Source organism: Streptomyces sp. A012304, from assembly GCF_026008495.1.
Classification (GTDB): domain Bacteria; phylum Actinomycetota; class Actinomycetes; order Streptomycetales; family Streptomycetaceae; genus Streptomyces.
The window spans coordinates 57767-114802 of the sequence record NZ_BQUN01000137.1; the positions used below are offsets into that span (position 1 = coordinate 57767).

Annotated in this window: 49 protein-coding genes, 1 pseudogene and 1 riboswitch (1 of these 51 running past the window's edge); of the genes and pseudogenes, 8 read left to right on the forward strand and 42 right to left on the reverse strand. The window is 72.5% G+C overall.

Annotation, left to right across the window (positions count from 1 at the left end):
* From fxsA to ALMP_RS33790, 4 genes are all read right to left on the reverse strand, one after another.
* Window positions 1-480 (reverse strand): FxsA family membrane protein (fxsA, locus tag ALMP_RS33775; RefSeq protein WP_264935384.1); only part of this gene is annotated, 480 nt, incomplete at its 3' end.
* Window positions 481-526: 46 nt separating this feature from the next.
* On the reverse strand, window positions 527-1384 hold the full coding sequence (locus ALMP_RS33780; RefSeq protein WP_264935385.1) for a polyprenol monophosphomannose synthase: 858 nt from the start codon (window positions 1382-1384) through the stop codon (window positions 527-529).
* A gap of 567 nt (window positions 1385-1951) precedes the next feature.
* Entirely contained in the window at window positions 1952-3586 is a 1635-nt protein-coding gene (locus tag ALMP_RS33785) for an amidohydrolase (RefSeq protein ID WP_264935387.1), read from the reverse strand.
* Between the two features lie 47 nt (window positions 3587-3633).
* A complete protein-coding gene (locus ALMP_RS33790; RefSeq protein WP_264935389.1) occupies window positions 3634-4074 on the reverse strand; it encodes an Lrp/AsnC family transcriptional regulator in 441 nt (146 codons plus the stop codon).
* 266 nt (window positions 4075-4340) lie between these two features.
* On the opposite strand from ALMP_RS33790, the gene ALMP_RS33795 reads away from it, so the two are divergent.
* Window positions 4341-4790: a hypothetical protein gene (locus ALMP_RS33795; protein ID WP_264935391.1), complete on the forward strand. Its 450-nt coding sequence runs from the start codon at window positions 4341-4343 to the stop codon at window positions 4788-4790.
* 782 nt (window positions 4791-5572) lie between these two features.
* Here ALMP_RS33795 and ALMP_RS33805 read toward each other — a convergent pair.
* The gene (locus ALMP_RS33805; protein ID WP_264935395.1) at window positions 5573-6745 is read right to left on the reverse strand and encodes an acyl-CoA dehydrogenase family protein; all 1173 of its coding nucleotides are present in this window, start codon (window positions 6743-6745) and stop codon (window positions 5573-5575) included.
* 214 nt (window positions 6746-6959) lie between these two features.
* Here ALMP_RS33805 and ALMP_RS33810 point away from each other — a divergent pair, with 214 nt between their 5' ends.
* On the forward strand, window positions 6960-8213 hold the full coding sequence (locus ALMP_RS33810; protein WP_264935398.1) for a glycoside hydrolase family 18 protein: 1254 nt from the start codon (window positions 6960-6962) through the stop codon (window positions 8211-8213).
* 58 nt (window positions 8214-8271) lie between these two features.
* Here the strand turns inward: ALMP_RS33810 and ALMP_RS33815 are convergent, their stop codons facing one another.
* From ALMP_RS33815 to ALMP_RS33825, 3 genes are all read right to left on the reverse strand, one after another.
* Window positions 8272-8931, reverse strand: coding sequence for a TetR/AcrR family transcriptional regulator (locus ALMP_RS33815; RefSeq protein WP_264935400.1), 660 nt, complete (start codon window positions 8929-8931; stop codon window positions 8272-8274).
* Window positions 8932-9029: 98 nt separating this feature from the next.
* Window positions 9030-9170, reverse strand: coding sequence for an SCO1431 family membrane protein (locus ALMP_RS33820; protein ID WP_264935401.1), 141 nt, complete (start codon window positions 9168-9170; stop codon window positions 9030-9032).
* A gap of 142 nt (window positions 9171-9312) precedes the next feature.
* Entirely contained in the window at window positions 9313-10788 is a 1476-nt protein-coding gene (locus ALMP_RS33825; RefSeq protein WP_264935403.1) for a peptidase C39 family protein, read from the reverse strand.
* 422 nt (window positions 10789-11210) lie between these two features.
* Here ALMP_RS33825 and ALMP_RS33830 point away from each other — a divergent pair, with 422 nt between their 5' ends.
* Window positions 11211-11786, forward strand: coding sequence for a uridine kinase (locus tag ALMP_RS33830; protein WP_375803570.1), 576 nt, complete (start codon window positions 11211-11213; stop codon window positions 11784-11786).
* A 499-nt stretch (window positions 11787-12285) separates the two neighbouring features.
* Window positions 12286-14151 (forward strand): AAA family ATPase, encoded by a 1866-nt coding sequence (locus tag ALMP_RS33835; protein WP_264935405.1) that lies wholly within the window; start codon window positions 12286-12288, stop codon window positions 14149-14151.
* Between the two features lie 9 nt (window positions 14152-14160).
* Here the strand turns inward: ALMP_RS33835 and ALMP_RS33840 are convergent, their stop codons facing one another.
* The 10 genes from ALMP_RS33840 to ALMP_RS33885 all read right to left on the reverse strand — a co-directional run bounded on the left by ALMP_RS33840 (window position 14161) and on the right by ALMP_RS33885 (window position 23184).
* The gene (locus ALMP_RS33840) at window positions 14161-15213 is read right to left on the reverse strand and encodes a hemolysin family protein (protein WP_264935407.1); all 1053 of its coding nucleotides are present in this window, start codon (window positions 15211-15213) and stop codon (window positions 14161-14163) included.
* Window positions 15210-16535, reverse strand: coding sequence for a hemolysin family protein (locus ALMP_RS33845; RefSeq protein WP_264935409.1), 1326 nt, complete (start codon window positions 16533-16535; stop codon window positions 15210-15212). The genes ALMP_RS33840 and ALMP_RS33845 overlap by 4 nt, the downstream gene beginning before the upstream one ends.
* 200 nt (window positions 16536-16735) lie before the next feature.
* The gene (locus tag ALMP_RS33850; protein ID WP_264935411.1) at window positions 16736-17203 is read right to left on the reverse strand and encodes a PH domain-containing protein; all 468 of its coding nucleotides are present in this window, start codon (window positions 17201-17203) and stop codon (window positions 16736-16738) included.
* A gap of 15 nt (window positions 17204-17218) precedes the next feature.
* Window positions 17219-18067 (reverse strand): ATP phosphoribosyltransferase, encoded by an 849-nt coding sequence (hisG, locus tag ALMP_RS33855; RefSeq protein ID WP_264935412.1) that lies wholly within the window; start codon window positions 18065-18067, stop codon window positions 17219-17221.
* Between the two features lie 47 nt (window positions 18068-18114).
* Entirely contained in the window at window positions 18115-18387 is a 273-nt protein-coding gene (locus tag ALMP_RS33860) for a phosphoribosyl-ATP diphosphatase (RefSeq protein ID WP_264935414.1), read from the reverse strand.
* Window positions 18388-18421: 34 nt separating this feature from the next.
* Window positions 18422-18907 (reverse strand): 6,7-dimethyl-8-ribityllumazine synthase, encoded by a 486-nt coding sequence (ribH, locus tag ALMP_RS33865; protein WP_264935416.1) that lies wholly within the window; start codon window positions 18905-18907, stop codon window positions 18422-18424.
* Between the two features lie 26 nt (window positions 18908-18933).
* Complete coding sequence (locus tag ALMP_RS33870; protein WP_264935418.1) at window positions 18934-20223, reverse strand: bifunctional 3,4-dihydroxy-2-butanone-4-phosphate synthase/GTP cyclohydrolase II; 1290 nt, start codon at window positions 20221-20223, stop codon at window positions 18934-18936.
* Window positions 20220-20861 (reverse strand): nicotinamide riboside transporter PnuC, encoded by a 642-nt coding sequence (pnuC, locus tag ALMP_RS33875; RefSeq protein WP_264935420.1) that lies wholly within the window; start codon window positions 20859-20861, stop codon window positions 20220-20222. The genes ALMP_RS33870 and pnuC overlap by 4 nt, the downstream gene beginning before the upstream one ends.
* Window positions 20858-21463: a riboflavin synthase gene (locus ALMP_RS33880; protein WP_264935422.1), complete on the reverse strand. Its 606-nt coding sequence runs from the start codon at window positions 21461-21463 to the stop codon at window positions 20858-20860. Before ALMP_RS33880 ends, pnuC begins: the two co-directional genes overlap by 4 nt.
* 146 nt (window positions 21464-21609) lie before the next feature.
* Window positions 21610-21740: riboswitch (FMN riboswitch) on the reverse strand.
* 268 nt (window positions 21741-22008) lie between these two features.
* On the reverse strand, window positions 22009-23184 hold the full coding sequence (locus tag ALMP_RS33885; protein ID WP_264935423.1) for an ROK family transcriptional regulator: 1176 nt from the start codon (window positions 23182-23184) through the stop codon (window positions 22009-22011).
* Window positions 23185-23308: 124 nt separating this feature from the next.
* Between ALMP_RS33885 and ALMP_RS33890 the strand changes: the two genes are divergently transcribed.
* Window positions 23309-24520: an MFS transporter gene (locus ALMP_RS33890; RefSeq protein WP_264935425.1), complete on the forward strand. Its 1212-nt coding sequence runs from the start codon at window positions 23309-23311 to the stop codon at window positions 24518-24520.
* Here ALMP_RS33890 and ALMP_RS33895 read toward each other — a convergent pair.
* Window positions 24480-24747, reverse strand: a pseudogene (locus tag ALMP_RS33895) (acyl-CoA thioesterase); the annotation flags it as partial. The gene ALMP_RS33890 and the pseudogene ALMP_RS33895 overlap by 41 nt on opposite strands.
* A 131-nt stretch (window positions 24748-24878) precedes the next feature.
* Between ALMP_RS33895 and ALMP_RS33900 the strand changes: the two are divergent.
* The gene (locus ALMP_RS33900) at window positions 24879-25622 is read left to right on the forward strand and encodes a DUF5995 family protein (protein WP_264935427.1); all 744 of its coding nucleotides are present in this window, start codon (window positions 24879-24881) and stop codon (window positions 25620-25622) included.
* Here ALMP_RS33900 and ALMP_RS33905 read toward each other — a convergent pair.
* From ALMP_RS33905 to rpe, 9 genes are all read right to left on the reverse strand, one after another.
* Window positions 25619-27316, reverse strand: a complete 1698-nt coding sequence (locus ALMP_RS33905; RefSeq protein ID WP_264935429.1) for an NAD(P)/FAD-dependent oxidoreductase — start codon at window positions 27314-27316, stop codon at window positions 25619-25621. The two genes, ALMP_RS33900 and ALMP_RS33905, sit on opposite strands and share 4 nt — an antisense overlap.
* Before the next feature lie 45 nt (window positions 27317-27361).
* Window positions 27362-28150, reverse strand: a complete 789-nt coding sequence (locus tag ALMP_RS33910) for a carbon-nitrogen hydrolase family protein (RefSeq protein ID WP_264935431.1) — start codon at window positions 28148-28150, stop codon at window positions 27362-27364.
* Window positions 28151-28875: 725 nt separating this feature from the next.
* The gene (locus ALMP_RS33915) at window positions 28876-30075 is read right to left on the reverse strand and encodes an MFS transporter (protein ID WP_264935433.1); all 1200 of its coding nucleotides are present in this window, start codon (window positions 30073-30075) and stop codon (window positions 28876-28878) included.
* Between the two features lie 137 nt (window positions 30076-30212).
* The gene (locus tag ALMP_RS33920; RefSeq protein WP_264935435.1) at window positions 30213-30665 is read right to left on the reverse strand and encodes an Lrp/AsnC family transcriptional regulator; all 453 of its coding nucleotides are present in this window, start codon (window positions 30663-30665) and stop codon (window positions 30213-30215) included.
* A 10-nt stretch (window positions 30666-30675) separates the two neighbouring features.
* Window positions 30676-32154 carry an amino acid permease gene (locus ALMP_RS33925; RefSeq protein WP_264935436.1) on the reverse strand — a complete coding sequence of 493 codons (1479 nt, stop codon included), beginning with the start codon at window positions 32152-32154 and terminating at the stop codon, window positions 30676-30678.
* A gap of 353 nt (window positions 32155-32507) precedes the next feature.
* Window positions 32508-33950 carry a GuaB1 family IMP dehydrogenase-related protein gene (locus ALMP_RS33930; RefSeq protein WP_264935676.1) on the reverse strand — a complete coding sequence of 481 codons (1443 nt, stop codon included), beginning with the start codon at window positions 33948-33950 and terminating at the stop codon, window positions 32508-32510.
* A 133-nt stretch (window positions 33951-34083) separates the two neighbouring features.
* Entirely contained in the window at window positions 34084-34389 is a 306-nt protein-coding gene (locus ALMP_RS33935; protein WP_264935439.1) for a barstar family protein, read from the reverse strand.
* A 76-nt stretch (window positions 34390-34465) separates the two neighbouring features.
* Window positions 34466-35509: a sugar-binding transcriptional regulator gene (locus ALMP_RS33940; protein ID WP_264935442.1), complete on the reverse strand. Its 1044-nt coding sequence runs from the start codon at window positions 35507-35509 to the stop codon at window positions 34466-34468.
* Window positions 35510-35587: 78 nt separating this feature from the next.
* Entirely contained in the window at window positions 35588-36274 is a 687-nt protein-coding gene (rpe, locus tag ALMP_RS33945; protein WP_264935444.1) for a ribulose-phosphate 3-epimerase, read from the reverse strand.
* Window positions 36275-36345: 71 nt separating this feature from the next.
* Here rpe and ALMP_RS33950 point away from each other — a divergent pair, with 71 nt between their 5' ends.
* Window positions 36346-38490: an MMPL family transporter gene (locus tag ALMP_RS33950; RefSeq protein WP_264935446.1), complete on the forward strand. Its 2145-nt coding sequence runs from the start codon at window positions 36346-36348 to the stop codon at window positions 38488-38490.
* Here the strand turns inward: ALMP_RS33950 and ALMP_RS33955 are convergent.
* Both ALMP_RS33955 and fmt read right to left on the reverse strand, forming a co-directional pair.
* The gene (locus ALMP_RS33955; protein WP_264935448.1) at window positions 38471-39889 is read right to left on the reverse strand and encodes an RsmB/NOP family class I SAM-dependent RNA methyltransferase; all 1419 of its coding nucleotides are present in this window, start codon (window positions 39887-39889) and stop codon (window positions 38471-38473) included. The genes ALMP_RS33950 and ALMP_RS33955 overlap by 20 nt on opposite strands.
* Before the next feature lie 325 nt (window positions 39890-40214).
* Window positions 40215-41147: a methionyl-tRNA formyltransferase gene (gene fmt / locus ALMP_RS33960; protein ID WP_264935450.1), complete on the reverse strand. Its 933-nt coding sequence runs from the start codon at window positions 41145-41147 to the stop codon at window positions 40215-40217.
* A 294-nt stretch (window positions 41148-41441) separates the two neighbouring features.
* Between fmt and ALMP_RS33965 the strand changes: the two genes are divergently transcribed.
* Window positions 41442-41987, forward strand: coding sequence for a hypothetical protein (locus tag ALMP_RS33965; RefSeq protein ID WP_264935452.1), 546 nt, complete (start codon window positions 41442-41444; stop codon window positions 41985-41987).
* A 179-nt stretch (window positions 41988-42166) separates the two neighbouring features.
* Here ALMP_RS33965 and ALMP_RS33970 read toward each other — a convergent pair whose 3' ends face one another.
* The 12 genes from ALMP_RS33970 to ALMP_RS34025 form a co-directional block, all read right to left on the reverse strand.
* A complete protein-coding gene (locus tag ALMP_RS33970) occupies window positions 42167-44344 on the reverse strand; it encodes a primosomal protein N' (protein WP_264935454.1) in 2178 nt (725 codons plus the stop codon).
* Between the two features lie 181 nt (window positions 44345-44525).
* Window positions 44526-45734 carry a methionine adenosyltransferase gene (gene metK, locus ALMP_RS33975; protein WP_264935455.1) on the reverse strand — a complete coding sequence of 403 codons (1209 nt, stop codon included), beginning with the start codon at window positions 45732-45734 and terminating at the stop codon, window positions 44526-44528.
* A 240-nt stretch (window positions 45735-45974) separates the two neighbouring features.
* Entirely contained in the window at window positions 45975-47177 is a 1203-nt protein-coding gene (gene coaBC, locus ALMP_RS33980) for a bifunctional phosphopantothenoylcysteine decarboxylase/phosphopantothenate--cysteine ligase CoaBC (protein WP_264935456.1), read from the reverse strand.
* A 121-nt stretch (window positions 47178-47298) separates the two neighbouring features.
* Window positions 47299-47571, reverse strand: a complete 273-nt coding sequence (gene rpoZ / locus ALMP_RS33985; RefSeq protein ID WP_264935458.1) for a DNA-directed RNA polymerase subunit omega — start codon at window positions 47569-47571, stop codon at window positions 47299-47301.
* A 53-nt stretch (window positions 47572-47624) separates the two neighbouring features.
* Window positions 47625-48182, reverse strand: a complete 558-nt coding sequence (gene gmk, locus ALMP_RS33990) for a guanylate kinase (protein WP_264935460.1) — start codon at window positions 48180-48182, stop codon at window positions 47625-47627.
* 60 nt (window positions 48183-48242) lie between these two features.
* A complete protein-coding gene (locus tag ALMP_RS33995; RefSeq protein WP_189936491.1) occupies window positions 48243-48566 on the reverse strand; it encodes an integration host factor in 324 nt (107 codons plus the stop codon).
* A gap of 279 nt (window positions 48567-48845) precedes the next feature.
* Complete coding sequence (gene pyrF / locus ALMP_RS34000; RefSeq protein WP_264935465.1) at window positions 48846-49697, reverse strand: orotidine-5'-phosphate decarboxylase; 852 nt, start codon at window positions 49695-49697, stop codon at window positions 48846-48848.
* Window positions 49694-50800, reverse strand: coding sequence for a quinone-dependent dihydroorotate dehydrogenase (locus tag ALMP_RS34005; protein WP_264935467.1), 1107 nt, complete (start codon window positions 50798-50800; stop codon window positions 49694-49696). Before ALMP_RS34005 ends, pyrF begins: the two co-directional genes overlap by 4 nt.
* Before the next feature lie 58 nt (window positions 50801-50858).
* Window positions 50859-54167 (reverse strand): carbamoyl-phosphate synthase large subunit, encoded by a 3309-nt coding sequence (carB, locus tag ALMP_RS34010; RefSeq protein ID WP_264935469.1) that lies wholly within the window; start codon window positions 54165-54167, stop codon window positions 50859-50861.
* Window positions 54160-55302 carry a glutamine-hydrolyzing carbamoyl-phosphate synthase small subunit gene (carA, locus tag ALMP_RS34015; protein WP_264935471.1) on the reverse strand — a complete coding sequence of 381 codons (1143 nt, stop codon included), beginning with the start codon at window positions 55300-55302 and terminating at the stop codon, window positions 54160-54162. Before carA ends, carB begins: the two co-directional genes overlap by 8 nt.
* Window positions 55299-55865 carry a hypothetical protein gene (locus ALMP_RS34020; RefSeq protein ID WP_264935473.1) on the reverse strand — a complete coding sequence of 189 codons (567 nt, stop codon included), beginning with the start codon at window positions 55863-55865 and terminating at the stop codon, window positions 55299-55301. Before ALMP_RS34020 ends, carA begins: the two co-directional genes overlap by 4 nt.
* On the reverse strand, window positions 55862-57036 hold the 3' portion of the coding sequence (locus ALMP_RS34025) for a dihydroorotase (RefSeq protein WP_264935475.1). Its footprint extends 112 nt past the window's final position; 1175 of the gene's 1287 nt are visible here — the last part of the coding sequence; the start codon falls outside the window, past its right edge — the gene reads right to left on this strand; it ends in the stop codon at window positions 55862-55864. The genes ALMP_RS34020 and ALMP_RS34025 overlap by 4 nt, the downstream gene beginning before the upstream one ends.

Genomic DNA, 57036 nt, shown 5'->3' on the forward strand with positions numbered 1-57036 from the left:
CTTCCCGTCGGGCCGGTGCATCCGGGCCTGCTGGAAGGCATCGCCCAGGGAGCCGGGGACGGCCTCGCGCAGCTTCCGGTCGACCGTGCGCTCCGCGTACCGGCCGACGGCCTTCTGGACCGGCGGGAGCAGCAGGAGCAGGCCGAGCGCGTCGGAGGCCAGCCCGGGGATCATCAGGAACAGGCCGCCGAGCATCAGCAAGCCGTTGCCGCCGCCGCGGGACGGGGGCGTGCCGCGCTGGACCGCCTCGTTGAGGTTCTGGAAGGCGCGGCGCCCCGCCCGCTTGACCACCACCGAGCCGAGCACCAGCCCGGCGACCAGCAGCAGGAAGACCGTGAACCCGCCGGCCTCGCCCGCGACCACGGTCAGCAGCCAGATCTCCAGCACCAGCCACGCGGCGAGTCCCAACGGCAGCAACCGCCAGCGGCGGGAGCGCCGGGGCCGGGCGGAGAACGCGGGAGTCGAAGCGCCAGTCGTCATGCTCCCAGTGTGCCCGCACCCGGCTCAGAGCGGCGTAAGGGGAGGTTCAGTCGTCCCCGTGGGAGGGGGCGTCCCTGTGGGACGGGGAGGGCGACGCGGACGGGGGCTGCTCCTGCTGGCCGCTGCGGCCCGCGATCTTGCCGACCCGCTCCCCCACGCCCCACGCGGTGACCCGCCACAGCGCCTCGACCAGGATGTCGCGGCTCATCTTGGAGTCGCCGAGTTCGCGCTCGACGAAGGTGATGGGCACCTCGACGACGTGGTAGCCGGCCTTGACGGCACGGCGGGCGAGGTCGACCTGGAAGCAGTAGCCCTGGGAGGCGACCTCGTCGAGACCGAGGCCCTCCAGGGTCTCGCGGCGGAAGGCGCGGTAGCCGCCGGTGATGTCACGCAGCGGGAGGTCCAGCGCCAGGCGCGAGTAGAGGCTGCCGCCGCGGGAGATGAATTCCCGGGACTTCGGCCAGTTCACGACCCGGCCGCCCGGCACCCAGCGGGAGCCCAGGACGAGGTCGGCGCCCTTGAGGGCGGTCAGCAGCCGGGGCAGCTCCTCCGGCTGGTGCGAGCCGTCGGCGTCCATCTCGATGAGCACGCCGTAGCCGTGCTCGAGGCCCCAGCGGAAGCCGGCGAGGTAGGCGGCGCCGAGCCCCTCTTTGCCCTTGCGGTGCAGGACCTGGACGTGGTCGTCCTCGGCGGCCAGTTCGTCGGCGAGCTTGCCGGTGCCGTCGGGGCTGTTGTCGTCGGCCACGAGGACGTGGGCCTCGGGGACGGCCTTGCGTACCCGGCCGACGATGGCCTTGATGTTCTCCGCCTCGTTGTAGGTCGGGATGATCACCAAGGCCGTGCCGAGCGGACCGAACTGCCTGTCCCGGGCCGGTGCCCCGAGAGTCCCGTCGCCGTCGTTCACTGCTGCCCCTTCATGTCCGTACGCAGGGGACCACCATAGTGGCCGCCGCCTGCGCTGACGTGACGGGACGATCGTATGGTGGTGTCGTTTTCCGAAAAGCGGGGTAAGGATGCGCTTTTCGGCTCGTACGACGAGGCTACTGGGTGCGGGGTGCCCCGCGCGGTGCTGCGGAGGGGGCCCGGCGCCCTTCGGGCCGACCTGGGGCCCGCTGGCTGCGGGTCGACCGAAAGCCGTTGTCTACTGAGCGCCCGGGCCCCACCCGGGTCACACCTTCCCCGACCGGTCGGCACGTTCCCTCGCTGCGGCGCGGGCGCTGTGCCTGGCTCCCAGTGGCGGTGCGCCGGGCCGCGGCGACCGTCCTGACCCAGCGGCGCCGCCGTGAGTCGCGGCCGTTCCCCGGCGGGGCGTCCGGTGGTGGACTCGGCAGAACCTACCGGCCCCCTGCCGTCGGCTGTCAACAGCCACCCCACCTGCGGCTCTTCGGTCAACGCGCTGGTCAGCGCCGAGGAGCCGCGGAGGGTCCGACGGCGGGCGGACGGGTGATCTTCCCGGCCTCGCCCCGGCGGATCACTCACCCGGCCGCACGTACACCGTCCGCCCGCCGACCACGGTGCGCAGGCATACGGGCAGGTCGGTGCCCGGGGACAGGTCGGGCAGGCCGGGGGTGCCGGAGCGGGGGTCGGTGGACCAGCGGGCGACCCGGTCGTCGGGGGCCTGGACGACGAGCGCGTCGGTGCACCACACCGCGTAGTCGGCGGGCGCGCCGGGCACGAGGACTCCGGCGTCGTCCCGGCCGACCGCCCGCCAGCCGCCGCGGGTGTGGGCCGTGAAGGCGGCGCGCACGGAGACGCGGTGCTCGGGGGTGCGGTGGAAGGCGGCGGCGCGGACGGTGCCCCACGGGTCGAGCGGCGTGACCGGGCTGTCGGAGCCGAAGGCGAGCGGGACCCCGGCCCGCAGCAGGGCCGCGAAGGGGTTGAGGGTGCGGGCCCGGTCGGCGCCCAGGCGCTGGGCGTACATGCCGTCCTCGCCGCCCCACAGGGCGTCGAAGGCGGGCTGCACGGAGGCGGTCAGGCCCAGCTCGGCGAAGGCGGCGATCGTCTCCGGCGTCAGCATCTCGGCGTGCTCGACGCGGTGCCGGGCGGCGCGGATCCGGGCCAGGCCGACCTTCTCGGCGGCGGCCCGCACGCCCTCGACGACGGCGGTGACGGCGGCGTCGCCGATGGCGTGGAAGCCCGCCTGGAGGCCGGCCTCGGTGCAGGCCGTGACGTGCGTGGCGACGTCGGAGGCGCTCAGGTAGGCGGTGCCGGTGTGGGCGGCGTCGGTGTAGGGGGCGTGCAGACAGGCGGTGTGGGAGCCGAGGGCGCCGTCGACGAAGAGGTCACCGGCCGCGCCCGCCGCGCCCAGCTCACGCGCCCTGGCGATGCCCTCCTCGGCCTGCTCGGCCCAGTAGCCGACGACCCGGGGCCCCGCCTCCTCGGCGGCGAGCCGCAGCAGGGCGGTGAAGTCGTCCTCGGAGGAGATCTCCGGGCCCGCGCACTCGTGGACCGAGCCGATGCCGAGCGAGGCGGCATGGGCGAGGGCGGTGCGCTGGGCCTCGGCGCGCTGGGCCGGCGTCACGGCCGCGAACGCGGCCGCCCGTACGGCGTGGTGGACGTCGGCGGTGAGCGGCGCGTCCCCCTCACCGGCCTGCGGGCCGTACGACGCGGCGAGCCCCGGGGTCAGGTCCAGCAGCGCCGTGGTGACGACCGCCGAGTGCACGTCGATACGGGAGAGGTAGAGGGGACGGCCGCCCGTGGCCTCGTCCAGTTCGGCGCGCGTCGGGGGGCGGCCGCCAGGCCAGCGGGAGGCGTCCCAGCCGTGACCGAGGAGGACCTTGTCGTGCGGACGGGCGGCGGCGAAGTCCCGTACCCGCGCCAGGGCCGCCTCCAGGGACGGCGCGGCCGACAGGTCGAGGCCGGTCAGGGCGAGGCCGGTGGACGTGGTGTGCACATGCGCGTCGGTGAAGGCCGGGGTGACCAGGGCGCCGTCCAGGTCGACCACCTCGTCGACACCGTCCGCGAAGGCGTCCGCGGCGCCCTCCGAGCCGACCCAGGCGACCTGGCCTCGCTCGACGACCATCGCGGTCGCGAACGGGTCGGCGGGGCTGTGGACCTCGCCGCGGCGGAGCAGGACGGTCTTCGGCTCGGGGGTGCGCTCACTCATGGGGAACAGTCTCGCGCCTCGGCGGTGCCGCGCGGCACACGGACCCCTCAGATGCGCGGCGGCCTCGCCTCGTACGGCGTGGACAGCACGACCGTGGTCCGGGTCGAGACCCCGGCGAGCGCCCGCAGCCGCCCCAGCAGCTCCTCCAGCTCGTGCGGTGTGGCCACGCGCACCTTGAGGATGTAGTTCTCGTCGCCGGCCACGCTGTGGCAGGCCTCGATCTCGGGCACGTCGGCGAGACGGTCGGCGATGTCGTCGGGGGCGCTGGGGTCGAACGGCTTCACCGAGATGAAGGCGGTCATGGGCAGCCCGACGGCCTCCGGGTCGACGACGGCCGCGTAGCCGCGGATGACGCCACGCTGTTCCAGCCGGCGCACCCGCTGGTGCACGGCAGACGTGGACAGACCCGTGGCCTTGCCCAGGTCGGTGTAGCTCATCCGCCCGTCCTTGACGAGCAGCTGCACGATTTGTCGGTCCAGCTCCTCCATGACGCAAGAACTTACAGTGCGCCCGATCTCTTCGTATACCTATGCAGCCCAGGTCATACCCGGTTCGTAATGTGACCGAGCGCCGTTCGTGAGCCCTCCGGTGCGCGGGCGCACACCCCGGCACCTGCGATTGGCATGTGACGAACGCCACAAGCCCTGTCCGGCCTTCGTGATGTTCTCGTGATTACCGCCGAGACGGGCTGGGAAGTGCTTGCTGTGGTCGAGGCCGCAGTGCCTTCACGGCCCAGCCCGAGGGGGAGAATCCCATGCAGAGTCTTAAGCGCCCTGGTCGCACCGCGCCCAAGCGGTTCCAGCCGGTCATCGTCGAGTCCGAGCCGGAGGGCGTCGAACCCGACGACTTCGACACCGACGAGGCGGGCGAGTTCGACACGTACGACACCTTCGAGATGTACCGGGTGATCTGCCCGGACTGCGCGCAGCCCATCGCCCTGCTGGCGGACGAGGAGGTCCTGCCGGAGCACGCGCTGTGCGCCTCGCCGTGGAACCCGTTCGGCCTCACGGTCTGCGCCGGCACGGGACGCGCGGCGGGCGAGGCCCGCCCCGCGGACGAGTCCTTCGCGCCCCAGGAGCAGGACACCGCGCTGCTGCTGACGCTCCCTCAGGGACTGGACTGGCGGACCCAGCCCTTCTCGCACGTCGGCGGCCCGGGCTCGCGCCCGATGCGCGTGTCGACGATGGGCCGCCAGGCGGCCTGAGCGTTCGGCTCGCCCTCCGCGCAGCCGTCCTGCGCGTCGGTGGCACGCCGCCGTGACGCGGACGTCGCGGCTCACTTCCGCAACTGCCCCGCGCCATGGCCCGCACGCCGCCGTGGTGCGGGACGTCGCCGCTCACTCCCGCAACTGCCCCCGCGCCATGGCCCGCACGCCGCCGGGTGCGGGATCAGTGCGCGCGCAGGGGGGGGCGGACCACCATGACGCCGGCTCCGGCGCTCGCCGTGCAGCGCCGCTCCGCTCCGTGGTCAACGGGTCGGCTCCGGGAGCCTTCGTCTCGGCTCCGCAGTCGTCGCTTCGGCTCCGGCGCTCGCCGCGGCGGCTCAGCCGTCGACACGGCGGCTCAGCGGTCGGCGCGGCGGCTCAGTGGGCGAGTCATCGCGTGGGCTCCGGCGCTCGTCGCTTCGACCCGGCGCTCCTGGGGGCGGCCCGGCGCGGGGTCACGGCCGTCAACGCACGGGAGAACGGGACGCCTCTCGAACGCACGCCCGACCGTGTGCGCGGGTGACCTGGTGTCAGGTGCGCGCGTTGCCCCGGTATGACCCCCATCTCTCCGGCACCCGGGCGTCACCGCCAGCTCTTCGTGCCCCTGCCCATGCCTGCGGAATCGGTTCCGCGCCCGGGTGGGCTCGCTCCGCCGACCCTGCCGGATCCGCCGATCTACCGCGATCTGCTGCGCGTCTGGGCCGACCGGGGCCGCACCCTGCCGGGCCGGCACGATCCGGAGTGGACGCGGCTCGCGGCACCCGTGGTGCGGCCGGGGCAGTTCAGCGGGTCTCCGGGCCCAGTAGCTGACGCGCGATGACCATCCGCTGGATCTGGTTGGTGCCCTCGACGATCTGCAGCACCTTGGCCTCGCGCAGATAGCGCTCGACGGGGAAGTCGGCCGTGTACCCGTAACCGCCGAGGATCTGGACGGCGTCGACGGTGACCTGCATCGCGGCGTCGGTGCAGTGCAGCTTGGCCATGGCCGCCTCCTTCACGAACGGGCGTCCGGCGTCCCGTAGCCGTGCCGCCGCCAGGTACAGGGCCCGGCCCGTCTCGATCCGGGTCGCCATGTCGGCGAGCAGGAAGCGCAGGCCCTGGAAGTCCGCGATCGGCCGCCCGAACTGCCGCCGTTCGCGGGCGTAGGCGACCGCCTCGTCGAGGGCCGCCCGGGCGAGCCCGACGGCGCAGGCGGCGATGCCGAGCCGACCGGAGTCCAGCGCGGCCAGGGCGATCGCGAAGCCCTGCCCCTCGTCGCCGACGCGGCGCGCGTCGGGGATCCGCACCCCGTCGAAGTGGAGCTGGGCGGTGGGTGAGCCCTTCAGGCCCATCTTCCGCTCGGGTGGCGCGGCGCTGAGCCCCTCGGCGTCGCCGGGTACGAGGAACGCGGTGATCCCGCGCGGGCCCTCGCCGCCGGTGCGGGCCATGACCGTGTAGAAGTCGGCGATCCCGCCGTGCGTGATCCAGGCCTTGGTGCCGGTGATCACCCACGCGTCGCCGTCACGCACCGCCCGGGTGCGCAGGGAGGCCGCGTCGGAGCCGGAGGTGGGTTCGGACAGGCAGTACGCGCCGAGCTGCCCGCCGCCGAGCATGGCGGGCAGGTGCGCGGCCCGCTGCTCGTCGGTGCCGTGGGCGGCGAGCGCGTAGGACGCCAGCGTGTGCACGCTGACGCCGAGCCCGACGGTGAGCCGGGCGGCGGCGAGTTCCTCCAGGACCTGGAGATACACCTCGTACGGCTGGTCACCGCCGCCGTACGCCGTGTCGTACGGCAGGCCGAGCAGGCCCGATGCGGACAGGAGGGTGAACAGCTCGCGCGGGAAGCGGCCGGCGTCCTCCTCCTCTGCGGCCGTCGGGGCGATCTCCCGCCGGGCGATGTCCTGGACGAGGGCGAGCAGGTCCCGCGCCTCGGACGTGGGCAGGAGGCGGTCCACCGGCGGCGGGGGGCGGTCGGGCATGGCGACGTTCTCCTCCCGGGACATGGCCTGACTGACCAGCGGGTTCGCGCTGTGAGTATGCCCGGCGCGGGGCGGCGCCGCACGGGACGGCCGCAGCGGGATTGGTCCGCACCATTGACCACACTGGTCTAGTCCTCCTACGCTCTCGGGCACCGCGTTACCGCGTTCATGCCAATCGGCGCGCTATCCCCTCTCCCCCACGAGGTGACACCCGATGCAGCCTCCTGCCCACCGCTCCCGATTCAGGGCCCTCGTCTCCGCCGTCTGCTGCGCCGTGCTCGGCGCGGGCCTGCTGGCCGGCGCCGGCGGCACGGCCACCGCCACGTCCCCGGCGCCCGAGGCCGCCGCCGTGACCCCGAGGGCCGCCGGCTACAAGGTCGTCGGCTACTTCACCGAATGGGGCACCTACGACCGCAGGTACTACGTCAAGAACATCGAGACGTCGGGCTCGGCGGCGAGGCTGACCCACATCAACTACGCCTTCGGCAACGTCACCGGCGGCAAGTGCGCGATCGGTGACTCCTACGCGGCCACCGAACGCACCTACACGGCCGCCGAGTCCGTGGACGGCGTCGCCGACACCTGGGACCAGCCGCTGCGCGGCACCTTCAACCAGCTGCGCGAGCTGAAGAAGAAGCACCCGGGCCTGAGGGTGCTGTGGTCCTTCGGCGGCTGGACCTGGTCGAGCGGCTTCGGCGAGGCCGCGCGCAACCCGGCCGCGTTCGCCCAGTCCTGCTACGACCTGGTCGAGAACTCCAGGTGGAAGGACGTCTTCGACGGCATCGACATCGACTGGGAGTACCCGAACGCCTGCGGCGCCACCTGTGACACCAGCGGGCGGGCGGCCTTCCGGAACCTGATGCAGGCGGTGCGCGCCAAGTTCGGCTCCGGAAACCTCGTGACGGCGGCGATCACCGCCGACGCCACCGCCGGCGGCAAGATCGACGCGGCGGACTACGCGGGCGCGGCGCAGTACGTCGACTGGTACAACCCGATGACGTACGACTTCTTCGGCGCCTGGGACGCGACCGGGCCGACGGCCCCGCACTCGCCGCTGCACTCCTACTCCGGCATCCCGAAGGCGGGCCTGTACACCTCTGCGACGATCGCCAAGCTCAAGGGCCTGGGCATCCCGGCCGCCAAGCTGCTGCTGGGCATCGGCTTCTACGGCCGCGGCTGGACCGGAGTGACGCGGTCGGCGCCCGGCGGCACCGCGACCGGCCCGGCGGCGGGGACGTACGAGCAGGGCATCGAGGACTACAAGGTGCTGAGGACGAAGTGCCCGGCGACGGGGACGGTGGCCGGCACGGCGTACGCCAAGTGCGGTGGTGACTGGTGGAGTTACGACACGCCCGCGACCATCGCCACCAAGATGACGTACAAGAACCAGCAGGGCCTGGGCGGAACGTTCTTCTGGGAGCTGAGCGGGGACACGGCGGGCGGTGAGCTGATCAAGGCCATCGACTAGCCGGCCGCGAGGGCAGCGGGGGCGGGGGACCACGGGCCTCCGCCCCTCGTGCGTGGGGTCAGGCGCCCCTGCGGGCCGGTTTGGGGGCCGGGAAGGCGGGGTCGAGCTCCTCGATGGCACGCAGGGCGCCGCCGAGCGTGTTGACCAGGAGGTCGCGCATGGTGTCGCGGGAGAGTTCCGGGCGGTCGATCCACTCCAGGGTGGCGCCCTCCACGCTGCACACCCAGGAGAGCAGGCCCATGCGGGGCAGCGCCGGGATGTCGCTGCGGCCGTACGCGCCCTCGGCGATGGTCGCGACGATCGCCTCGCGCACCCCGTCCCGGATGGCGTGCACCTCGGCGTCGAAGCCGACACCGCCGCTGACGATCGTGCGGTAGGCGGCCTGGTGGTGCTCGGCGAAGCGCAGATAACTGTCGACGGTGCGGTGGACCCGGTCCACCTGAGGCAGCTCCAGGCCGCTCGCGGCGAAGGTGACCAGATCGGCGACGGAGTCCTGGATGATCGCCAGGTAATAGCCGCGCTTGGACTGGAAGTAGTAGTAGATCAGCCCCTTGGCGACGTGCGCCTGCCGGGCGATGTCGTCCATCGAGAGCGCGTCGTAGGACGTGTCAGCGAACAACTTCCGCCCGATGGCGATGAGTTCGGCGCGCCGCGCCACGGATCGCTCGGTACCGCGTGCCCGGGGACGGGCGGCGTCGCGCTGTTGACTGATATTCAATTTCGACCCTGGTCTCCAACGGTCGGTAGGACGACGTCAGTATGTCAGGTCGAACAGTGGGTCACGTCACAGCACAGGGGCAACCCCCGGCCCGGACATCACAGCAGTCCCAGCTGGGTCACCAGCATGGCGACGACCACGACGAGGACCCAGCCCATGACATGCTCGACGATCTTGGGACCGTCGTCCTGGGGGCCGCCGGTGCGGGCGCGGGCGACGGTGGCTGCGTGTGCGGTCATGGTGTCTCGCTGAGGTCGGGGGTACGGGCTGCGGTCTGTCCACCTTGCCACCCATCAGGGCTTTTGCGGCCGAGAGCTTGCTCACACGACCGGCCTCGCGGCCCCGCGCTCAGCGCGCCCGACCGCCGCGCGGCCCCGCCGCTCAGCGCACCCCGACCGCCGCGAGCGCCTGCCGCCGGCGCGCGCTCGGACGCGTCGGGAAGTAGAGGTAGCAGACGCCTCCGGCGCCGGAGACCACGTCGCCGCTCGCGTTGCGGCGCTTGGTCCGCAGCCAGACCGTCTCGAACTCCCGCCGGGGATAGACCCGCCGCACCGCCGCGTTGGTCGCCGCGTGCGGATCGTTGGCGATCACGTCGCCGTCCGCGGTGAAGCCGACCACGGTCATGAGGTGGCCCGAGGTCCCGTACCCCGCTCCGGTCAGCTCCTCCTTCAGGAAGGACTGGGAGGTCATGACCGGAATGCCGGCCGCGATCAGCGTCTCCAGGTCGGTGAGCGAGCCGAGCCGGGTCACCACGCCCTGAAGGCCGGGGAAGGTGGCCGCGTAGGCGGCGTTGAACGGCCAGTTGCCACAGCCGCCGTACTGGTGGTCGTAGGTGGAGCGGGCCGCGTGGCACACCTGCGGGTCGGTGTAGGCCGGGTCGACCCAGGCCAGCTGCTCGGGGGTGAGACGGCCGCCCCAGTACTCGATGACCATCTGCGAGGAGGTGGGGCTGCACCAGGCCTCGCCGCCGTTGTCGTACTCCGGGTACCGGCCCGTGTGGATCTCCTGCGAGTAGCGCGGGACGTCCAGTTCCCGCGCGAGGCCGGGCACGGAGGCCGGGACGGTGAACCGGTCGGGGACGTCGGAGCCCATGATCCCCAGCCGCCACACGGTCGGCGTGCGCCGCGTGCCGGCTCTGCGGTGGAGGGTCAGACGCAGCCGGCAGGCGGTGAGCCGAAGGCCCGTGGAGGCGTCGTCGATCGCGAGGGTGTCCGTCCGGACGGCGCTCCGGCCGTCGCTCTGGCCGTCGACCGAGGTCCGCTTGATGTCCTGGTCGCCGGAGGCCCAGCGACCCATCACGTACCAGGGGGTGGCCGTGCCGTCGGAGTAGGTGGCCTTCAGCTCGATCTGGAGCCAGGTGCCCGCCGGGGTGCTCGCGTTCCAGGAGGCGATCGCCTCGGTCGCGGGGACGGCGAGCCGGTGCACCGGGGACGTCCAGGTCGCGTACTCCCAGGGCGCGGTGGTCCCGGTGTGCGGGTCGGTGTGGTCGGCGACGCCGAGCGGCGTACCGATGACGAGGCCGGGGCGGACACCGTCGACGGCCCCGGTGCCCCGGGCGGTTCCGGCGCGCCAGTCGGCGTACGTCGTCCAGGAACGGTGGTCGACGGTCCGGCCCGGGGCGGCCTCGGATCCGTGGCCGGTCCGGGCGGGGACCCCCTCGGATCCGTCGCGCGTCCCGGCCGGGGCCGCCTCGGAGCGCGCGGCGCCGTCCAGGTCGGCGGCCGCGGCCGAGCCCGGTACCGCGCCGCCCGCCACGGTCGCGGCGACCGCGGCCGTGAGGACGGCCCGGCGGGAGGGCAGCTCGGTCGTGCCCGAGGGACGGTCGGCGCCGCGGGTCGGCTGTTCGGCTCTGCTCATGGACGGAAAACCCCCAGGGTGTCCGATACGGGAGGATCCGGTGCACGGTGGTGCGCCCACTATGAAGGCAGGCACCCCGTCCTGCCAGCACCTCCGGCCGTGCCGCGCCCGGCGATTTCAGCCACGACCCGACCGGCCGACGACGGCCCGCGGGCGACCGGGAGGCACACCCACGGCGACGAGACACACCCACGGCGACCCGAAGCGCGCGGACGGGCGGCCCAGGGCACACGCACGGGCAACCCGAGGCGCACCCATGGCGACCGGAAGCGCACTCGCGGCCGACCCGAGGCGCACCCGAGGCAGCCCCAGGCGCACCCGAGGCAACCGAAGGCGCACGCACAGGCGCCCCGGCGCCTCCACGGCGACCCGAGGCGCACCCGCGGGCCGCATTAGACTGGCGCGCCGCACCGCCGCACACCCTGGGAACCGCCATCCGTCAGCTCGCCGCCCGGCTCCGCCGCCTCCCCCCGTCCTGCGGGCCGGTCCGTCTGGTCGGCGTCGACGGGCACGCCGGCTCGGGGAAGTCGACGTTCGCCGGACGGCTGGCCGAGGAGCTGGGCGGCGCGCCGGTGCTGCACCTCGACGACATCGCGAGCCACGACGAGCTGTTCGACTGGACCGCACGCCTGCTGCCCCAGGTGATCGAGCCCCTGCGCCACGGCCGCGCGGCGCACTACTCCCCCTACGACTGGCGGGCCCGCCGGTTCGGCCCGCCCCGGCCGCTGCCGCCGGCCCCCGTGGTGCTGATCGAGGGCGTCGGCGCGGGCCGCCGCGCGCTGCGCCCGTACCTGGCGTGCCTGCTGTGGATGGAGCTGCCGCCCGAGGAGGCCTGGGCGCGGGGACGCTCCCGGGACGGGGCGGAGCAGCGGGAGTTCTGGGACCGGTGGGTCCCGGCCGAGCTGCGACATTTCACCGATGATCCCTCGCGCCCCCACGCCGACCTATTGGTACGGCAGTTGACCGAGGGGTACGAGATCCTGCCGGGACTGAAGTGAACGCCGACAGGGCCCCGGCAGGTCACCCAGCGTGATCGACCACCTGTGATGTGGTGAACCTGTGAAGGGTCTTGCGTCGGAACTTCGCCAAGTGCTTCAACTCGGCTTGACCGACGGCCCGTACAGGACTTACGTTCTCAATGTGCGGCAATCGAAGCCGCCCTCAGGACGCGAAGCCCCCGGTTGTTCCCCCGTGATCGGGGGCTTCGTTCTGCCCGCACCCCGTCTTCCGCGCCGATTCTGGACGCGATGTGACGCCTTTCCCTCACTCAGGGTCACGGTCCGCCCATGCGCCCCCCTTGCTCCCACCTCGCCAAACGGCTGGTGCGGCACCCTACGGCGGGCCACATCCCCGCGGGTACGATGCCCTCGGTGCGACCTACGGACGGCTGCTGCGCGCACCTTGCAACTCCGGTCCGCGGCACAGCGGTTCGACCAGGCAGCCGGTGGGCGACGGCCCGACGGCATACCGACGGGGGCACGGTTTGTGGGGGACGTGATGGACTTCGGCACGCGGGGCCCCGAGGCCCCGGCCGACCTCGCCTGGCTCAGAGGCGTGGACGCCTACACCATGGGCGCCTATCCGCAGGCGGAGGAGGAGTTCCGCACCGCGGTGCGGATCGATCCCGGGATGGCCGACGGCTGGCTCGGACTGCACGCCCTGCGGGTGGACACCACCACCGCGCTGCTGCGCATGTTCCGGCACCGGGAACGCTTCGGCGAACAGCGCTCCCGACACCGCCGCAACCTCAACTCCTGGTACTGGCTGGGATGGTGGGTGCAGCCCGTCCTCGAAACCCCCCGTGACCTGCTCCTCGCGCACGCCTCGCACTGGCTGGACGGCCGCCATGTGCCCGAGCTGGACCGTGCCCTGGCGGGTCTCCCGCCCATCGACACCGACCACCAGGTCCGCTTTCTGCACGCCTGCCGCGCCTACCTGGTCAAGGACTGGGAGCAGCTCGTCCGGCACACCGACCCGCTGCTCGACGACCCCCTGCTCGGTATCGAGGCCGGTCTCTTCGGCGGAATGGCCCGGGTCCGGCTGGAAATGTACGGACAGGCCGAGCCGCTGCTGTCCGCGGCCCTGATGCGCTGCCGCAGCGAACAGCCGCAGCGCAAGGAACTGCGGTACTGGCTGGCCCGCGCCCACGAGGGCACCGGGCGCTCGGCGGCGGCGCTCCCCCTCTACCGGGCGGTGCACCGCGTCGACCCCGCGTTCATGGACACCGCCGCCCGGCTCGCCGCGATCGCCGAGGGCGACGGCTACGACGACCCCGCCGACCTGGCCGCGATCACCCTCACCGGCGCCGGGCAGGACGCCGGCGACGGCTCGGACGGCCTCGACCCGCTGTTCGGCACCGAGGGCCGCGATCTGAAGCTCACCGAGCCCGCCGACCTCCCGCCCGTCGGCCCGCTGCCGTCGGTGACCGATCCGACGGTGCGCCAGCGGACCCTCGCCACCTCGGCCCTGCCCGCCGGACCCACCGACCCGGTGTTACTGGAGGAGGCCCTCGCCGAGCTGGAGCGCATGGTCGGCCTGGAACCGGTGAAACGCCAGGTCAAGGCGTTGTCGGCGCAGCTGAACATGGCCCGACTGCGGGCGGGTCAGGGCCTGCCGGTCCAGCCGCCGAAGCGGCACTTCGTCTTCTCCGGCCCCTCCGGCACCGGCAAGACCACGGTCGCCCGCATCCTCGGCCGCGTCTTCTACGCCCTCGGCCTGCTCGGCGGCGACCATCTCGTCGAGGCCCAGCGGGCCGACCTGGTCGGCGAGTACCTCGGGCAGACGGCCGTGAAGGCGAACGAACTGATCGACTCGGCCCTCGGCGGCGTCCTCTTCGTCGACGAGGCCTACTCCCTCTCCAACTCCGGCTACGGCAAGGGCGACGCGTACGGCGACGAGGCCCTTCAAGTGCTGCTGAAGCGGGCCGAGGACAACCGGGACCACCTGGTGGTGATCCTGGCCGGCTACCCCGAGGGCATGGACCGGCTCCTGGCCGCGAACCCCGGGCTGTCCTCCCGCTTCACCACCCGCGTCGACTTCCCCTCGTACCGGCCGCTGGAGCTGACCTCGATCGGTGAGGTGCTGGCCGCGGAGAACGGGGACGTGTGGGACGAGGAGGCGCTGGACGAGCTGCGGTCGATCGCCGGGCACGTGGTCGACCAGGGCTGGATCGACGAGCTGGGTAACGGCCGGTTCCTGCGCACGCTGTACGAGAAGAGCTGTGCCTACCGGGACCTTCGGCTGTCGATGTGTCCCGGGGTGTTGTCCCGGGACGACTTGTCGACCCTGCGGCTCCCCGACCTGATGCAGGCCTACGGGGAGGTCCTGTCGGGACGGGGGCCGCAGGATCCGTCGGCGATGTGAGGCGCTGGCCTAGGTCGCCATCACCACGTCGGGGACCGGGACGTCCCGGTGTGCCGGGTCCCGTACTTCGCCCACCAGCAGTTCCAGGACGTCCTCCAGCGCCACGAGCCCGAGTATCCGGCCGGACGCGTCCGCGACCTGGGCCAGATGGGTCGCCGCCCGGCGCATGACCGTCAGCGCGTCGTCCAGCGGCAGGTCCGAGCGGAGCGTCGTCATCGGGCGCCACAGTCGCTGGGGCACCGCGCGCTCGGACTGCTCCAGGTCGAGGACGTCCTTGATGTGCAGGTAGCCCATGAAGGCGCCGTTGTCCGCGGCGACGGGGAAGCGGGAGTAGCCGGTACGGGCGGTGAGGTCGACGATCGCGCCAGGGGTGACCGACGGGCTGACCGTCACCAGCGACTCTCGTTTCAGCAGCACGTCCGTGACCGGGCGGGAGCCCAGCTCCAGGGCGTCCTCCAGCCGCTCCTGCTCCTCGGGGTCGAGCAGACCGGCCTGCCCGGAGTCCTCCACCAGGCGGTTGAGCTGCTCGCTGGTGAAGACGGCCTCCACCTCGTCCTTCGGCTCCACGCGGAAGAGGCGCAGGATGCCCTGGGCGCAGGCGCCGAGGGCCACCGTGAGCGGCTTGCAGAAGCGGGCGAACCAGACCAGGCCGGGGCTGAGCCAGAGCGCGGCCTTCTCCGGCGCCGCCATGGCGAGGTTCTTCGGGACCATCTCGCCGATGACGAGGTGGAAGAAGACCACGGCGGCCAGCGCGATCACGTACCCCAACGGGTGGACCATGCCGTGCGGCAGGTGGATCCACTCGAAGACCGGCTCCAGCAGGTGCGCGACCGTCGGTTCGGCGACCGCGCCCAGGGTGAGGGAGCAGACGGTGATGCCGAACTGGGCGGCGGCCATCATCTGGGGCAGTCGCTCCAGTCCGTACAGGACCTGGCGGGCCCTCGCCGTGCCCAGGGGTTCGATCTGGCTGCGGCGGACGGAGACGAGGGCGAACTCGGCGCCGACGAAGAAGCCGTTCGCCAGCACGAGGAGGGCGGCGAAGGCGAGTTGGAGGACGCTCATCGGGCGGCCTCCACGACCGCGCCGGTGCGTACCAGCCGCACCCGTTCGGCCCGGTAGTGGCCGACCCGGCGCACCGACAGCCGCCAGCCGGGCAGCTCCGCCCGGTCGCCGACGGCCGGGATCCGGCCGAGCAGGTCGGCGACGAGCCCGGCGACGGTCTCGTACGGGCCCTCGGGCACGTCGAGGCCTATGCGCTGGAGGGTGTCGACGCGGCAGCTGCCGTCGACGTCCCAGGCGGGCCTGCCGTCCTCGGGCGGGGCGGCGGCGAGTTCCGGCGTGTCGAGCCCGTCGTGCTCGTCGCGGACCTCGCCGACGATCTCCTCGACGATGTCCTCCAGGGTGACCACGCCGGCCGTGCCGCCGTACTCGTCGACGACCACGGCGATGGGCTGCTCGCTGCGCAGCCGGGCGAGAAGGGGCTGGACCGGCAGGGTCTCGGGGACGAGCAGCGCGGGGCGGGCGATGTCGGCGGCCGGGGTGCGCAGACGGTCGCGGACGGGGACGGCCAGGGCGTCCTTGAGGTGGACCATGCCGACGACCTCGTCGATCTTCTCGCGGTAGACGGGGAACCGGGACAGGCCGGTGGCCCGGGTCAGGTTGACCACGTCCTCGGCGGTGGCCGAGGCCTGTAGGGCGCTGACCTTCACCCGTGGGGTCATGACGTGCTGCGCGGTCAGCTCGGCCAGCGACAGGGTCCGTACGAACAGGTCGGCCGTGTCCTGTTCGAGGGCGCCGGCCCGCGCGGAGTGCCGGGCAAGGAAGACCAGCTCACCGGGGGTGCGGGCGGAGGCCAGCTCCTCGGTGGGCTCGACGCCCAGGGCGCGCACGAGGCGGTTGGCGACGGCGTTGAGGCCGGCGATGACCGGCCGGAACAGGCGGGCGAAGGCGTACTGCGGGCCGGCGACGAACCGCGCGACCTGCATCGGCTTGGACACCGCCCAGTTCTTGGGGACGAGTTCACCGATCACCATCTGCACGGCGGAGGCCAGCAGCATGCCGATGGCGACGGCGACACCGGAGACGGCCCCCTGGGGGACGCCGATCGCGGTCACGGGGCCGCTCAGCAGCTGGGCGAGCGCCGGTTCGGCGAGCATGCCGACGACCAGGGAGGTGATGGTGATGCCGAGCTGGGTGCCGGAGAGCTGGAAGGACAGCTCCTTGAGCGACTCGACGACCGTACGGGCTCGTCTGTCGCCCTCCGCGGCGGCCTTCTCGGCGTCCGGGCGCTCGACGGTCACGAGACCGAACTCGGCGGCCACGAAGAAGCCGTTGGCGAGAATGAGCAGGAACGCGGCTGCCAGGAGCAGCATGGGGGTGGTCATGATGCCGCCGCCTCCACTGGGGAGGGGGCGGCGCAGGTACTACAGGACGAACCGTCCATCGCCGGAGAGCGTCACTCCTCGGGTAGCAGGAACCCCTGTGCGCCCGGCAGGGCACCACAGGGGCGGAGACGCACAGGGAGCGCCTCCGCCACCAGATTAATCAAGACAGGGGCTCCAGCGGCAGGGTGGACCGCCCCGAGTCAGCCCTGATCTTGCTCGGGGGTCGTCTCGGGGTGGCGGACACCCCTGGCCTCGGCGAGTGCGCGCAGCGCGCGGGCGTCGCCGATGGCCTGCTGTTTGTGGATCCCCGGCTGGATGCCGAGCGCGGGCAGGCTGGTTCCGTCGCTGAGGTCGAGGAACACCCAGGGGTCGCCCGGACGGAGGTTCACCTGAAGGATCTCCGCCCAGTCCAGGCGCCGTGTGCCCGCGATGTTCACGACGGTGACACCGGAGTCGTCGGCGACGACCCGGACGCGGCCGAGCCGGGCCAGCACCCAGAAGATGAGGGCTCCGGTGAGGACGAAGCTGAGCCGCTCCCCCGGGCCGAGCTGCTCCAGGGCCAGCGCGACGGCGGAGATGACGAGGAAGATCGCCACCCCGGCCGTGAGCAGCACCGCGCGGGTGCGGCCCGGCCGGAAGGTGACGGGGAGGGTGGGCAGGTCGGACATGTTCCGGGTGGACCTCTACAGACGGCAGGCGTGGATGGCCGTGGTCAGGATGGCGCGGGCGCCGATGTCGTACAGGTCGTCCATGATCCGCTGGGCCTCCTTGGCGGGGACCATGGCGCGGACGGCGACCCAGCCCTCGTTGTGCAGCGGGGAGACGGTCGGGGACTCCAGGCCCGGGGTCAGCGCGACGGCCTTCTCCAGCTGCTCGACGCGGCAGTCGTAGTCCATCATCACGTAGGTGCGGGCGACGAGGACGCCCTGGAGGCGGCGCAGGAACTGCTGGACCTTGGGTTCGTCGGCGTCGGCGCCGGTGCGGCGGATGACGACGGCCTCGGACTTCATGATGGGCTCGCCGATGATCTCCAGGCCCGCGTTGCGCAGGGAGGTGCCGGTCTCGACGACGTCCGCGATGACCTCGGCGACGCCGAGCTCGATGGCGGTCTCGACGGCGCCGTCGAGGTGGACGACGGAGGCGTCGACGCCGTTGTCGGCGAGGTGCCCCGCGACGATGCCCTCGTAGGAGGTGGCGACGGTCATGCCGCCGAGGTCCTCGACGCCCTTGGCGGTGCCGGGCTTGGTGGCGTAGCGGAAGGTGGAGCGGGCGAAGCCGAGGGGGAGGATCTCCTCGGCGTTGGCGCCGGAGTCGATCAGCAGGTCGCGGCCGGTGATGCCGATGTCGAGGCGGCCGGAGGAGACGTAGATCGCGATGTCGCGGGGGCGGAGGTAGAAGAACTCGACCTCGTTCTCCGGGTCGACGATCCGCAGCTCCTTGGACTCACGGCGCTGCTGGTAGCCGGCCTCATGCAGCATCTCCGCCGCAGGGCCGGAGAGTGAACCCTTGTTGGGAACGGCGATGCGCAGCATGAGGCGGGCTTCCTTCGGTTCGGTGCGGTGGTGGGTGAGGGTGCGGCTCAGAGGTGGGCGTAGACGTCGTCCAGGGTGATGCCGCGAGCGACCATCATCACCTGCACGTGGTACAGCAGCTGCGAGATCTCCTCGGCGGCCGCGTCCTTGCCTTCGTACTCGGCGGCCATCCAGACCTCGGCGGCCTCTTCGACGACCTTCTTGCCGATGGCGTGGACGCCCTTCTCGACCAGTTCGGCGGTGCGGGAAGTGGCGGGGTCGCCGGTGGCGGCCTTCTGCTGGAGCTCGGTGAAGAGCTCCTCGAACGTCTTCTTGGACATGGTGGCGCCCACTTTACGCGCTGTGCCGGGCGGCCTAACGCCACGGTTCGGATACTGAGCGCAGGGTGGCCGCGGTCGCCACCGCCGCCGTCACCGCCTCGTGTCCCTTGTCCTCGCTGGAGCCCTCGATGCCGGCCCGGTCCAGGGCCTGCTCCTCGGTGTCGCAGGTGAGGACGCCGAAGCCGACGGGTACGCCGGTCTCGACGGAGACCTGGGTGAGGCCCTGGGTGACGCCCTGGCACACGTAGTCGAAGTGGGGGGTGCCGCCGCGGATGACGACGCCGAGCGCGACGATCGCGTCGTAGCCGCGGCCCGCGAGGACCTTGGCGACGACCGGGAGTTCCCAGCTGCCGGGGACCCGCAGCAGGGTCGGCTCGTCGATGCCGAGGTCGTGCAGGGCGCGCAGGGCGCCGTCGACCAGACCGTCCATCACCTTCTCGTGCCACTGGGCCGCGACGACGGCGACCCTGAGGTCACCCACATTGCGTACGGTCAGCTCCGGTGCGCCCTTGCCGCTCACGTTCTCGTGTCTCCTCAGTGCTGTGCTTACTGGTTGCCGCAGGGGGACACGGGGCCCGTGTCCAGCCAGGGCAGGTCGTGTCCCATCCGGTCGCGCTTGGTGCGCAGGTAGCGGATGTTGTGCTCGTCGGCCTGGACGGGCATCGGCTCGCGGGCGGCGACCTCGATGCCGTGCCGGGCGAGGGCCTCGGTCTTCTCCGGGTTGTTGGTCATCAGGCGCACGCTGCGCACGCCCAGGTCCTCGAGGATCTGCGCGCCGGCGCCGTAGTCGCGGGCGTCGGCGGGCAGGCCCAGCTCCAGGTTGGCGTCGAGGGTGTCCCGGCCGCGTTCCTGGAGCTCGTACGCCCTGAGTTTGGACAGCAGACCGATGCCGCGGCCCTCGTGTCCGCGCAGGTAGACGACCACGCCCCGGCCCTCGGACCGGATGCGTCCCAGGGCGGCGTCGAGCTGGGGGCCGCAGTCGCAGCGGGCGGAGCCGAAGACGTCACCGGTGAGGCATTCGGAGTGGACGCGGACCAGGACGTCCTCGCCGTCGCCGATCTCGCCGTGGACGAGGGCGACGTGCTCGACGCCGTCGACGGTGGAGCGGTAGCCGTACGCGGTGAAGGTGCCGTGGGCGGTCGGCAGGTGGACCTCGGCCTCGCGGCGGACGGTGGGTTCGGCGGTGCGGCGGTAGGCGATCAGGTCCTCGATGGAGATGATCGTCAGGCCGTGCTTGCGGGCGAAGGGGATCAGCTCGGGCAGGCGCAGCATACGGCCGTCCTCGCCGGCGATCTCGACGATCGCGCCGGCGGGGCGCAGCCCGGCGAGCCGGGCGAGGTCGACGGCGGCCTCGGTGTGTCCGTCGCGCACCAGGACGCCGCCGGCCTTGGCGCGCAGCGGGAAGATGTGCCCGGGCCGGACGAGGTCGGTCGGTTCGGCGGTGCCGCTCGCCAGGAGCTGGAGGGTGGTGGCGCGGTCGGAGGCGGAGATTCCGGTGGTCACGCCGTGCGCGGCGGAGGCGTCGACGGAGACGGTGAAGGCGGTCTTCATCGACTCGGTGTTGTCGGCGACCATCTGCGGCAGTCGGAGCCGGTCGAGTTCCTCGCCCTCCATGGGGGCGCAGATCAGGCCGCGGCACTCGCTCATCATGAAGGCGACGATCTCGGGGGTGGCCATCTCGGCGGCGATGACGAGGTCGCCCTCGTTCTCGCGGTCGGCGTCGTCGACGACCACGACCGGACGTCCGGCCGCGATGTCGGCGATGGCCTGCTCGACGGGGTCGAGCGTGAGGTCCTCGGCGTCCTCGGGGGTGTACAGGACGGGTGCGGCGCTCATGCCGGCGCTCCTTCCAGGGCGGGCTGCGGGCCCCGGCGGGAGCGCAGCCACCAGTCGCGCATGCCCCACAGGACGAGCGCGCCGTAGATGACGTAGACGAAGCCGGAGAAGGCGTAGCCGTTGGCGAAGTTGAGGGGGACGCCGACGAGGTCGACGAGGAGCCAGGCGATCCAGAACTCGACCATGCCGCGGGCCTGGGCGTACATCGCGACGATGGTGCCGACGAAGATGTAGGCGTCGGGCCAGGGGTCCCAGGACAGGGACGGGTAGGCCTTGAAGAGCAGGGCGACGGCGACGGTGCCGGCGGCGGCGGCGCCGGCCATGGCGGCGCGCTCGGGCCAGGTGGCGAAGCGCGGGGCGATCTGGCCGTCCTCGGAGCGGTCCTTGTCGCGGTTCCACCGCCACCAGCCGTACAGGGCGACGGCCATGACGACGACCTGCTTGCCGGCGCTGCCCGCCAGGTGGCCGTAGAACGCCACGAACAGGACGAGGCCGGAGAGGAACTGGACCGGCCAGGTCAGCAGCGAGCGCCGCCAGCCGAGGGCGAGGGTGATCAGGCCGAGGATGTTGCCGATCATGTCCGACCAGATGACGCGCTGGTCGAGGAGGACGAACGCCTCCGAGTTCAGCCAGTTCACTCGGCTGCTCCCCGCGTGTGCGCGAGCAGGCGCTCGACGTACTTGGCGACGACGTCCACTTCGAGGTTGACCGGGTCGCCGGGCTGCTTGAGACCGAGGGTGGTCAGGTCGAGGGTGGTGGGGATGAGGCTGACGGTGAAGTGGTCGGGGCCGGCGTCGACGACGGTGAGGCTGATGCCGTCGACGGTGATGGAGCCCTTCTCGACGACGTACCGGGCGAGGTCGGCGGGGAGGGAGATCTTGACGATCTCCCAGTGGTCGGAGGGCTTGCGCTCCAGGACCTGACCGGTGCCGTCGACGTGTCCCTGGACGATGTGCCCGCCGAGGCGTGCGCCGACGGCGGTGGGGCGTTCGAGGTTGACGCGGGAGCCGACGCTCAGGGCACCGAGGCTGGAGCGGTTCAGGGTCTCAGCCATGACGTCGGCGGTGAACTCGTCGCCCTCGTGGTCGACGACGGTGAGACAGACTCCGTTCACGGCGATGGAGTCGCCGTGCTTCGCGCCGTCGGTGACGACGGGGCCGCGCAGCCGGAAGCGGGAGGCGTCGCCGAGGTTCTCGACGGCGGTGACCTCACCCAGCTCTTCGACGATTCCGGTGAACACTTCCCGGGTCCTCCTGCCTCATTCGGGCACGGACTCCGGGGCCTGTCGATGACGACAGATCGTACGGACGGGACACCGGGGCGACGCCGGACAGACTCGTCCGCAGGGACGAGTACACATCGGCGGCGCGCACGTATGCCCGCCCGCCGCGCACTGCCTCCCATCCGGACTTTAACCGTCGGTCCAGGAATTTCACCTGGTCAACCGGTCACTGGACGTGACCGGGTCGCGGACTGTAACCGCCGGTTCGGACTTTCACCGACCCCGGAGTGCGCTGCTTTAGGTACAGGGCCAGTGTGCCACGGCCGATCGTGGTCCATACGGGTGACGCGTGTGGGGTGGCTCACAGTGCGTAGCGATGGACTTCTCACGCGGTTCGCGAACGACCCAACCGCCCACCGGGACAGGGCCCTTCAGATTGGTCCATACCTATTGACCGCTTGGTCTAGTCCTCTCTAGGGTGCGACAGGCCCGGCGGCGGTGACGACGGCCCTTGCCCGCCGCCGGGCCCCCACCCCGAGCGCGGCGCGCGCCGGGCGGGCACCTCACGGTGTTCCGTACAGCTCCGCCTGGGCCGACGTCCGCGCGGTCAGGAGGGCGCCGCGCAGGACCGCGGTACCGCCGAGGCCGCTGGGACGGACCTCCGTCGGCAGCGGGGCCATGCGGCGCAACCGCCGTTCCACGCGGGCCGCGAGGGACTCGCCGCCCGCGTGGCCGACCTCGCCGCCCAGGACGACGCAGCCGGGGTCGAGGACGGCGACGACCGAGGCGGCCCCCAAGGCGAGACGGTCGGCCAGGGCGTCGAGGAAGCCGTCGGCCGTGCCGGTGCGTACCGCCTCCCGTACGACCGCCGCCGCGCCCGGCCCGTCGGCCGTCGCCGGCACCCGCAGCCCGTGCTCCCCCGCCAGCGCCACGATCGCCGCCGCGCCGGCGAGGGAGTGGAAGCCGCCCTCGCAGTCGGTCGACGAGGGCAGTCCGCTCGTCCCGGGCACCGGCAGGAAACCGATCTCGCCGGTGCCGCCGGAGGCGCCCCGGCGCAGGGCGCCGTCGAGGACGACGGCCGCGCCCGTGCCGTGGCCCAGCCACAGCAGGACGAAGGTCGCGCGGTCGCGGGCGACGCCCTCGCGCTGTTCGGCCAGCGCGGCGAGGTTCGTCTCGTTCTCCACGCTGACGCGGGCCTCGGGCAGCCGCCCCTGGAGGGCGGCCACCAGACGGCGGTGCCAGGCGGGCAGCCCGCTGGAGTCGCGCAGCTCACCGCTGGCCGGGTCGATGAGTCCGGGCGCGCCGATACCGACGGTGTGCAGCCGGTCGGCGCCGGCCTGCTTGACCACCCGCTCGACCAGCGTCACCGCCTGCTCCACGGCGGGCCCGGTGCCCGTGTCCCCGCCGATCGGCACGGACGCCTCGGCCAGCACCCGGCCGACCAGATCGGACACCACGACCGCCACGCCCTGCGTGCGCACGTCCAGCGCCGCCAGTTGGGCGCGGCCGGCCGCGATGCCGTACAGCTTGGCGTTCGGGCCGCGCCGCTGGGCGCCCGTCTCGCCGACGACCTCGATCAGGCCGGAGGCGGTGAGGCGGTCGACGAGGTCGGCGACCGTGGGCCGGGACAGGCCGGTGAGCTGCTTCAACTGCCCTGCCGTCAGCGGACCTTCGTCGTGCAGCAGCCGCAGGGCGAGCCGGTCGTTGATGGCCCGGGCGGTGCGCGGGGATGCGGGCATGCGGGGAATCCTCCCAGACCGGTGCGCGCCGCACCGGGGCGGCCGCAGGCTGTTCCGCTATCTATCAGGCAGGGTTCCTGATAGTTTACGGCTCCGTGAAACGCCGACTTGGGGAGGGCCGGGGATGGGTGAAGTGGTCTACGACCAGCGCGCGGTGAGGCGGGCCCGGTACGCCGTGGCGACCGTGTTCGCCGTACACGGCGCCGTCGCCGGCTCGTTCGCCACCCGCGTGCCGTGGATCCAGGACCATTCCTCGGTCAGCGCCGGGCAGTTGGGGCTCGCCCTCGCCTTCCCCGCGCTCGGCGCGTCGGTGGCGATGCCGCTGGCCGGCCGCGTCAGCCACCGCTTCGGCGCCCGCAACGCCCTGCGCGGCCTGATGGCGCTGTGGACGCTGTCGCTGGTCCTGCCGTCCCTCGCCCCGAACCTGCTGACGCTCTGCCTGGCCCTGTTCGCCTACGGCGCCACCGCGGGCATGGCGGACGTGGCGATGAACGCGATCGGCGTGGAGGTGGAGAACCGGCTCGGCCGCTCGATCATGTCCGGCCTGCACGGCATGTGGAGCGCGGGCGCCCTGATCGGCTCGGCGGGCGGGACGCTCGCCGCCCACCTGGACGCGGACGCCCGGCTGCACCACCTCCTCGCGGCCGTGGTCCTCACCGTGGTGGGGGTGGCGGCGTGCGCCTGGGTGCTCGACCTGCAACCCACCGAGGACGAGGAGCCGCCGCCCCGGTTCGCGCTGCCGCCCCGGTCGGCGCTGCTCATCGGCGCCGTCGGCTTCTGCGCGGTGTTCGCGGAGGGCGCGAGCCTGGACTGGTCGGCGGTCTATCTGCGCGACCGGCTCGACTCCTCGGCGGGGCTGGCCGCCGCGTGCACGACGGGCTTCACGCTCACCATGGCCCTCGCGCGGTTCGCCGGCGACAAGGTGGTGGACCGGTACGGGTCCGTGCGGACGGTCCGGGCGAGCGGCGCCCTCGCCGTGCTCGGCGGTCTGCTCATCGTCGTGGCGGACCGTCCGGCTGTCGCGATGGGCGGGTTCGCGCTGATGGGCCTGGGGATCGCCGTCGTGGTGCCGCTGTGCTTCGCGGCGGCGGGCCGCAGCGGCCCCAACCCCAGTCAGGCCATCGCGGGCGTGGCGACCATCACGTACACCTCCGGACTGATCGCGCCGAGCGCCATCGGCGGCCTGGCCCAGGCGACCAGCCTCACGGTGTCGTTCTGGCTGGTGACCCTGCTGGCCTGCGGGCTGGTGGCCTTCGCGGGCGTGCTGCGGGCCGGCGACCGCGACCGGCCCCGGGTCAGCCGGCCGGACGCAGCAGTCCCCGACCCGCGCTCCTGAGGGTCTCGCTCCAGGGCGCGGGCCGCAGGGTCGCCGCGTCCAGCCGGACGAGCACCCGGGTGCCGTGCGCGTAGGTCACCGCGCCATCGGCCGAGCAGAAGCGGAAGCCGTACGTCAGGCCGGTGGTGCCGAGCCGCTCCAGCCACAGGTGGACGGCGTACCCGCCGGGGCCTGGTGACCGGGGCCTCGTAGGTGAGGCGCAGTTCCTTGACGGCGTTGGCCCGCTCGGCGCGCAGATCTGGATCAAGGCCGGGTTCCGTGCGAGGAGCCCGTTGTTCCGCGGGGCCCGTTCCCTCGTTCCGGCGAAGCAGCGGGTCCGTCGGCCCCCTGGGCGGCCCGGGGCTGCGACCCTTCCTCCATGCCCCCCTTGGAACAGTCCGCCCCTCCGCTCGACACTCCGGTCGACGGGGTGCTCTCCCGTATGCGCACCCTGGACGCGGCCCTGCCGCCACGGGACGGAGTCGCCGTCTTCAACCGCGTCTACCTCGCCGTCACCGAGGAGGTCGACCGGCGCATCGACGCGGGCCGGTTCACCGATCCGCGAGCCGCGATCACCCTGGACGTGCGGTTCGCCGAGCGCTACCTGGCGGCGGTCGACGCCGCGAGCGCCGACCGGCGCCCGCCGGACTGCTGGCGCCCGCTGTTCCAGTTCCGCGGCCATCCCGGCGTACGGCCGTTGCAGTTCGCGCTGGCGGGCATCAACGCGCACATCGGCCACGACCTCGCGCTGGCCGTCGTGGACACCTGCCGCGGCCTCGGCTGCGAACCCGCCGACCTGGAGGACGAGTTCGACCGGGTGGGCGATCTTCTCGTGGCGCTGGAGGAACGCATCCGCGAGGAGCTGATGCCGGGCCCCGATCTGCTCCAGATCGCCGATCCCCTCACCCACCTCGTCGGCGCCTGGAGCCTCGAACGGGCCCGCGACGCCACCTGGTCCGCGGCCCGCGCCCTGTGGGCCCTGCGCCAACTCCCCGACGTCGCCGAGGCGTTCACCACCCGCCTGGACGCGGCGGTCGGCTTCGCCGGACGCATGCTGCTGACGCCCCTGCCGGACTGGTCCGCCCGGGTGGCGACGCCGACGTACTTCCGGGACCGGGCCTAGTCCTCGGGCAGCTCCACGGGCGCGATCTCGTCGTAGACGTCGCCCGGCCCCGGGTTGGACGGGTCCGTCGCGCCGCCGAAGTGGTGCATGACGCCCCAGACCGCGTTCAGCGCGGTCTGCACGGCGCCCTCGGCCCAGCCGGCCGTCCAGGAGATGTCGTCACCGGCGAGGAAGACGCCCCGCTTGTCCTCCGGCAGCCGGTCCTGCATGAAGTGGGTGAACAGGCGCCGCTGGTAGCGGTAGTGGCCGGGCAGGTTGGCCTTGAACGCGCCCATGAAGTAGGGCTCGTTCTCCCAGGAGACGGTCACCGGGTTGCCGATGATGTGCTTGCGGATGTCGACCTTCGGGTAGATCTCGCCGAGCGACTTCAGCATGACCTCCATCCGCTCGTTCGCGGACAGCGGCAGCCACTTCAGGCTGTCGTCGCACCAGGTGTACGACAGACAGATCACCGCGGGCCGGTCCGGGCCGTCGTCGAGGAGGTAGGTCCCGCGGGTCATCCGGTCGGTGAGGGTCATCGACATGACGTCACGGCCGGTCCGCTCGTCCTTGTCCAGCCAGAAAGGCCGGTCGACGGGCACGAAGAGCTTGCTGGACTCCATGTAGTGGGTGCGCTCGATCGCCGTCCAGTGGTCGATCGGGAAGAGCGAGTCGTCGCAGTCGATCTTCGACAGGAGCATCCAGGACTGGGCGGTGAAGATCGCCGCCTGGTACGTGCGGATGTCGCCGTTCGCGTCCGTCACGGTGATCCGGTTGCCGGCCGTGCGGTGCAGTCGGGTCACGGCCGGACGCGGCTCGCCGCCCTCGTGCAGCGACGCGAGCGAGGTGCCGTGGGCCCAGTGCACGATCTTCTCCGGCTCGCGCTCCCAGAGCCTGAGCGGCAGCTGCTGGGAGCCGCCGACGATGCCGCGGTGGTGGTCGTCGGCCTCGGTGTAGACGACGCGGAGGATCTCCAGGATGGAGTTCGGGAAGTCGGTGTCCCAGCCGCCCGTGCCGAAGCCGACCTGGCCGAAGATCTCGCGGTGGCGGAAGGATTTGAAGGCCTCGGAGTCGCAGAGGAAGCCGTAGAAGGTCTGGTTGTCGAGCTTCTCGACGAGCCTCGCCCAGATCTCCCGGATGCGTGGGACGTCCCGCTCGCGCATCGCGCGGTTCATGTCGGAGAAGTCGGCGCCTTCCTCCAGGCACCTGTTCCAGGCGTTCGCCACATCGCGGTAGACCTGCGGCAGGTCGTCGAGCGTCTCGGCGTAGTGGCTCTCGCCCTTGAGGTCGACGACGGTCGACGGGGTCGCCTCCGCGAGCGGGTTGGGGAACGGCCGGGTCTCCAGACCCACCAGGTCGATGTAGTGCTGGAGGGCGGTCGACGACGGCGGGAAGCGCATGGCTCCCATCTCGGCGGTGAGGGCCGGGTCGCACCCGTCGAAACCCACCGTCCGCAGCCGGCCGCCGATCCGGTCGGCCTCGTAGACGACCGGCTTGAGCCCCATCTTCATCAGCTCGTACGCGGCGACGATGCCGGACAGACCGCCGCCGATGACGGCGATCTCGGTGCCGTGCTCGGTCGCCGGTATCTGTCCGAGCCCCGCCGGGTGGGCGAGGAAGTCGTCGTACGCGTACGGGAAGTCCGGGCCGAACATGGTGATCGGCGGCTGCTGCTCGTCTGCGTGCTCGACGGCGTTGGGCACCGTGGACGTCATGGGGTACGGACTCCTTGCGCGGAAACTCTGAAGGTGAGGGGGAGGTCAGACGAGGGACCGGTACAGGCCGGGGCGGCGGTCCTTCAGATACGGGTTCGCCTCGCGGGAGGCGGCGAGGGCGACGGGGTCGGTGTCGGCGAGGACCAGTTCCTCGGCGCGGCCGGCCCGGGCGCGGGCCACTCCGTCGGGGCCGGCCAGGGTGGAGAGACCGACGAACTCGAACTCCCCTTCCTGACCGACCCGGTTGACGTACGCGACGTACATCTGGTTCTCGAAGGCGCGCACCGGGATCATCGACTCGGCGACGAACTGGAAGGGGTGCATCTGCGCCGTCGGGACGACGAGGAGGTCGGTGCCGGCGAGCGCGTGCGCGCGGACGTTCTCCGGGAACTCCACGTCGTAGCAGATCATCAGGCCGACGGTCATCCCGTTGAGCTCGGCCTGGACGACCGGCTGCTCGCCCGGAGTGAAGTGGTCTCGCTCGAAGCAGCCGAAGAGGTGTGTCTTGCGGTAGTTCGCGAGGCGGGTGCCGTCGGCGGAGACCAGCTGGGCGGAGTTGTACACGGTCGCGCCGTCCCGCTCGGGATACCCGTACGCGACCGCGATCCCGTACCGCCCGGCGATCTCCGCGACCGCGTCCGCGGACTCGCCGTCGGCGGGCTCCGCGAGGCGGGCGATGTCGTCGCCGATCGCGTACCCCGTGAGGAACATCTCCGGCGCGGCCAGCAGCCCGGCCCCCGCGGCGGCGGCCCGTGCCGCGGCCGCGTCGAGCACCTTGAGGTTCTCGGCGATCGAGCCGGGCCGGCCGGAGCTCTGGAGCAGGGCGGTACGCATGCGTGTTCCTCACCGGGCGAAAGGGGGGGTCGGGGGGCCACGTAGACGGTACGGTCGCCCGGCCGGGGCGGACAAGAAGGAGCCGTTGCGCGCCGGTGAGCGTTTCATTGCGCACCCGGCCGCCAAAACGGCGATTCGTTGCGCAGCCCGGCCGCGAGGGGCGGGTCGGGCGCCGACGACGCGCTACGCACACCGGCCGGCCGGGCAGACCCGCAGCGCCAATACGATGCGCACCCGGCCGCGACAGGGCGGGACACGCGCCGGCAACGCGCTACCCACACCGGCCGGCCGGGCAGACCCACAGCGCCAATACGATGCGCACCCGGCCGCGACAGGCGGGGCACGCGCCGGCAACGCGCCACCCCCACCGGGCCCGCGACGGCGACCGCGGGCCCATGCCGACCGAGACAGGCAGGACCCGCGCGACACCGACGCCCGCCCACACAGGCCGGGCCAGGCAGGACCCGCAGCGCCGATGGATGCGATGCGCACCCGGCCGCGACAGGCGGGACACGCGCCGACGACGCGCTACCCGCACCAGGCCCGCGACGGCGACCGCGGGCCCATGCCGACCGAGACAGGCAGGACCCGCGACACCGACGCGCCCACCACACCGGCCCGAGCACGCGCCATCCGCTACGCCGACGCGGCACCCACACCGGCCCCGGACCGGCAGCCGGGGCGCCGACGCGCTGCGCAGACCCGCCCCGGACGCCCGGAAGCGGTCACCGTCGCCATGCCGCGACCAGGCCGGCGGTCAGCACATAGGGCACCGCGAACAGCGCGAACGCGGCGCCGTGCGTGGTCGTCGACGCCAGCAGGCCGTAGCCGCCGTAGACCGCGATGGTGGCCAGCTCCGTGCCCACGCCCGCCGCCGAGGTGAGCGTGGCGCGGCCGGGGCCCTCGATGCTGTGCTGGAGGCGGGAGTCGGCGAGGACGGTGGCCAGTTGGAAACCGCCGTAGGCGAGGGCGATCGCGGCGAGGGCGAGAGGTGTCCCCGCCGCCCCGCCCGCGGCCAGGGCGACGGCCGAGCCCGCGAGGAGCGCGGCCAGTCCCGCTCTGCCCAGCCGCTCCGCGCCGCCGGCCAGCAGACCGCCGATCGTCGGCCCGAGCCAGACCAGCAGCAGCCACCACGGCACGGTGGCGTCGGCGACGCCGGTCTCGCGCACCAGCAGCGGCGTGTACTCGTCCAGCGCGCCCCAGACGGCGCTGACGGCGGGGACCAGCAGCAGCGCGTGGCGGACGGCCCGGTCACGACGGGCTTCGGTGAGGCTCGCACGGAGCATCGCGGTCCAGCCGGCGACACCGTCGGCGTCGGCTTCCGCGGCCACGACGGGGGCGCGGTGCTCGGGGAAACCGGCGGCGACCGCGGCGGTCAGCAGGCCGGCCAGCACGCTGGCCAGCCCCACCGCCGGGTACCCGCCGAAGTCGAACACCGGCCCCGCCAGCGCCATCGCCGCGACGACCCCGAGCAGCGCGGCCGCGTTGGCGCGGCCCATGATCCGCGCGTACCGGTCGGCCGCGCCGAGCCGGTCGAGTTCCTCGTACACCAGCGCCTCCAGCGCGCCGGAGCCGAGGGCGCCGCGCACACCCCACAGCACGAAGCCGGCCGCGAACGCCGGGTACGAGGGGACGATCACCCACAGGGCGAAGCCGGCGGAGCCGAGCAGCGGGCCGAGCCAGAGCAGCGTCCGCCGCGACACCGCGTCGGCCCAGGCGCCGGACGGGATCTCGAGGAGGACGCCGGTGAGCGACCACAGCACGAACAGCGAGGAGATCTGCCAGACCGACAGACCGGTGTCGCTGAACAGCAGCGCGTACACCGGGTAGAGCAGGACGAGGTCGTCCAGGAACGAGTAGCCGTACAGCGTGGCCGTGAGCCGCCGGACGCCGAGGGCGGGGACACGCGCAGGTGAGAGAGTCATGAGGCCTTCCCGCAGGGACAGTTCGGACACCGTGGGTACGGCGTCCGAGGCGGCCCTCGGGAGGCACGGCTGCTGGATCAATGTCGCCAGGTCATGACACCGATGCTAGACCCGGGCGGGCGGCCCCGTCCCGTCGTTTACGCGGGCGCCCCGGAGGAGAACCGTCGCAGCAGCGGCGACAGCACCAGCACGGACTTGGTCCGCTCCACGAACGGCTCCCCCGCGATCCGCTCCAGCACCCGCTCGAAGTGGCGCATGTCGGCGGCGAAGACCTGGGCGACGGCGTCCGCCTCCCCGGTGACGGTGGAGGCGGCGACGACTTCCTGGTAGCGCTCCAGGCCTCGCTGGATGGTCTCCGGGGAGGTGTTGCGCCGGCAGTAGATCTCGACGAACCCCTCGGTCTCCCAGCCGAGGGCCGCCGGGTCGACGCGGACGGTGAAGCCGGTGATGGCCCCGGTGGCCCGCAGCCGGTCCACGCGCCGTTTCACGGCGGGCGCGGACAGGCCGACCAGATGCCCGATGTCCGCGTAGGAGCGGCGGGCGTCCTCGGCGAGGGCGTGCACGATGCGTTCGTCGAGATCGTTCAGCACGGCGGTTGGTTCACTTCACTTCTGCTGCTGCTGAGGGTGCGAGTCGGGAGCGGCGGTAGCCGTACAGGAAGTAGAACACGAGCCCGACGGCCATCCAGACGCCGAAGACCACCCAGGTGACGGTGGACAGGCTGCCCATCATCCAGACGCAGAAGCCGAAGCCCAGCGCGGGCAGCACCGGCGACAGCGGGACCCGGAAGGTGCGCGGCATCTCCGGGCGATTCCGGCGCAGCACCACGACGGCCACGTTGACCAGCGCGAAGGCGAAGAGCGTGCCGATGCTGGTGGCGTCGGCGAGCTGACCGAGCGGGACGGCGGCGGCCAGGACACCGCAGAACAGGGACACGATCAGCGTGTTGGCGCGGGGCGCGCCGGTCTTCGGGTGGACGCGGGCGAACACCTTGGGCACGAGCCCGTCCCGGGACATCGCGAAGAGGATGCGCGTCTGCCCGTACAGCACGGTCAGCACGACGCTGGCGATGGCGACGACCGCGCAGAACGCCAGCAGCGTGCCCCAGAAGGTGTGGCCGGTGACCTCGCGCATGATCTGGGCGAGCGCGGCCTCGGAGCCGGTGAACTTCTCCCACGGCTTGGCGCCCACGGCCACGGCGGCGACGAGCACGTACAGCGCGGTCACGATGACGAGGGAGAGCATGATCGCGCGGGGCAGGTCGCGCTGCGCGTCGGTCGCCTCCTCACCGGCGGTGGAGGCGGCGTCGAAGCCGATGTACGAGAAGAACAGCGTTGCTCCGGCGGCGCTGACCCCGGCCATGCCGAGCGGCATGAAGTTCTCGTAGTTGCCGGAGCGGAAGCCCTGCACGCCGATGGCGCAGAACAGCACCAGCGCGGCGATCTTCACCACGACCATGACGGTGTTGGCGCGGGCGGACTCGCGGGCTCCGCCGAGCAGGAACGCCATGGCCAGCAGGACGACGATCAGCGCGGGCAGGTTGAACACGCCCCCGTCGCCGGGCGGGGCGGACAGCGCGGCCGGGATGGTCACGCCGATCGTCCCGTCGAGAAGTTCGTTGAGGTACTCGCCCCAGCCGACCGCCACGGCGGCCACCGACACGCCGTACTCCAGCACCAGACACCAGCCGCACACCCAGGCGACCAGCTCGCCCATCGTTGCGTATGCGTACGAGTACGAGGAGCCGGAGACGGGGATGGTGCCCGCCAGCTCGGCGTAGGACAGGGCGGAGAAGAGCGCCGTGAGTCCGGCGATCACGAAGGAGAGGGTGACGGCGGGGCCGGCCTTGGGCACGGCCTCGCCGAGGACGACGAAGATGCCCGTGCCGAGCGTCGCGCCGATGCTGATCATGGTGAGCTGCCACAGCCCGAGGGAGCGCCGCAGGGACCCTCCCTCACCTTGGCCGCCCTCGGCCACCAGGCGTTCCACGGGCTTGCGCCGCATGAGGCGCGCTAGCGGCCCCGGGGACGCGGGGGCGGTCCGAGTGCGCTGTCGCGGGGGTGCGCCTTGGTCGAGCACGCGCTGACTCCTTCGTCGCTGCCGATCGGGGCGGCGGGGACCTGAGGCACTCCCGAGCGGACGGGAACCCACCGAGCGGGGTCCCCGCCACGCCACGTACAGCGCATGACCCTACGAGGGAGAGCGTTGCCGTTGTAATGCAGCAACCTTGCGCATAGCCGCAAGATCGTTGCGTTCCTCGCGGGTGTCCGGGCATTCGTTGCGCGGGCACTCACCACCGTTGCGCGGGGCTGGAGCAGCGGCTCCGAGGGGCACGCGGTCCGGCGGCGGGACGGTGGACTGCGGGCACGCGGACGGCCCCCGCTGTCCCGGGGGCCGGGACGACGGGGGCCGTAGGCGGGGGCGTCGGGGCGTCAGCTCCAGCTGGCGTGCAACGGCTTGCCCTCGGCGTAGCCGGCCGCGCTCTGGACACCGACGACGGCCTTCTCGGCGAACTCCTCCAGGGAGGCCGCGCCGGCGTAGGTGCAGGAGGAGCGGACTCCGGCGATGATCGAGTCGATCAGGTCCTCGACGCCCGGGCGGGCCGGGTCGAGGAACATGCGGGAGGTGGAGATGCCCTCCTCGAACAGCGCCTTGCGGGCCCGGTCGTACGCCGACTCCTCCGCCGTGCGGTTGCGCACCGCCCGCGCGGAGGCCATGCCGAACGACTCCTTGTACAGGCGGCCGTTCGCGTCCTGATGGAGGTCGCCCGGCGACTCGTAGGTGCCCGCGAACCAGGAGCCGATCATCACGTTGGAGGCGCCGGCCGCCAGCGCCATGGCGACGTCGCGCGGGTGCCGGACGCCTCCGTCGGCCCACACGTGCTTGCCGTACTTCTTCGCCTCGGCCGCGCACTCCAGGACCGCCGAGAACTGCGGACGGCCCACGCCGGTCATCATGCGGGTGGTGCACATGGCGCCGGGGCCGACGCCGACCTTGATGATGTCGGCGCCCGCGTCGATCAGGTCCTTCACGCCGTCGGCGGAGACGATGTTGCCCGCGACGATCGGGACGTGCGGGTCGAGGTCGCGCACCAGCTTGATGGCGTTGATCATCGACTCCTGGTGGCCGTGCGCCGTGTCGATGACGAGGGTGTCGACGCCCGCGTCGAGCAGCAGCTTCGCCTTCTCCGCGAAGTCGCCGTTGATGCCGACGGCGGCGGCTATGCGCAGCCGGCCCCGGGCGTCGGTGGCCGGCGTGTACAGGGTGGCCCGCAGGGCGCCCTTGCGGGTGAGGATGCCGGCCAGCCTGCCGTCGGCGCCGACCGCGGGGGCGTAGCGGCGGTTGGCGGCGTCCAGGGTGTTGAAGGCCTCGCGCGGGTCGATGTCCGCGTCGAGCAGCAGCAGGTCCTTGGACATGACCTCGCTGAGCTGCGTGAACCGGTCGACGCCGGTGAGGTCCGCGTCGGTGACGACACCCACCGGCCGGTGGTCCTCGTCCACGACGACCCCGGCGTTGTGCGCGCGCTTGGGGAGCAGGGCCAGCGCGTCGGCGGCGGTCTGGTGCGGGGCGAGCACGATCGGGGTGTCCAGCACCAGGTGGCGGCTCTTCACCCAGGAGATGACGTCGGTGACGACGTCGATCGGGATGTCCTGCGGGATCACCACGAGTCCGCCGCGCCGGGCCATGGTCTCGGCCATGCGGCGGCCGGCGACGGCGGTCATGTTGGCCACGACCAGCGGGATGGTGGTGCCCGTGCCGTCCGGGGAGGTGAGGTCCACGCCCTGACGCGACCCGACTCCACTGCGGCTCGGCACCATGAAGACGTCGTCGTACGTCAGGTCGTACGCGGGCTGGATGTCGTTGAGGAAACGCACGTGCTGCACATCCCAGTCGATCAGAGGTGGCCCCCGGGCAGGTCAGCCACAGGGGGAAGAGCACGTACTTCATTGTCCCATGGGGTCCGGTATGCGATGCCCGGTCGGATCGTCCAGCTTGTCGGCGGCACCCTTAGGAGGATCCTCCGAGAGCGAGCACCACGGAGAGCAAGGGCACCTGGTCCACCGCCGAGGAGAACACCTCCTGGGCGATCTCCCACTCCTCCGGCCGCTCCTTGGCGTACGGCCGCCAGTTGCGGACGACGACGAGCAGCCCGCCGCCCTCGGGCATGGCCCGCAGGTCGGTGAGGCTGTCGGCGAGGGCGTCCCAGTTGCGGCCGAACCAGTCGGGCAGTTCCAGGTCCCGGACGCAGCGGTCCATCAGACTCGCCTTGTCCTTGACCCCGTCGAGGTCCAGCGTGAGTACCTGGTCCGTCATGCTGCGCACCGCCCTGTACGAGTCGTGGTTCCGGCTTCCGGGGACGGCCGGACGGCCGCCCCCTTGCGGCCTTCCGTCAGGCGCCGTCCGGGTCCGTCCGGTTGAGCGCCGGCTTCGGCGTGGGCCCCGCCGTCATCAGGTAGTCCGCCGCGGACGTGTCCGTCACCAGGCTGGTGACGAGCCCGGACCGCAGCACCGCGTCGATCGCGGCCGCCTTGCGCTGCCCGCCCGCGATCGCGACGACCTCGGGAACCCGGCGGAGCTGGTCGGCCTTGACCGTGATGCACCGCTCGCCGAGGTCGCGCCCCACCCGGCGGCCGTCGGCGTCGAAGAGGTGCGCGGACATCTCGGCGGCGACCCCGAGCGAGGCGTAGTGCGCCCGCTCGTCGTCGCTGAGCATGTCGTGCACCGTGGAGATGCCCGGCTCCCAGGAGCCGATGGAGACGCAGGCGACCGTGACCTTGTCGAAGTACTCGAAGGCCCGGGCGATCCCGGTCTGGTGGCGCAGCGCGGCCGCGGTGGCCGCGTCCGGCAGCAGCATCGGCGCGTAGATGGGGTGCGCGTCGCCGCCGGACACCTGGGCGGCACGGCGGACGGCCTCGACCGAGCCGCGCTCGGCGGTCCCGGCGTCGTACACGCCGGTCAGCTGCACCACCGTGCACGGCGGCAGCCGGTCCAGCGCCGCCGCCATGTTGATCGTGGAGCGGCCCCAGGCCAGGCCCAGGACGTCCCCCTCGTTGACCAGCTCGCCGAGCAGGTCGGCGGCCACTTCCCCCAGGTTCTCCGGATCGGGCGACTCCTCGACATCGGCCGGGGACTCGACCACGACGGCGTGCCTGAGGCCGTAGCGGGCGCGGAGCGCGTCGGAGCGCTCGGCGTCCAGCTCGGCCGGCACGCGGATCTCGATGCGTACGAGATCCCGTTCGAGAGCGGTCTCCAGGACCCGCGCCACCTTGAAGCGGCTGACGCCGAACTCCTCAGCGATCTGGATCTTGGATTTGCCCTCGAGGTAGAAGCGGCGGGCCATGGCCGCCGCCTGCACCAGCTCAGCGGGTCCCATCCGCATGGCTGACCGGCCCGCCGACATACCCGACACGGCGATCTCCTCACTGCTCTTCACACTCTGGATTCGCCGTTCATCCTTGCAGATCCGGCGTACTTGATCAGCCCTGATGGGCGCCGTTCACGTTCCCTTGGCTCAGTGGTCGCATGCCCAGGAGGCCCTGGCGGTCGCCGCCTCCGCCTGGGCGCGCAGCGAGCGGACCGCCTCGGCCGGGTCCTCGGCCCCGTACACCGCCGAACCGGCCACGAAGACGTCGGCGCCCGCGTCGGCGCACCGCTCGATGGTGGAGGCCGAGACTCCGCCGTCGACCTGGAGCCACAGCTGGAGGCCGTGCTTGCTGATCAACTCGCGGGTGCGGCGGATCTTGGGGAGCATGATGTCGAGGAAGGCCTGGCCTCCGAAGCCCGGTTCGACGGTCATGACCAGCAGCATGTCGAGTTCGGGCAGCAGGTCCTCGTACGGCTCGATCGGCGTCGCGGGCTTGAGCGCCATGGAGGCCCGGGCGCCCTTCGCCCGGATCTCGCGGGCGAGTCGCACGGGCGCGGCGGCCGCCTCGACATGGAACGTGACGGACGAGGCACCCGCCTCGACGTACTGCGGGGCCCAGCGGTCGGGGGCCTCGATCATCAGATGGCAGTCCAGCGGAGTGTCCGTCGCACGGGCCAGAGACTCTACGACCGGCACACCGAGCGTGAGGTTCGGGACGAAATGGTTGTCCATGACGTCGACATGGAGCCAGTCGGCTCCCGCGACCGCCTGGGCCTCGTCCGCGAGGCGGGCGAAGTCGGCGGACAGGATGCTGGGATTGATCTGCGCGGCCATGACCCAAGCCTGCCATGCCCTGGAGGGGTCGGCGGCATCGGTCCCGGGTGGATGCCGTCGCGGAGGCCGGCATGACGGCGGGTCGTGGGATCGGGCACCTCGTCTGCGGGCGGCGGGCCAAGTGGCTGGTGCTGGCGCTGTGGCTGGTGGTGCTTTTCCTGATGGCACCGTTCGCCCAGAAGCTCATGGACGCCCAGGACAACGACGCGACCTCCTGGCTGCCGGGATCCGCGGAGTCGACGCAGGTCCTGGAGATCTCGCGGGACTTCCGGCCGGAGCAGATCCCCGCGGTGGTGATCTACGCCCGTGACGACGGGCTGACCGCGCGGGACCGGGCGCAGATCGCCGAGGACGTCGGCCGGCTGGAGCGGCTGACCGACCACGGCGTGCGCGGTGCGGAGACCCGGGGCCCGGCGTACGACCGGCCGGCCGATTCGCGGGCCGCCCAGGTCTATGTGCCGATCACGATGGACGAGCAGGGCTGGGACCGGATCGCCCCGGCGGTCGACTCGATCCGGGACGTGGTCGGCGAGGGCGGCGCGGGCCTCGCCGTGCACATCACCGGCCCCGGCGGCACCTCCGCTGACTTCGCCGAGGCCTTCGAGGGCATCGACTCGACGCTGCTGCTGTCGGCGATGGCGGTCGTCGTCGTCATGCTGCTGCTCACCTACCGCAGTCCGACGCTGCTGCTGGTCCCGGTGCTCGCGGTGATCGCCGCGCTGTTCACGGCGCAGGCCCTGATCTACTTCCTGGCGGAACACGGGGGCCTGACCGTCAACGGCCAGAGCGCCGGCATCCTCACGGTGCTCGTCTTCGGCGCGGGGACGGACTACGCCCTACTGCTGGTGGCCCGCTACCGGGAGGAGCTGCGCCGCCACGAGGACCGGCACGAGGCGATGGCCCTGGCCCTGCACCGGGCGGGCCCGGCGGTGCTGGCCTCGGGCGCCACGGTCGTACTGAGCATGCTGGTGCTGCTGGCGGCGGAGATGAACTCCACCCGTGGCCTCGGTCCGGTCGCCGCGATCGGTGTCGCGGTGGCGCTGCTGGCGATGATGACCCTGTTCCCGGCGCTGCTGGTGATCTTCGGCCGCTGGATCTTCTGGCCGGTGATCCCGCGCTTCGGCACGGCCGACCCGACCGAGCGCGGCGTCTGGGCCCGCATGGGACGCCGGATCGCGCGGGGCCCACGGGCGGTCTGGGTGGCGACCGCGCTGGCGCTGACGGTCTGCTCGCTGGGCCTGATCCAGTTGCGCGCCGAGGGCATCTCCAACGCGGACGCCTTCACCGGGAAACCGGACTCGATCACCGGTCAGGAGGTGTCCGAGCGGTACTTCCCGGCGGGCAGCGGCAGTCCGCTCGTCGTCGTCAGCGATCGGGCGCAGGCCGAGCAGGTGGCCCGTACGGTCGCCGGCACGCCGGGCGTCGTGCCGGAGTCGCTGGGCCTGCCACCGGGCACGAAACCCGTCTTCGAGGGCAAGGTCCTGTTCGAGGCCACCCTGACCGACCCGGCCGACAGTGAGGCGGCGAAACAGACCGTGGAGCGGGTCCGGGACGCCGTCCACGCGGTGCCGGACGCCGACGCCCAGGTGGGCGGCGGTACGGCGGGCGTGGTGGACATGGACGAGGCGATCACTCACGACAATGTGCTGATCATCCCACTGGTGCTGGTCGTGGTCCTGCTGATCCTATGCGTCCTGCTGCGCGCCCTGCTCGCCCCGCTGCTGCTGATCGGCACGGTGATCCTGTCGTTCACGGCGGCCCTCGGCATCAGCGCGCTCGCCTTCCGCCACCTGTTCGACTACGCGGGCGAGTCGACCGACTTCCCACTGTTCGTCTTCGTCTTCCTGGTGGCTCTGGGCATCGACTACAACATCTTCCTGACCACCCGCATCCGTGAGGAGGCCGCCCGCCAGGGCAGCCGCCCAGGTGTGGTCACGGGCCTCGCCGCCACCGGCGCGGTCATCACCTCGGCGGGCCTGGTCCTGGCCGGCACCTTCGCCGCCCTCGGCACGCTCCCGATGGTCGCCTTCGCCGAGATCGGCTTCGCGGTCGCCCTCGGCGTCTTCCTGGACACCTTCGTCGTACGGTCGGTGCTGGTCACGGCGCTGTTCCTGGACGTCGGCCCGAAGGTGTGGTGGCCGCACCGGCTGGCCCGCAGGGACGGCGGGATCGCGCCCCGCGAGAGACAGCCGCAGGTCAGCCGTTCCTCCGAATGACGGCCAGGTACATGGCGTCGGTCCCGTGCAGATGCGGCCACAGCTGCACGTCGGGGCCCTCCCCGAGGGCCGGCACCCCCGGCAGCAGGGGCCGGGCGTCGAGGAGTTCGGCCTCCGGGTGCTGCTTGAGCACGTCGGCGACGACGGCCCGGGTCTCGGCCAGATGCGGCGAGCAGGTGGCGTACCCGACGACGCCTCCGACCCGCACGGCCTCCAGCGCGGTCCGCAGCAGCCCGCGCTGCAACGGCGCGAATCCCTCCAGGTCTTCCGGCCTGCGTCGCCAGCGCGCCTCGGGCCGCCGCCGCAGGGCGCCGAGCCCGGTGCACGGCACGTCCATCAGCACCCGGTCGAAGGACCCGGGCCGCCACGGGGGGCGGGTGCCGTCGGCGGCGATGACCTGGTAGGGCCCGGGGTTGCCGACCAGGGCCTTGGCGACCAGTCCCGCCCGGTGCGGCTGCTTCTCGGAGGCGAGCAGCACGGCGCCCCGCTGGGCCGCGACGGCCGCCAGCAGCGCGGCCTTCCCGCCGGGCCCGGCGCACCCGTCGAGCCACCGCTCGTCGGGCCCGTCCAGGGGCGCGTTGGCGAGCGCGAGCGCCACCAGCTGGCTGCCCTCGTCCTGCACACCCGCGCGCCCCTCGCGCACGGCGTCGACGGCCCCCGGCTCACCGCCCTCGGTGAGCCGCACGGCGTACGGCGACCAGCGCCCGGGTACGGCGGCCTCCTCGCGCAGCAGTTCGTCGGTCGTGGCCCGCCCCGGCCGGGCGACGAGGGTCACCTCGGGCCGCTCGTTGTCCGCCTCCAGCAGCTTCTCGATGCCGGCCCGTCCGCCGCCGAGGGAGTCCCACAGCGCGGAGACGACCCACCGGGGATGGGAGTGGACGACGGCGAGGTGGTCCTCGGGATCGTCGTCGTAGGGCGGCGCGACCCGCTCGGTCCAGGCGTCGAGGTCGTGCTGGGCGACCTTGCGCAGCACGGCGTTGACGAACTTGGCCCGTCCGTCACCGAGCACCACCCGGGCCAGTTCCACGGAGGCCGACACCGCGGCATGGGTCGGGATCCGCGTCCCGAGCAGCTGATGTGCGCCGAGGCTGAGCACGTCGAGCACGGGCGGGTCGACCTCCCGCAGCGGCCGGTCGACGCACGCGGCGATGATCGCGTCGTACGTGCCCTGCCCCCGCAGGGTCCCGTAGACCAGCTCGGTGGCCAGGGCGGCGTCCCGCGCGTCGAAGTCCCCGCTCTGGCGCGCCTTGCGCAGCAGCGGCGGCAGCACCAGGTTCGCGTACGCGTCCCGCTCGTCCACGGCCCGCAGCGCCTCGAAGGCGAGGACGCGGACCGGGTCCTTCTGGGGCCGACGGTGGGGCTTGCCGGTGGGGCGGGGACGGCGGGGCTGGTCACTCACGAAAAAGGTGCTCCGGATACAGAAGAAAGCTGAGAACAGGCTGGGGAAGGCCGGCCGGGGAGCCCGGCGGGGCAGCCGGCCGGAGAAGACGCCCCCAGCGTACGTCGGGCGGGCCGGGGGCCGCGCGGGAGCGTCCGTCGGGCAGGCGGTTGTTGTGGGCGTCCGTCGGGCGGGCGTCGCGCGGGGCGTGCGTCAGGCGGGCAGTTGCTCGGGGCGTACGTCGGGCAGGTGCCGCGCGGGGCGTACGTCAGGCGGCAGTCGCCGCGCGGGAGCTTGGGCAGTTGCCGCGCGGGAGCGTACGTCGGGCAGGGGCCGCGCCGGAGTGTCACGCCCCGACGCGCTCCCCGTCCGCGATGCGCACCCCGCGCGCCCAGTCCGCCGCCCGCATCGGCTTCTTGCCCTGCGCCTGTACCCACAGCAGCTCGACGGCGTACGACCCGGTGCCGACGTGCACGCTGTTCTTGCCGACGGCGAGGGTGCCGGGGGCGAGGTCGTCCCGCCCCGGCACCGGCTGCACCTGGATCAGCTTCAGCCGCTCGCCCCGGAAGGTGGTCCAGGCACCGGGGGCGGGCGTGCACCCGCGCACCACCCGGTCGACGCGCAGCGCGGGAGTGGCCCAGTCGACCCGGGCGTCCTCGACGGTGATCTTCGGGGCGAGGGTGACGCCGTCGGCCGGCTGCGGTACGGCTTTCAGCGAGCCGTCCTCGATGCCGTCCATGGTCGCGGCGAGCAGCCCGGCCCCCGCGAAGGCGAGCCGGGTCAGCAGGTCCCCGCTGGTGTCGGTGGGCCGGATCTCCTCGGTCACCGTCCCGTAGACGGGACCGGAGTCGAGCCCCTCCTCGATGAGGAAGGTGGAGGCCCCGGTGATCTGGTCCCCCGCCATGATCGCGTGCTGCACGGGCGCGGCCCCCCGCCAGGCGGGCAGCAGCGAGAAGTGCAGATTGACCCAGCCCTGGGCCGGGACGTCCAGCGCCACCTTGGGCAGCAGGGCCCCGTAGGCGACGACGGGGCAGCAGTCCGGGGCGATCTCCTTCAGCCGCTCCAGGAACTCCGGCTCGCGCGGGCGGGCGGGCTTGAGCACCTCGATCCCGGCCTCCTCGGCCCGCTGGGCCACGGGAGACGCGACCAGCCTGCGGCCCCGCCCGGCCGGCGCGTCGGGCCGCGTGACGACGGCGGCCACCTCGTGCCGCCCGGAGGTGATCAGGGCGTCCAGCGCGGGGACGGCGACCTCGGGGGTACCGGCGAAGACGAGCTTCATGAACGGACACGGGCCTCTCGGACGGGACGGACGACGGGCAACGCACAAGTCTATGACCTCGGATGAGGACCTCGGAGAAGGACCTCGGATGAGGACCACGGAAGAGGACCACGGAAGAGGACCACGGATGAGGACCACGAAGGGCGACGGCCCAGGACCGGGCCGCGCGCACCCCACCGAGGGGGCGTGGGCATATGCCCATACGCCCCCACACCGTGACCCTCGGAGCCAACCCGCGTTGGTCAAGAACGAGTTGACTCCCTTCTCTGCAACGCCGGTTCGAGAGGCTTGTTCATGGCCGACCATGCAACCCACGACGCCCAGGCCCGGGCCAGCCTGCACTTGCTGGTGCGGGACATCGAGCGGGTCCGCCGGCAGGTGGACGCACTGCGCACCCTCACCGCCCAGTTGGGCAACGTCTACCGTCCGCGCCGCTCCGGCCCGTCCACGGGCTTCGTCGTCTACGGACGCGCCCCCGCCCCCACGGTCCGCCTCGCGCAGGAGCTGCGGGACAGCGTCGAGACCCTGGTCACGGCGGCGGTGGACTTCGACCGCTCGCTCGGTTTCTCGTGGGACGCGGTGGGCTCCGCACTCGGCGTCACCAAGCAGGCGGTGCACCGCCGTTACGGCGCCCGCCGGGCCGCCGCCCAGACGGCCGCGCAGACCGAGCGGGCGGCGGAGCCCTCCGGCACCCGTACCGTCAACGTCGGCACCGGCATCCCGGCCGTCCCGACGGTGCCCGCCGCCCGGTCCATGCCGACCCAGCCGACGGCGGGCAGCCCGTCCCTGCGCGACGAGGCCCGGCCGACGGCGTTCCCCGGCCCGCGCAACGCCGGCTGACCCGACCCGGCCGGTCGCCCACACCCCCCACCCGCCCTCTCGGCACGCCCCGAGAGGGCAGCCGCACAAGGGGCGGCCGTACAAGAGGCCAGCCATACAGAGGGCCACCGCGCAACAGCCCCGCCGTACAGAGGGCCGCCGCGCAAGAGGCCCGCCCTCATGTCTCAGGACGGCGTCGCTCAGCCGATGTCCGGCGGATCGATCCGCACCCACACGGCCGACGTCGCTCCCGGCCCCGAGGTCCCGCCGCCCCGGGCCATCCGCGCGGCCTGCGCGGCCTTCAGCGCGGAGGCCAGCGCGGCCCCGCTGCCCGGCGGCACCCGGATCAGCGCCCGTTCCCACTGCTCGCCGGGCGGCGGCATCCCCGGCCGGCGAGGCCGCCCGGCCGGGGTGACCGGCACGGGCACGGGTCCCAGCACCTCGGCCTCCCGAGGCAGCTCCACGGCCCTCAGGAACGCGGCCACCGCCTCCCCCGGCCCGGTCACCGCCGCCATCCGCGACACCGGCGGGAAGCCCAGCTCGGCCCGTTCGGCGAGTTCCCGCACGGCATGCCCGACGGGGTCCCACCGCACCAGCGCCTGCACCGGCCGCAGGGTCGGCTCGGCGACGACGACCACGGTCCCGCCGTCCCCCTGCGGCCGCACCAGCGCGGCGGCCGCGATCCACCGCCGCAGCGCGTCCTCCCCGGCCCGCAGATCGGGCCGGGCGAGCATCGCCCAGCCGTCCAGGAGCAGGGCCGCCGCGTACCCGCCCTCGGCGACGGGCTCGGCCCCGGGTGTGCTCACCACCAGCGCGGGCGTCCCCGGCACGGTGTCCAGTACCTGCTCACGGCCGGACGTGCGCACCGGCACGGCCGGGAAGGCCCGTCCCAGTTCCTCCGCGGTCCGCCGGGCCCCCACGACCTGCGCCCGCAGCCGGAAGGAACCGCACTCCGGGCAGTGCCAGGCGCCCTCCTCGCGCCCGCACCAGCCGCACGCCGTCGCGCCGCCGTCCCGCGCCTCCAACGGCCCGGAGCAGTGCCGGCACCGGGCCGGCGCACGGCACTGGGCGCACGCCATCCGCGGCACGTACCCCCGCCGGGGCACCTGCACCAGCACGGGCCCGTGCCGCAGGCCCTCGCGGACCGTCTGCCAGGCGAGGGTGGGCAGCCGGGCGGCCCGGGCGGCCTCGTCCCGGGCGAGGTCCTGGTCCCCCACGGTCCGCACCAGCGGAGCCGTACGCCGCACCTCCTCGCGCGCCGCGACCAGCGGCCGCGCCCACCCGCTCTCGACGAGCTGAGCGCCTTCGACGGTGCAGCTCCAACCCCCCATCAGGAAGCCGCACTTGTCCTGCGCGGCCCGCAGCAACAACACGTCCCGAGCATGCGGCTGCGGGGCGTGCGGCTCGCTGTGGCTGTCGTCCCCGTCGTCCCAGACGGCGACCAGCCCCAGATCGCGCACCGGCGCGAACATCGCGGCCCGCGTCCCCACGACGGCCCGCACGGACCCCCGGCGCACGGCCAGCCACTCGCGGTACCGCTTCTCGGGCCCGGCGTCGGCGGTGAGCAGCGCGTGCCGGCCCTCCCCCAGCACCGCGGTCAGCGCCGCGTCGACCCGCGCGGCGGCCCGCCCGTCCGGGACGACGACCAGGGCGCCGCGCCCGGAGGCGAGCGTGGCTGCGACGGCACGCGCCAGCTCCTCGCTCCACCGGGGGCCGGGCAGCGCGTTCCACACGGCACGCGGCGAGCCTCCCGAGGCCAGCGACTCCAGAAACGCGCCGCCGTGCTCGTAACGCGCCCAGGGCCCGGCGGCCGGGGCCCGGGGCGGCGGGAGCGGCGCGGGCGAGGGCCGCTGCTCGGCGCGGGCGCTGCGGGGCGGCACGGCCAGTTGCAGCACGTCCGCCAGGCTCCCGGCGTACCGGTCGGCGACCGCCCGGGCCAGGCCGAGCAGTTCCTCGCTGAGGACCCGCTCGGGGGACACGATCTGAGCCAGCGCCGCGAGCGGCCCGGAGTAGTCGGACTCGGCGAGCCGCTCGACGAGGAACCCGTCGATGAGCCCCCCGCCCTCGCGCCGCCCCTCGCGCACCCGCCCGCGGCCGGCCCCGAACCGCACCCGCACCCGCACGCCCGGCTGCGCCTCGGCGTCCAGCTCGGCCGGTACCGCGTAGTCGAAGTACCGGTCGAGATGCAGCACACCTTTGTCGACCAGCACCCGCGCGACCGGCAGCTCCTCGGCGAGCGCGGCCCCCCGCCAGGTCCTGGGCTTCGCCCGTGGGGCCTTGGCCTTGCGCACGCTCTCCCGAATCAGCGCGAGCTGCTCCGGCGGCGCCCCGTCCCCGGCCGCGCCACCGACGCCCCCCTGCCCGTTCTCGCTGCTCACGCTTGCATTCTTACCAAACGCCACTGACAAAGGGCGGCGCCGGAACGGCCCCGCCACACAGGCCGCACAGCACCGCCCAGCCACACCGGCCGCACAGCACCGGTCCCGCAACACCCGCCGCACAGCACCGAGGCCCGGCGCCCCGAAAGGGACACCGGGCCTCGCGGACCGGGTGCGGGAACTACAGCCCCGCCGCCTGCCGCAGCGCCTCCACGCGGTCCGTGCGCTCCCACGTGAAGTCGGGCAGCTCACGGCCGAAGTGACCGTACGCGGCGGTCTGGGCGTAGATGGGGCGGAGCAGGTCGAGGTCGCGGATGATCGCGGCCGGACGCAGGTCGAAGACCTCGTCGATCGCCTTCTCGATCTTCTCCGGCTCGATCTTGTGGGTACCGAAGGTCTCCACGAACAGACCCACCGGCTCGGCCTTGCCGATCGCGTACGCCACCTGGACCTCGCAGCGCGCGGCCAGCCCGGCGGCGACCACGTTCTTGGCGACCCAGCGCATCGCGTAGGCGGCGGAGCGGTCCACCTTGGACGGGTCCTTGCCCGAGAAGGCACCGCCGCCGTGACGGGCGAAGCCGCCGTACGTGTCGATGATGATCTTGCGGCCGGTGAGGCCGGCGTCGCCCATCGGGCCGCCGATCTCGAAGCGGCCGGTCGGGTTGACCAGCAGGCGGTAGTTCTCGGTGTCGAGCTTGATGCCGTCGTCCAGCAGCGCCTTCAGCTCCGGCTCCACGACGAACTCGCGGATGTCGGGGGCGAGCAGGGAGTCCAGGTCGATGTCCGAGGCGTGCTGCGAGGAGACGACGACGGTGTCGAGGCGGACCGCCTTGTCGCCGTCGTACTCGATGGTGACCTGGGTCTTGCCGTCGGGGCGCAGGTAGGGGATGGTGCCGTTCTTGCGGACGTCCGACAGGCGCTTGGACAGGCGGTGCGCCAGGAAGATCGGCAGCGGCATCAGCGTCGGCGTCTCGTCGGAGGCGTAGCCGAACATCAGACCCTGGTCACCCGCGCCCTGGCGGTCCAGCTCATCGTCGTCGCCCTCGACCCGGGACTCGTACGCCGTGTCCACACCCTGCGCGATGTCCGGGGACTGTGCGCCGATCGACACCGACACTCCGCAGGAGGCGCCGTCGAAGCCCTTCTTGGAGGAGTCGTAGCCGATCTCCAGGATCTTGTCCCGGACGAGCTGCGGGATCGGCGCGTACGCCTTGGTCGTGACCTCACCGGCCACGTGCACCAGACCGGTCGTGATCAGGGTCTCGACGGCGACCCGGGAGGTCGGGTCCTCGCGGAGCAACGCGTCGAGAATGGTGTCGCTGATCTGGTCAGCGATCTTGTCGGGGTGACCCTCGGTCACGGACTCCGAGGTGAACAGGCGACGGGACACAACGCTCCCTGGGGTTGCAGCGGCTGCTGGCTGATCATTGACGGACGCGCCGGGAGCTGCGCCCGGAGTCGTCCGAGAACAGTTTATCGGTCGCGCTCGACCACCGGCCCATCTGTCTCGCCTCTCGGGAGCGCTGTGACCTGCGGCACAGGCATTCTGCCGAATGCCGAGCGCCATTGGCCAGGGGCGCCACGCCCCGATCGAGCGAGGTTCGAGGGAACGGCGAAGCGCATCAAACATTCAGTCCAGTCGTCGCGTCACCAGGTCCCACACGGTTTCGGCCAGGGCTTCCTTGGGGCCGTGGGGGACGGGGGTCTCGCTGCCGTCGGCGCCCAGGACGACCGCTTCGTTCTCCTCCGAGCCGAAGGTCTTGCGCTCCCCCACCTCGTTCACCACCAGCAGGTCGCAGCCCTTGCGCTCCAGCTTCGCCCGGCCGTTGGCCAGCACGTCGTCGGTCTCGGCGGCGAAGCCGACGACGACCTGACCGGGGCGTGCGCGATCAGCGGAAATCTCCGCGAGGATGTCCGGATTTCGCACGAGGACGATGGGCTCCGGATCCTGACCGTCCTTTTTCTTTATCTTCCCGGCCGCGTAGGCCGAAGGGCGGAAATCGGCGACGGCGGCCGCCATGACGACGGCGTCGGCGTCCGCGGCCGCCTTCAGGACCGCCTCGCGCAGCTGGACGGCCGTACCCACCTGGACGACGTCGACGCCGGCCGGGTCGGGCAGTGCGGTGTTGGCCGCCACCAGGGTGACGCGGGCGCCCCGGGCGGCGGCGGTGCGGGCGAGGGCGTAGCCCTGCTTGCCGGAGGAGCGGTTGCCGAGGAAGCGGACGGGGTCGAGGGGCTCACGGGTGCCGCCTGCGCTGACGACGACATGCCGCCCGGCGAGGTCGGGCTCGCGCACCCCCCTGGCCAGGACGCGGCGGCAGACCTCGAAGATCTCCGCCGGGTCCGGCAGCCGGCCCTTGCCGGTGTCGACGCCGGTGAGGCGGCCGACGGCCGGCTCGACGACGACGGCACCGCGGCGGCGCAGCGTCGCCACGTTCTCCTGGGTGGCCGGGTGCTCCCACATCTCGGTGTGCATCGCGGGCGCGAACACCACCGGGCAGCGGGCGGTGAGCAGGGTGTTGGTCAGCAGGTCGTCGGCGAGGCCGTGGGCCGCCTTGGCGAGGATGTCCGCGGTGGCGGGGGCGACGACCACCAGGTCGGCGTGCTGGCCGATACGGACGTGGGGGACCTCGTGGACGTCGTCCCAGACCTCCGTGGAGACCGGGTTGCCGGAGAGGGCGGACCAGGTCGCGGCGCCCACGAAGTGCAGGGCGGAGGCGGTGGGCACCACCCGTACGTCGTGGCCGGACTCCGTCAGTCTGCGCAGCAGCTCACACGCCTTGTACGCGGCGATGCCGCCGCTGACCCCCAGAACGACCTTCGGCTTGTCCACCGTCTCTCCCCGGACCTCGGCTCCTGTACGCCCTGGGCGGGGCGTACCTCCCCATCACACACCACAGGCCCGGCAGTCGCGCTGCCGGGCCTGTGGAAAAACCAACTGCGAGCCGAAAATATTACTGGGCCGGGCCCTCGATGGCCTCGGACGTCAGCAGTCCGGCGTTGATCTCGCGAAGGGCGATCGAGAGCGGCTTCTCGTGGACGTGGGTGTCCACGAGCGGACCGACGTACTCGAGGAGGCCCTCGCCGAGCTGCGAGTAGTACGCGTTGATCTGGCGGGCCCGCTTGGCCGCGTAGATCACGAGGCTGTACTTCGAGTCGGTGGCCTCGAGGAGCTCGTCGATCGGCGGGGTGATGATGCCCTCGGGCGCGGAGATGGAAGAGGACACGCTCTACCTTCCGATGGGTGGGAAAAGATCGGCCGTGATCACATCACCTGTGATCACACAACATCCATCAAGGCTAGCAGCTCGCGCGCCACGTCCTCGACGGAGGTGTTGACCAGGGTCTCGTCGAACTCCGGCTCGGCCGCGAGTTCGATCTTCGCCGCGTCCAGGCGGCGGGCGATCACCTCGGGCGGCTCGGTGCCGCGTCCGGTGAGTCTGCGCACCAGCTCCTCCCAGGAGGGCGGAGCCAGGAACACCAGCTGGGCCTCCGGCATGGACTCGCGGACCTGCCGCGCGCCCTGGAGGTCGATCTCCAGGAGCACGGGCTCGCCCGCCTCCAGGCGCTCCAGCACGGCGGCTCGGGGAGTGCCGTAGCGGTTGCCGGCGAACTCCGCCCACTCCAGCAGCTCGCCGTTGGCGATCAGCTTGTCCATCTCGTCGTCGGTGACGAAGAAGTAGTGGACTCCGTGCTGCTCGCCGGGGCGGGGCTTGCGGGTCGTCGCCGACACCGAGAGCCAGACCTCGGGGTGTTCCTTGCGCATATGGGCGACGACCGTGCTCTTGCCGACCCCGGAGGGGCCGGAGAGCACGGTCAGCCGCGGACGTTCACTCATGCAGCGATTATTCCAGCTATCCCGCAGTGCCCGGGACGGTCGGCCCGGAGCACCTCGGACTCACTTGGCGGTGTCGCCGAACTCACGCTCCAGAGAGGCGATCTGGTTGGAACCGAGACCCCGCACGCGGCGGCTCTCGGAGATGCCGAGCCGCTCCATGATCTGCTTGGCGCGGACCTTGCCCACGCCCGGCAGGGACTCGAGCAGGGCGGAGACCTTCATCTTGCCGATGACGTCGTTTTCCTGACCCTGCTTGATGACCTCGTGGAGGGAGGCGCCGGAGTGCTTGAGTCGATTCTTGACCTCGGCCCGCTCCCGGCGAGCCGCGGCGGCCTTTTCGAGCGCGGCTGCGCGCTGTTCGGGGGTAAGGGGCGGAAGAGCCACGCCTACGTCACCTCGGATGTCGAACTGTCGGATACGGACCGGTGAGGAACCTAGTCGCCCCACACCTGAGGAGCCACGAGCAACACGCTTGCCCGTTCACTCTCCGTCGGAGACTAGCGGCCAACTCCGCCAGAGTCAGCGAGAACAGAGGAAAAGTCCTGGTCAGCCTCCGTCAGGCCGGACATTGAGGACATAATGCCCCGGATTTGAGGATGTATCCAGGCTCAAGTCGGCCGCGGGCCGTCCGCCGGAGCCCCCGGTCGGACGGCCGGCTGGCTCTCAGGCGGCCGCGACGGCGGCCCTGACCTCGTCCGCGAACCGCTGTGCGGCGTCACGCAGAGCGACCACGTCGGGACCGTGGCGCAACACTCCCCGGCTCACGTTCGGCACGACGTTGCCCACGGCGGACCCGAAGACCCGGGGCAGATCCGCCGCGGTCGCCCCCTGGGCGCCGACGCCGGGCGCGAGGAGCGGCCCGTTGATGCCGAGGTCGTAGGTCGACAGGTCGCCGAGCGTCGCACCGACGACCGCCCCGAAGGAGCCCAGCGGCTCCTCCCCCGCGTTCTCGGCGGCCAGGTGCGCCAGCATCGTCGCGCCCACGTCGCGCCCCGCGTGGTCCTCGACGCGGACCGCGTGCTGCACCTCGCGGCCCTCCGGGTTGGAGGTCAGCGCCAGCACGAACAGCCCGGCGCCGCTCTCCCGCGCCAGCGCCACCGCCGGCGAGAGCGACCCGTAGCCGAGGTACGGCGAGACGGTCAGCGCGTCCGAGAACAGCGGGGCGTCCGGGTGGAGGAAGGACTCGGCGTACGCGGCCATGGTCGAGCCGATGTCGCCGCGCTTGGCGTCCATCACGACCAGGGCCCCGGCCTCCCGCGCCTCCCGCACGCACGTCTCCAGGACGGCGATCCCGCGCGAGCCGAAACGCTCGAAGAAGGCGCTCTGCGGCTTCAGGACGGCCACCCGCCCGGCCACCGCCTCGACGACCGTCCGGCTGAACCGCTCCACACCGGCGACGTCGTCGTTCAGTCCCCACTCCACGAGCAGGGAGGCGTGCGGGTCGATGCCGACGCACAGCGGGCCGCGCTCGTCCATGGCACGGCGCAGGCGGGCGCCGAAGGGCTCCTGGGTCATGCCGTCTCCCTGACGTCGGCGCCGACCGCGTCGGCGAGGGTGGCGTACGGGCTGGTGCGCAGGCGTGCGGCGAGGCCCTTGTGGATGGCGCGGCCCCAGAAGGGCCCCTCGTAGACGAAGGCGCTGTAGCCCTGGACGAGCGTGGCGCCGGCCAGGATGCGCTGCCAGGCGTCCTCCGCGGTCTCCACGCCGCCCACGCCCACCAGGGTGACGCGGTCGCCCACGCGCGCGTAGAGGCGGCGCAGGACCTCCAGGGAGCGGGCCTTCAGCGGCGCGCCGGAGAGGCCGCCGGTCTCCTTCACCAGCGCGGGCTTCGAGGTCAGACCGAGTCCCTCGCGCGCGATGGTCGTGTTGGTGGCGATGATGCCGTCCAGACCGAGCTCCACGGCCAGGTCGGCGACGGCGTCGACGTCCTCGTCGGCCAGGTCCGGGGCGATCTTCACCAGCAGCGGGACGCGCCGCGTGGTGACCGTGCGGTCGGCGGCGTCACGGACGGCGGTCAGCAGCGGCCGCAGGGCCTCCGTGGCCTGGAGATCGCGCAGCCCCGGTGTGTTCGGCGAGGAGACGTTCACGACCAGGTAGTCGGCGTACGGCGCGAGGCGCTCGGTCGACTTCACGTAGTCGAGGACGGCCGTCTCCTCCGGGACCACCTTGGTCTTGCCGATGTTCACACCGACGACGGTTTTGAACACGGGCTCGCGGGAGGCCAGGCGCGCGGCGACCGCCAGCGACCCGTCGTTGTTGAAGCCCATCCGGTTGATCAGCGCCCGGTCCCCGACCAGGCGGAACAGCCGCTTCTTAGGGTTGCCGGGCTGCGGCTCCCCGGTGACCGTGCCGATCTCGACGTGGTCGAAGCCCAGCATCGACATCCCGTCGATGGCGACCGCGTTCTTGTCGAAGCCGGCGGCGAGCCCGAAGGGGCCGTGCATGCGCAGCCCGAAGGCCTCGGTCCGCAGTTCCTTGTAGCGAGGAGCGAGGGCGGCCGCGAGGAAGGTGCGCAGCACGGGGATGCGGACGGCGAGGCGGATCCAGCGGAAGGCGAGGTGGTGGGCCTTCTCGGGGTCCATCCGTTGGAAAACCAGACGGAAGAAGATTTTGTACATGTCCCAGGTCTTCTCATGAAGAGGGGGACACCGTTTCCGGTGTCCCCCTCGCCGGCTGCTAGTCGCGGGCCGCGGTCAGGTGTTCCGCGTGTTCCTGGAGCGAGCGGACGCCCACGTCACCGTGGTTGAGGGCGTCGATGCCCTGGACGGCGGCGGCGAGCGCCTGGACCGTCGTCAGGCACGGCACGGACCGCGCCACGGCCGCCGTACGGATGTCGTAGCCGTCGAGGCGGCCGCCGGTGCCGTACGGGGTGTTGACGATGAGGTCGACCTCGCCGTCGTGGATGAGCTGGACGATGGTCTTCTCGCCGTTCGGGCCGGTGCCCTCGGACTGCTTGCGCACGACGGTGGCGTTGATGCCGTTGCGCCTGAGGACCTCGGCGGTGCCGGAGGTGGCGAGCAGCTCGAAGCCGTGGCCGACCAGCTCGCGCGCCGGGAAGATCATCGAGCGCTTGTCGCGGTTGGCGACCGAGATGAAGGCGCGGCCCTTGGTGGGCAGCGGCCCGTAGGCGCCCGCCTGCGACTTGGCGTACGCCGTGCCGAAGACGGAGTCGATGCCCATGACCTCGCCGGTGGAGCGCATCTCCGGGCCGAGGACGGTGTCGACGCCGCGGCCGGAGGTGTCCCGGAAGCGGGTCCACGGCATCACGGCCTCCTTGACGGAGATCGGCGCGTCCAGCGGCATTTCGCCGCCGTCGCCGGTGGCCGGGAGCAGCCCCTCGGCGCGCAGCTCGGCGATGGTCGCGCCCAGGGAGATCCGGGCGGCGGCCTTCGCCAGCGGCACCGCGGTCGCCTTCGAGGTGAAGGGCACGGTGCGGGACGCGCGCGGGTTGGCCTCCAGGACGTAGAGGATGTCGCCGGCCATCGCGAACTGGATGTTGATCAGGCCGCGGACGCCGACGCCCTTGGCGATGGCCTCGGTGGAGGCCCGCAGGCGCTTGATGTCGAAGCCGCCGAGCGTGATCGGGGGCAGGGCGCACGCCGAGTCGCCGGAGTGGATGCCGGCCTCCTCGATGTGCTCCATGACACCGCCGAGGTACAGCTCCTCACCGTCGTAGAGCGCGTCGACGTCGATCTCGATGGCGTCGTCGAGGAAGCGGTCGACGAGGACCGGCCGGGTGGGGCTGATCTCGGTCGACTCGGCGATGTAGGAGGACAGCCGGGTTTCGTCGTAGACGATCTCCATGCCGCGTCCGCCGAGGACGTACGACGGGCGCACCAGGACCGGGTAGCCGATCTCGTCGGCGATGGACTTGGCCTCGGCGAAGGTGGTGGCCGTGCCGTGCTTCGGGGCCGGCAGGCCGGCCTCGGCGAGCACCCGCCCGAAGGCGCCCCGGTCCTCGGCCGCGTGGATCGCCTCGGGCGAGGTGCCGACGATCGGCACGCCGTTGTCCTTCAGCGCCTGCGCCAGGCCCAGCGGGGTCTGGCCGCCGAGCTGGACGACGACACCGGCGATCGGGCCGGCCTGCGTCTCCGCGTGGACGATCTCCAGCACGTCCTCGAGCGTCAGCGGCTCGAAGTACAGACGGTCGGAGGTGTCGTAGTCGGTGGAGACGGTCTCCGGGTTGCAGTTGACCATCACGGTCTCGTACCCGGCGTCGGACAGCGCGAAGGAGGCGTGGACGCAGGAGTAGTCGAACTCGATGCCCTGGCCGATGCGGTTGGGGCCGGAGCCCAGGATGATGACCGCCGGCTTCTCGCGCGGCGCGACCTCGCTCTCCTCGTCGTAGGAGGAGTAGAAGTACGGCGTCTTGGCGGCGAACTCGGCGGCGCAGGTGTCGACCGTCTTGTAGACCGGGCGGATGTTCAGCGCGTGCCGTACCTCGCGGACGACGTCCTCGCGCAGACCGCGGATCTCGGCGATCTGCTGGTCGGAGAAGCCGTGCCGCTTGGCCTCGGCGAGCAGCTCGGCGGTGAGCTCCGGCGCCTCGGCCAGCTCGTCGGCGGTCTCCTTGATCAGGAAGAGCTGGTCGACGAACCAGGGGTCGATCTTCGTGTACTCGAAGACCTCCTCGGGCGTGGCGCCCGCGCGGATGGCCTGCATGACGGTGTTGATGCGGCCGTCGGTGGGCCGGACCGCCTCTTCCAGGAGCCGGGACTTGTCGCCGGGCTCGCCGACGAAGGTGAACTGGCTGCCCTTCTTCTCCAGCGAGCGCAGCGCCTTCTGGAAGGCCTCGGTGAAGTTGCGGCCGATGGCCATGGCCTCTCCGACCGACTTCATGGTGGTCGTCAGGGTCGAGTCCGCCGAAGGGAACTTCTCGAAGGCGAAGCGCGGGGCCTTCACGACCACGTAGTCGAGGGTCGGCTCGAAGGAGGCCGGGGTCTCCTGCGTGATGTCGTTCGGGATCTCGTCGAGGGTGTAGCCGACGGCCAGCTTGGCGGCGATCTTGGCGATCGGGAAGCCGGTCGCCTTGGAGGCGAGCGCCGAGGAGCGCGACACGCGCGGGTTCATCTCGATGACGATGACCCGGCCGTCGGCGGGGTTCACCGCGAACTGGATGTTGCAGCCGCCGGTGTCGACGCCGACCTCGCGGATGACCGCGATGCCGATGTCGCGCAGGATCTGGTACTCGCGGTCGGTCAGGGTCATGGCGGGCGCGACGGTGATCGAGTCGCCGGTGTGCACGCCCATGGGGTCGAAGTTCTCGATGGAGCAGACGACCACGACGTTGTCGTGCTTGTCGCGCATCAGCTCCAGCTCGTACTCCTTCCAGCCGAGGATGGACTCCTCCAGGAGCACCTCGGTGGTCGGGGAGAGCGTGAGGCCCTGGCCGGCGATGCGGCGCAGCTCGTCCTCGTCGTGGGCGAAGCCGGAGCCGGCGCCGCCCATGGTGAAGGAAGGGCGCACGACGACCGGGTAGCCGCCGAGCTGCTCGACACCGGCGAGCACCTCGTCCATGGAGTGGCAGATGACCGAGCGGGCGGACTCGCCGTGCCCGATCTTGCGGCGGACCTCCTCCACGACGTCCTTGAACTGGTCGCGGTCCTCGCCCTTGTGGATGGCCTCGACCTTGGCGCCGATCAGTTCGACGCCGTACTTCTCCAGGGCGCCGTTCTCGTGCAGCGAGATGGCGGTGTTGAGGGCCGTCTGGCCGCCCAGGGTGGGCAGCAGGGCGTCCGGCCGCTCCTTGGCGATGATCTTCTCGACGAACTCGGGCGTGATCGGCTCGACGTAGGTGGCGTCGGCGATCTCCGGGTCGGTCATGATCGTCGCGGGGTTGGAGTTCACGAGGATGACCCGCAGGCCCTCGGACTTCAGGACCCGGCACGCCTGGGTGCCGGAGTAGTCGAACTCGGCGGCCTGGCCGATGACGATCGGGCCGGAGCCGATGACCAGGACGGACTGGATATCGGTGCGCTTAGGCACGCTGGCCCTCCATCAGGGAAACGAAGCGGTCGAACAGGTAGGCGGCGTCGTGCGGGCCGGCGGCCGCTTCGGGGTGGTACTGGACGGAGAAGGCCGGCTGGTCGAGCAGCCGCAGCCCCTCCACGACGTTGTCGTTGAGGCAGACGTGAGAGACCTCGGCCCGCCCGAACTTGGTGTCGCTGACCTTGTCGAGCGGCGCGTCCACGGCGAATCCGTGGTTGTGCGCGGTGACCTCGACCTTGCCGGTCGTACGGTCCTGGACCGGCTGGTTGATGCCGCGGTGGCCGTACTTCAGCTTGTAGGTGCCAAAGCCGAGGGCGCGGCCGAGGATCTGGTTGCCGAAGCAGATGCCGAACAGGGGCGTCCTGCGCTCAAGCACCTCGGTCATCAGCGCGACCGGGCCGTCGGCGGTGGCGGGGTCGCCGGGACCGTTGGAGAAGAACACGCCGTCGGGGGCGACGGCGTACACCTCCTCCGCCGTGGCCGTGGCGGGCAGGACGTGCACCTCGATGCCGCGCTCGGCCATCCGCTGCGGGGTCATGCCCTTGATGCCGAGGTCGATCGCGGCGACGGTGAACCGCTTCTCGCCGACGGCCGGGACGACGTACGCCTCCTGGGTGGCGACCTCCTCGTAGAGGCTCGCGCCCTTCATGTGCGGCTGGGCCTGCACGCGCGCGAGGAGCTCGGCTTCCGGGGCGACGGACGCGCCGGAGAAGATGCCGGCGCGCATGGAGCCGCGTTCGCGCAGGTGGCGGGTGAGCGCGCGGGTGTCGATGCCGCTGATGCCGACGACGCCCTGGGCGACCAGCTCGTCGTCGAGGGAGCGCTTGGCGCGCCAGTTGGAGGGCACGCGCGCGGGGTCGCGCACGACGTACCCGGAGACCCAGATGCGGCGGGACTCGTCGTCCTCGTCGTTCCAGCCGGTGTTGCCGATCTGCGGGGCGGTCGCGACGACGATCTGGCGGTCGTACGACGGGTCGGTGAGGGTCTCCTGGTAGCCGGTCATGCCGGTGGAGAACACCGCCTCGCCGAAGGTCTCCCCCACGGCCCCGTAGGCACGGCCGCGGAAGACCCGGCCGTCCTCCAGGACGAGTACGGCGGGAACCTTGGCGGATCCCCTGGTGGAGGTCGTCATCGTGCGCCTTCCGTCGTGTTGTTCTTGATCATGGAGTTGATGGCGTCGACCCACGCGGTGTGCTCGGCCGCGGTGTCCGAGCGGAACCCGGAGTCGATCAGCTTGTCGCCGTGCGCCCAGGTGACCACGAGCAGTCCGCCCTCGGTGAGGACCTTGCCCGCGATGCCCTTGCCGAGCACGGCCTCGCGCAGCGCGCCGGCCGGGACGAAGAAGTCGGTCGCGCCGGGGCGTACGACGTCCAGTCCCGCGTCCGTGAGGGTGAGCTCGACGCGGCTGCGGGTGCCCAGGCCGTGCGCCACGATGCGGTCGAGCCACTGCCCCGCGGTGGTGGAGCCGTGGTACCGGCCGCTCATCGTCAGTTTCGCCTCGCCGGGCTCGTCCGGCGCGGTGGGCAGCTCAGGAAGGTCGCCCTGGAGCGTGCCGCGCCACTTCCAGCCCTCGCGCATCAGCCAGTAGACGAGCGCGACGAACAGGGCGAGGCCGACGACCCAGCCGATCCGGGCGGCCCAGTCGGTCACTTCGGCCGATTCCTTCTCGGCCGCCAGCAGGAGTACAGGTGTCACGTGAGCTTCCCGTCGACGAGCGTGGCCTTGCCCCGGAGCCACGTGTGCGTCACACGGCCCGGCAGCTCGCGTCCCTCGTACGGGGTGTTCCGGCTGCGCGAGGCGAAGCCCGCGGGGTCCACCGACCCACGGTATGCCGTGTCGAGGAGCGTGAGGTTGGCGGGCTCACCTGCCGAGACGGGACGCCCATGGCCCCGGGCCTGCCCGATCCGGGCGGGCTTGAAGGACATGCGGTCGGCGACCCCGGCCCAGTCGAGGAGCCCGGTCTCCACCATCGTCTCCTGGACCACTGACAACGCGGTCTCCAGGCCGACCATGCCCATGGCGGCCGCGGCCCACTCGCAGTCCTTGTCCTCGTGCGGGTGGGGCGCGTGGTCGGTGGCGACGATGTCGATCGTGCCGTCCGCGAGCGCCTCGCGCAGCGCGAGCACGTCACGCTCGGTGCGCAGGGGCGGGTTGACCTTGTAGACCGGGTTGTAGGTGCGCACCAGCTCGTCGGTGAGGAGCAGGTGGTGCGGGGTGACCTCGGCGGTGACCTGGATGCCGCGGGACTTGGCCCAGCGGACGATCTCGACCGAGCCGGCGGTCGACAGGTGGCAGATGTGCACGCGGGAGCCGACGTGCTCGGCGAGCAGCACGTCCCGGGCGATGATCGACTCCTCGGCGACGGCCGGCCAGCCGCCCAGTCCCAGCTCGGCGGAGACGACGCCCTCGTTCATCTGGGCGCCCTCGGTCAGTCTCGGCTCCTGCGCGTGCTGCGCGACGACCCCGCCGAAGGCCTTCACGTACTCCAGGGCGCGCCGCATGATCACGGCGTCGTCGACGCACTTGCCGTCGTCGGAGAAGACGGTGACACCGGCCGCCGACTCGTGCATGGCGCCCAGCTCGGCGAGTTTCCTGCCCTCCAGGCCGACGGTGACGGCGCCGATGGGCTGCACGTCGCAGTAGCCGTGCTCCTGGCCGAGCCGGTAGACCTGCTCGACGACGCCGGCGGTGTCGGCGACCGGGAAGGTGTTGGCCATGGCGAAGACGGCGGTGTAGCCACCGGAGGCGGCCGCGCGGGTACCGGTCAGGACGGTCTCGGAGTCCTCGCGCCCCGGCTCGCGCAGATGCGTGTGCAGGTCGACCAGGCCCGGCAGCAGCACCTTTCCGTCGGCCTCGACGACCTGGG

What these genes read in the sequence shown, in the direction of transcription:
- ALMP_RS33835 (WP_264935405.1), top strand. Translation starts at nt 12,286, where the DNA reads ATGGACTTCGGCACGCGGGGCCCCGAGGCCCCGGCCGACCTCGCCTGG.
- ALMP_RS33845 (WP_264935409.1), bottom strand. Translation starts at nt 16,535, where the DNA reads ATGACCACCCCCATGCTGCTCCTGGCAGCCGCGTTCCTGCTCATTCTC.
- rpe (WP_264935444.1), bottom strand. Translation starts at nt 36,274, where the DNA reads ATGGCCGCGCAGATCAATCCCAGCATCCTGTCCGCCGACTTCGCCCGC.
- ALMP_RS33950 (WP_264935446.1), top strand. Translation starts at nt 36,346, where the DNA reads ATGACGGCGGGTCGTGGGATCGGGCACCTCGTCTGCGGGCGGCGGGCC.
- ALMP_RS33965 (WP_264935452.1), top strand. Translation starts at nt 41,442, where the DNA reads ATGGCCGACCATGCAACCCACGACGCCCAGGCCCGGGCCAGCCTGCAC.
- ALMP_RS33785 (WP_264935387.1), bottom strand. Translation starts at nt 3,586, where the DNA reads ATGAGTGAGCGCACCCCCGAGCCGAAGACCGTCCTGCTCCGCCGCGGC.
- ALMP_RS33900 (WP_264935427.1), top strand. Translation starts at nt 24,879, where the DNA reads ATGCCCCCCTTGGAACAGTCCGCCCCTCCGCTCGACACTCCGGTCGAC.
- ALMP_RS33910 (WP_264935431.1), bottom strand. Translation starts at nt 28,150, where the DNA reads ATGCGTACCGCCCTGCTCCAGAGCTCCGGCCGGCCCGGCTCGATCGCC.
- ALMP_RS33820 (WP_264935401.1), bottom strand. Translation starts at nt 9,170, where the DNA reads ATGACCGCACACGCAGCCACCGTCGCCCGCGCCCGCACCGGCGGCCCC.
- ALMP_RS33935 (WP_264935439.1), bottom strand. Translation starts at nt 34,389, where the DNA reads ATGACGGACCAGGTACTCACGCTGGACCTCGACGGGGTCAAGGACAAG.
- ALMP_RS33890 (WP_264935425.1), top strand. Translation starts at nt 23,309, where the DNA reads ATGGGTGAAGTGGTCTACGACCAGCGCGCGGTGAGGCGGGCCCGGTAC.
- ALMP_RS33850 (WP_264935411.1), bottom strand. Translation starts at nt 17,203, where the DNA reads ATGTCCGACCTGCCCACCCTCCCCGTCACCTTCCGGCCGGGCCGCACC.
- ALMP_RS34005 (WP_264935467.1), bottom strand. Translation starts at nt 50,800, where the DNA reads ATGTACAAAATCTTCTTCCGTCTGGTTTTCCAACGGATGGACCCCGAG.
- ALMP_RS33805 (WP_264935395.1), bottom strand. Translation starts at nt 6,745, where the DNA reads ATGCCCGACCGCCCCCCGCCGCCGGTGGACCGCCTCCTGCCCACGTCC.
- gmk (WP_264935460.1), bottom strand. Translation starts at nt 48,182, where the DNA reads ATGAGTGAACGTCCGCGGCTGACCGTGCTCTCCGGCCCCTCCGGGGTC.
- ALMP_RS33905 (WP_264935429.1), bottom strand. Translation starts at nt 27,316, where the DNA reads ATGACGTCCACGGTGCCCAACGCCGTCGAGCACGCAGACGAGCAGCAG.
- hisG (WP_264935412.1), bottom strand. Translation starts at nt 18,067, where the DNA reads ATGCTGCGCATCGCCGTTCCCAACAAGGGTTCACTCTCCGGCCCTGCG.
- ALMP_RS33790 (WP_264935389.1), bottom strand. Translation starts at nt 4,074, where the DNA reads ATGGAGGAGCTGGACCGACAAATCGTGCAGCTGCTCGTCAAGGACGGG.
- carA (WP_264935471.1), bottom strand. Translation starts at nt 55,302, where the DNA reads ATGACGACCTCCACCAGGGGATCCGCCAAGGTTCCCGCCGTACTCGTC.
- fmt (WP_264935450.1), bottom strand. Translation starts at nt 41,147, where the DNA reads ATGAAGCTCGTCTTCGCCGGTACCCCCGAGGTCGCCGTCCCCGCGCTG.
- ALMP_RS33885 (WP_264935423.1), bottom strand. Translation starts at nt 23,184, where the DNA reads ATGCCCGCATCCCCGCGCACCGCCCGGGCCATCAACGACCGGCTCGCC.
- ALMP_RS33825 (WP_264935403.1), bottom strand. Translation starts at nt 10,788, where the DNA reads ATGAGCAGAGCCGAACAGCCGACCCGCGGCGCCGACCGTCCCTCGGGC.
- ALMP_RS33860 (WP_264935414.1), bottom strand. Translation starts at nt 18,387, where the DNA reads ATGTCCAAGAAGACGTTCGAGGAGCTCTTCACCGAGCTCCAGCAGAAG.
- ALMP_RS33915 (WP_264935433.1), bottom strand. Translation starts at nt 30,075, where the DNA reads ATGACTCTCTCACCTGCGCGTGTCCCCGCCCTCGGCGTCCGGCGGCTC.
- ALMP_RS33840 (WP_264935407.1), bottom strand. Translation starts at nt 15,213, where the DNA reads ATGAGCGTCCTCCAACTCGCCTTCGCCGCCCTCCTCGTGCTGGCGAAC.
- pyrF (WP_264935465.1), bottom strand. Translation starts at nt 49,697, where the DNA reads ATGACCCAGGAGCCCTTCGGCGCCCGCCTGCGCCGTGCCATGGACGAG.
- ALMP_RS33870 (WP_264935418.1), bottom strand. Translation starts at nt 20,223, where the DNA reads ATGAGCGCCGCACCCGTCCTGTACACCCCCGAGGACGCCGAGGACCTC.
- ALMP_RS33810 (WP_264935398.1), top strand. Translation starts at nt 6,960, where the DNA reads ATGCAGCCTCCTGCCCACCGCTCCCGATTCAGGGCCCTCGTCTCCGCC.
- ALMP_RS33795 (WP_264935391.1), top strand. Translation starts at nt 4,341, where the DNA reads ATGCAGAGTCTTAAGCGCCCTGGTCGCACCGCGCCCAAGCGGTTCCAG.